45 protein-coding genes (1 of these 45 only partly in view) are annotated in these 57,671 nt (G+C 71.1%); 15 read left to right on the forward strand and 30 right to left on the reverse strand.

What is annotated here, in order from left to right; translation table 11 throughout:
- Positions 1-334 precede the first annotated feature (334 nt).
- The gene (locus G6O68_RS16575) at positions 335-1,267 is read right to left on the reverse strand and encodes an NAD(P)-dependent oxidoreductase (protein ID WP_165249739.1); all 933 of its coding nucleotides are present in this window, start codon (positions 1,265-1,267) and stop codon (positions 335-337) included.
- Between the two features lie 185 nt (positions 1,268-1,452).
- Between G6O68_RS16575 and G6O68_RS16580 the strand changes: the two genes are divergently transcribed.
- The 3 genes from G6O68_RS16580 to G6O68_RS16590 are packed head-to-tail and all read left to right on the forward strand — an operon-like array spanning position 1,453 to position 4,454.
- A complete protein-coding gene (locus G6O68_RS16580; protein WP_165249740.1) occupies positions 1,453-2,991 on the forward strand; it encodes a glycine hydroxymethyltransferase in 1,539 nt (512 codons plus the stop codon).
- Positions 2,992-2,995: 4 nt separating this feature from the next.
- A complete protein-coding gene (locus G6O68_RS16585) occupies positions 2,996-3,364 on the forward strand; it encodes a rhodanese-like domain-containing protein (protein WP_165249741.1) in 369 nt (122 codons plus the stop codon).
- 22 nt (positions 3,365-3,386) lie between these two features.
- Entirely contained in the window at positions 3,387-4,454 is a 1,068-nt protein-coding gene (locus G6O68_RS16590) for a glycoside hydrolase family 43 protein (protein WP_165249742.1), read from the forward strand.
- 22 nt (positions 4,455-4,476) lie between these two features.
- Here G6O68_RS16590 and G6O68_RS16595 read toward each other — a convergent pair whose 3' ends face one another.
- From G6O68_RS16595 to G6O68_RS16605, 3 genes are all read right to left on the reverse strand, one after another.
- Positions 4,477-5,781, reverse strand: coding sequence for a glycosyltransferase family 4 protein (locus G6O68_RS16595; protein WP_165249743.1), 1,305 nt, complete (start codon positions 5,779-5,781; stop codon positions 4,477-4,479).
- 188 nt (positions 5,782-5,969) lie between these two features.
- Positions 5,970-8,420: a hypothetical protein gene (locus tag G6O68_RS16600; RefSeq protein WP_165249744.1), complete on the reverse strand. Its 2,451-nt coding sequence runs from the start codon at positions 8,418-8,420 to the stop codon at positions 5,970-5,972.
- 313 nt (positions 8,421-8,733) lie between these two features.
- Positions 8,734-9,081: a hypothetical protein gene (locus G6O68_RS16605; RefSeq protein WP_165249745.1), complete on the reverse strand. Its 348-nt coding sequence runs from the start codon at positions 9,079-9,081 to the stop codon at positions 8,734-8,736.
- Positions 9,082-9,846: 765 nt separating this feature from the next.
- Between G6O68_RS16605 and G6O68_RS16610 the strand changes: the two genes are divergently transcribed.
- Positions 9,847-11,136 (forward strand): fatty acid desaturase family protein, encoded by a 1,290-nt coding sequence (locus tag G6O68_RS16610; RefSeq protein ID WP_165249746.1) that lies wholly within the window; start codon positions 9,847-9,849, stop codon positions 11,134-11,136.
- A 116-nt stretch (positions 11,137-11,252) separates the two neighbouring features.
- Positions 11,253-11,885, forward strand: a complete 633-nt coding sequence (locus G6O68_RS16615) for a Uma2 family endonuclease (protein WP_165249747.1) — start codon at positions 11,253-11,255, stop codon at positions 11,883-11,885.
- 41 nt (positions 11,886-11,926) lie between these two features.
- On the opposite strand, the gene G6O68_RS16620 is transcribed toward G6O68_RS16615, so the two are convergent.
- From G6O68_RS16620 to G6O68_RS16635, 4 genes are all read right to left on the reverse strand, one after another.
- Positions 11,927-12,544: a hypothetical protein gene (locus G6O68_RS16620; RefSeq protein WP_165249748.1), complete on the reverse strand. Its 618-nt coding sequence runs from the start codon at positions 12,542-12,544 to the stop codon at positions 11,927-11,929.
- Positions 12,541-12,873, reverse strand: a complete 333-nt coding sequence (locus tag G6O68_RS16625) for a PadR family transcriptional regulator (protein ID WP_165249749.1) — start codon at positions 12,871-12,873, stop codon at positions 12,541-12,543. The genes G6O68_RS16620 and G6O68_RS16625 overlap by 4 nt, the downstream gene beginning before the upstream one ends.
- Before the next feature lie 137 nt (positions 12,874-13,010).
- Positions 13,011-14,081, reverse strand: a complete 1,071-nt coding sequence (locus G6O68_RS16630; protein WP_240911331.1) for a glycosyltransferase family 2 protein — start codon at positions 14,079-14,081, stop codon at positions 13,011-13,013.
- Entirely contained in the window at positions 14,042-15,157 is a 1,116-nt protein-coding gene (locus G6O68_RS16635; protein ID WP_165249750.1) for an exopolysaccharide biosynthesis polyprenyl glycosylphosphotransferase, read from the reverse strand. Before G6O68_RS16635 ends, G6O68_RS16630 begins: the two co-directional genes overlap by 40 nt.
- 223 nt (positions 15,158-15,380) lie before the next feature.
- Here G6O68_RS16635 and G6O68_RS16640 point away from each other — a divergent pair, with 223 nt between their 5' ends.
- The 4 genes from G6O68_RS16640 to G6O68_RS16655 are packed head-to-tail and all read left to right on the forward strand — an operon-like array spanning position 15,381 to position 21,488.
- Positions 15,381-16,475 carry a glycosyltransferase family 2 protein gene (locus G6O68_RS16640; RefSeq protein WP_165249751.1) on the forward strand — a complete coding sequence of 365 codons (1,095 nt, stop codon included), beginning with the start codon at positions 15,381-15,383 and terminating at the stop codon, positions 16,473-16,475.
- Between the two features lie 58 nt (positions 16,476-16,533).
- Positions 16,534-18,102 carry a glycosyltransferase family 39 protein gene (locus G6O68_RS16645; protein ID WP_165249752.1) on the forward strand — a complete coding sequence of 523 codons (1,569 nt, stop codon included), beginning with the start codon at positions 16,534-16,536 and terminating at the stop codon, positions 18,100-18,102.
- A gap of 28 nt (positions 18,103-18,130) precedes the next feature.
- A complete protein-coding gene (locus G6O68_RS16650) occupies positions 18,131-19,759 on the forward strand; it encodes an ArnT family glycosyltransferase (RefSeq protein ID WP_165249753.1) in 1,629 nt (542 codons plus the stop codon).
- Between the two features lie 13 nt (positions 19,760-19,772).
- On the forward strand, positions 19,773-21,488 hold the full coding sequence (locus tag G6O68_RS16655; protein WP_165249754.1) for a glycosyltransferase family 39 protein: 1,716 nt from the start codon (positions 19,773-19,775) through the stop codon (positions 21,486-21,488).
- Here G6O68_RS16655 and G6O68_RS16660 read toward each other — a convergent pair.
- From G6O68_RS16660 to G6O68_RS16675, 4 genes are all read right to left on the reverse strand, one after another.
- Complete coding sequence (locus tag G6O68_RS16660) at positions 21,446-23,191, reverse strand: glycosyltransferase family 39 protein (RefSeq protein WP_165249755.1); 1,746 nt, start codon at positions 23,189-23,191, stop codon at positions 21,446-21,448. The genes G6O68_RS16655 and G6O68_RS16660 overlap by 43 nt on opposite strands.
- A 131-nt stretch (positions 23,192-23,322) precedes the next feature.
- Positions 23,323-23,673 (reverse strand): STAS domain-containing protein, encoded by a 351-nt coding sequence (locus G6O68_RS16665; protein ID WP_165249756.1) that lies wholly within the window; start codon positions 23,671-23,673, stop codon positions 23,323-23,325.
- A gap of 376 nt (positions 23,674-24,049) precedes the next feature.
- On the reverse strand, positions 24,050-25,699 hold the full coding sequence (locus G6O68_RS16670) for a tetratricopeptide repeat protein (RefSeq protein ID WP_165249757.1): 1,650 nt from the start codon (positions 25,697-25,699) through the stop codon (positions 24,050-24,052).
- Positions 25,700-27,091: 1,392 nt separating this feature from the next.
- Positions 27,092-29,863 (reverse strand): serine/threonine-protein kinase, encoded by a 2,772-nt coding sequence (locus G6O68_RS16675; RefSeq protein ID WP_165249758.1) that lies wholly within the window; start codon positions 29,861-29,863, stop codon positions 27,092-27,094.
- A 105-nt stretch (positions 29,864-29,968) separates the two neighbouring features.
- On the opposite strand from G6O68_RS16675, the gene G6O68_RS16680 reads away from it, so the two are divergent.
- Both G6O68_RS16680 and G6O68_RS16685 read left to right on the forward strand, forming a co-directional pair.
- A complete protein-coding gene (locus G6O68_RS16680; RefSeq protein WP_240911333.1) occupies positions 29,969-30,559 on the forward strand; it encodes an RNA polymerase sigma factor in 591 nt (196 codons plus the stop codon).
- A gap of 134 nt (positions 30,560-30,693) precedes the next feature.
- Positions 30,694-33,141 (forward strand): hypothetical protein, encoded by a 2,448-nt coding sequence (locus G6O68_RS16685; protein ID WP_165249760.1) that lies wholly within the window; start codon positions 30,694-30,696, stop codon positions 33,139-33,141.
- A gap of 75 nt (positions 33,142-33,216) precedes the next feature.
- Here G6O68_RS16685 and hflX read toward each other — a convergent pair whose 3' ends face one another.
- Positions 33,217-34,521 carry a GTPase HflX gene (gene hflX / locus G6O68_RS16690; protein WP_240911335.1) on the reverse strand — a complete coding sequence of 435 codons (1,305 nt, stop codon included), beginning with the start codon at positions 34,519-34,521 and terminating at the stop codon, positions 33,217-33,219.
- A gap of 296 nt (positions 34,522-34,817) precedes the next feature.
- Between hflX and G6O68_RS16695 the strand changes: the two genes are divergently transcribed.
- The gene (locus G6O68_RS16695) at positions 34,818-35,324 is read left to right on the forward strand and encodes a hypothetical protein (protein ID WP_165249761.1); all 507 of its coding nucleotides are present in this window, start codon (positions 34,818-34,820) and stop codon (positions 35,322-35,324) included.
- Positions 35,325-35,419: 95 nt separating this feature from the next.
- Here the strand turns inward: G6O68_RS16695 and G6O68_RS16700 are convergent, their stop codons facing one another.
- The 12 genes from G6O68_RS16700 to G6O68_RS16755 form a co-directional block, all read right to left on the reverse strand.
- Positions 35,420-35,641 carry a hypothetical protein gene (locus G6O68_RS16700; RefSeq protein ID WP_165249762.1) on the reverse strand — a complete coding sequence of 74 codons (222 nt, stop codon included), beginning with the start codon at positions 35,639-35,641 and terminating at the stop codon, positions 35,420-35,422.
- 56 nt (positions 35,642-35,697) lie between these two features.
- Positions 35,698-36,765, reverse strand: a complete 1,068-nt coding sequence (locus tag G6O68_RS16705) for a DUF1559 domain-containing protein (RefSeq protein ID WP_165249763.1) — start codon at positions 36,763-36,765, stop codon at positions 35,698-35,700.
- A 112-nt stretch (positions 36,766-36,877) separates the two neighbouring features.
- Complete coding sequence (locus tag G6O68_RS16710; protein WP_165249764.1) at positions 36,878-37,087, reverse strand: hypothetical protein; 210 nt, start codon at positions 37,085-37,087, stop codon at positions 36,878-36,880.
- 47 nt (positions 37,088-37,134) lie between these two features.
- Positions 37,135-38,193: a DUF1559 family PulG-like putative transporter gene (locus G6O68_RS16715; RefSeq protein ID WP_240911337.1), complete on the reverse strand. Its 1,059-nt coding sequence runs from the start codon at positions 38,191-38,193 to the stop codon at positions 37,135-37,137.
- A gap of 487 nt (positions 38,194-38,680) precedes the next feature.
- Complete coding sequence (gene truB, locus G6O68_RS16720; protein ID WP_240911339.1) at positions 38,681-39,580, reverse strand: tRNA pseudouridine(55) synthase TruB; 900 nt, start codon at positions 39,578-39,580, stop codon at positions 38,681-38,683.
- Positions 39,577-41,262, reverse strand: a complete 1,686-nt coding sequence (locus G6O68_RS16725) for a tetratricopeptide repeat protein (RefSeq protein WP_165249766.1) — start codon at positions 41,260-41,262, stop codon at positions 39,577-39,579. The genes truB and G6O68_RS16725 overlap by 4 nt, the downstream gene beginning before the upstream one ends.
- Positions 41,263-41,291: 29 nt before the next feature.
- Positions 41,292-43,262, reverse strand: coding sequence for a thioredoxin domain-containing protein (locus tag G6O68_RS16730; RefSeq protein WP_165249767.1), 1,971 nt, complete (start codon positions 43,260-43,262; stop codon positions 41,292-41,294).
- A 125-nt stretch (positions 43,263-43,387) separates the two neighbouring features.
- Positions 43,388-45,232: a DUF11 domain-containing protein gene (locus G6O68_RS16735; protein WP_165249768.1), complete on the reverse strand. Its 1,845-nt coding sequence runs from the start codon at positions 45,230-45,232 to the stop codon at positions 43,388-43,390.
- Between the two features lie 168 nt (positions 45,233-45,400).
- Positions 45,401-46,375: a tRNA (adenosine(37)-N6)-dimethylallyltransferase MiaA gene (gene miaA, locus G6O68_RS16740; RefSeq protein WP_165249769.1), complete on the reverse strand. Its 975-nt coding sequence runs from the start codon at positions 46,373-46,375 to the stop codon at positions 45,401-45,403.
- On the reverse strand, positions 46,372-48,144 hold the full coding sequence (locus G6O68_RS16745; RefSeq protein WP_165249770.1) for an ArnT family glycosyltransferase: 1,773 nt from the start codon (positions 48,142-48,144) through the stop codon (positions 46,372-46,374). Before G6O68_RS16745 ends, miaA begins: the two co-directional genes overlap by 4 nt.
- A 36-nt stretch (positions 48,145-48,180) precedes the next feature.
- Positions 48,181-48,690, reverse strand: coding sequence for an N-acetyltransferase (locus G6O68_RS16750; RefSeq protein ID WP_165249771.1), 510 nt, complete (start codon positions 48,688-48,690; stop codon positions 48,181-48,183).
- A gap of 143 nt (positions 48,691-48,833) precedes the next feature.
- Positions 48,834-49,505 (reverse strand): dual specificity protein phosphatase family protein, encoded by a 672-nt coding sequence (locus G6O68_RS16755; RefSeq protein ID WP_165249772.1) that lies wholly within the window; start codon positions 49,503-49,505, stop codon positions 48,834-48,836.
- Positions 49,506-49,821: 316 nt separating this feature from the next.
- Between G6O68_RS16755 and G6O68_RS16760 the strand changes: the two genes are divergently transcribed.
- A complete protein-coding gene (locus G6O68_RS16760; protein WP_240911341.1) occupies positions 49,822-51,282 on the forward strand; it encodes a diadenylate cyclase in 1,461 nt (486 codons plus the stop codon).
- Between the two features lie 16 nt (positions 51,283-51,298).
- On the opposite strand, the gene G6O68_RS16765 is transcribed toward G6O68_RS16760, so the two are convergent.
- Entirely contained in the window at positions 51,299-52,072 is a 774-nt protein-coding gene (locus G6O68_RS16765) for a DUF4058 family protein (protein WP_165249773.1), read from the reverse strand.
- A 73-nt stretch (positions 52,073-52,145) separates the two neighbouring features.
- Positions 52,146-53,261, reverse strand: a complete 1,116-nt coding sequence (locus G6O68_RS16770; protein ID WP_165249774.1) for a GntR family transcriptional regulator — start codon at positions 53,259-53,261, stop codon at positions 52,146-52,148.
- 239 nt (positions 53,262-53,500) lie between these two features.
- Between G6O68_RS16770 and G6O68_RS16775 the strand changes: the two genes are divergently transcribed.
- Positions 53,501-54,349, forward strand: coding sequence for an HAD-IIA family hydrolase (locus G6O68_RS16775; protein ID WP_165249812.1), 849 nt, complete (start codon positions 53,501-53,503; stop codon positions 54,347-54,349).
- 117 nt (positions 54,350-54,466) lie between these two features.
- Here G6O68_RS16775 and G6O68_RS16780 read toward each other — a convergent pair whose 3' ends face one another.
- Positions 54,467-54,856: a hypothetical protein gene (locus G6O68_RS16780; RefSeq protein ID WP_165249775.1), complete on the reverse strand. Its 390-nt coding sequence runs from the start codon at positions 54,854-54,856 to the stop codon at positions 54,467-54,469.
- A gap of 526 nt (positions 54,857-55,382) precedes the next feature.
- On the opposite strand from G6O68_RS16780, the gene G6O68_RS16785 reads away from it, so the two are divergent.
- Entirely contained in the window at positions 55,383-56,354 is a 972-nt protein-coding gene (locus G6O68_RS16785; RefSeq protein ID WP_165249776.1) for a DUF72 domain-containing protein, read from the forward strand.
- A 31-nt stretch (positions 56,355-56,385) separates the two neighbouring features.
- Here the strand turns inward: G6O68_RS16785 and G6O68_RS16790 are convergent, their stop codons facing one another.
- Positions 56,386-57,345 (reverse strand): DUF1559 family PulG-like putative transporter, encoded by a 960-nt coding sequence (locus G6O68_RS16790; protein WP_165249777.1) that lies wholly within the window; start codon positions 57,343-57,345, stop codon positions 56,386-56,388.
- 217 nt (positions 57,346-57,562) lie between these two features.
- On the reverse strand, positions 57,563-57,671 hold the final stretch of the coding sequence (locus G6O68_RS16795) for a 3-isopropylmalate dehydrogenase (protein WP_240911344.1). It continues 1,010 nt past the right edge of the window; only the last 109 of its 1,119 coding nucleotides appear in the window; the start codon falls outside the window, past its right edge — the gene reads right to left on this strand; its stop codon occupies positions 57,563-57,565.

Consider the following 57,671-nt stretch of genomic DNA (forward strand, 5'->3'; position numbering starts at 1 on the left):
TCGAAAAAAGAGCAGCCTCGACGCCGAGGCATGCTGGCGGCGAGGCTGACCGTGGCGGATCTGCTGGGGGCGGTCGCGGGACTCGATCCGGCGGCGGGCCTGGCAGACGCATCGTCGTCCGGCCGGAAGGTGCGGCGCGCCGGGGTCCCGCGACGGCTTATTTCTTGCGGTGGCGAATCTTGCTGCGCATCCGACGCTTCTTGCGACCGACCTTGCGGCGACCCTTGCCTCGACGACGACTGGCCATGCGTTCTCCTTGGAATCCGGAAGCGGCGGCATGCGGACTGGGGGCGGGGACGGGCCCGCCCACCGGTGCAAAACTCTATTTTATACCTCAGGCCCCCTCGGGGCTCAAGCGATTGTTCCAGTCGACCCGCGAGAGATCCGCCAGGGCGAGGATCAGGGCCTGCGTCCCCTTTCGTCCCAGCCCTTGCGCGGCGACCGCCCGATAGAGCTGCTCCGCGAGCGCCAGGCCGGGCAGCGCCAGGCCCATACGGCGGGACTCGGCCAGGGCGATCCCCATGTCCTTCAGGAAGTGCTCGACGAAGAATCCGGGCTCGAAATCGCCGGCGATCATGCGGGGGGCGAGCTTGCCGAGGCTCCACGAGCCGGCCGCGCCGCTGGAGACGCTGCGGAGGACCGTCTCGGGGTCCAGGCCCGCCTTGCAGGCGTAGAGCAGGGCCTCGCAGACTCCCACCATGTTGCCGGCGATCAGTACCTGATTCACCATCTTGGTGTGCTGGCCCGAGCCGGCGGGGCCCTGGTGGACGATCGTCTCGCCCAGGACCTCGAACAGCGGCCGGAGGGCCTCGGCGACCTCGGCGTCGCCGCCGATCATGATCGAGAGCCGGCCTTCCCGGGCGCCGACGTCGCCGCCGGAGACCGGCGCGTCGAGCGCGTGGACGGCCTTCGCCTTCGCGTGCTCGGCGATCGCCCGGGCCAGGGCGGGCTCGCTCGTCGTCATGTCGACGAGGACCATGCCGGGCCGCGCGGAGGTCAGCACGCCGTCGACGCCGAGGATCACCTCGCGGACGTCCTGGGGATGGCCCACGATCGAGAAGACGACGTCGGACGCCGCCGCCGCCTCCGCGGGCGAGCCGGCCGGCTTCGCGCCCCGGGCGACCAGCGGCTCGACCTTGGCCCGGGTCCGGTTGAAGACCGTGGCCGTGTATCCGGCCTCGATCAGCCGGCCGCACATCGCGGCCCCCATCACGCCGGTCCCGATCCAGCCGATCCGCGTCTTACTCGGTCCGATTCGCAGGTCCATCACGGCGGTCCTCAAGCTGCGGCCCGGGGGCCCCGGCGGGGGCCGGGCCCGCCCCGTGGTCTTGAGCCTTCGGAGAGCCCGGCGATACAATTCGACTTTGAGACGGGGCGATTATAGCCGGGCCGGGTCCACGCGACAGCCCGGGGCGTTCGCCCCACCCCCCCGGCACGAGTCCAAGGCACGACATGCGACCCTCCCTGATCCAGAGCTATCTCTCCGGCAAGTCGGCCGGCGACGCCTCCCCCGCGTTCCTCGCCTACCTGGCGAGCCTGGAGACCGTCGCGTCCGTCTCCCCGGCCGTCGCCCGCGCGATCGTCCGGGAGCTGGCCGACCAGCGCGGCAACATCAAGCTGATCGCCAGCGAGAACTACTCGTCGCTCGCCACCCAGCTGGCGATGGGCAACCTGCTGACCGACAAGTACGCCGAGGGGATCCCGCATCGCCGCTTCTACGCCGGTTGCGACAACGTCGACGCGGTGGAGGACCTGGCCAACGCGCGCGCCAAGGAGCTGTTCGGCGCCGAGCACGCCTACGCCCAGGCCCACAGCGGCGCCGACGCCAACATGGTCGCCTTCTGGGCCATCCTCCGCGCCCGGGTCGAGGTGCCCAAGATGGTCGAGCTCCTGGGCGTCGAGAACGCCGAGGCCCTGACCCCGGCCGACTGGACGAAGATGCCCATCGAGCGCTGGAACCAGGTCCGGCGAGCCCTGGGCGACCAGCGGCTGCTGGGCATGGACCTCTCCTCGGGCGGGCACCTGACCCACGGCTACCGCCTGAACGTCTCGGGCAAGATGTTCGAGGCCCACGGCTACACCGTCGACCGCGAGACCTTCCTGCTCGACTACGACGTCATCGAGCGCCAGGCCGTCGAGGTCAAGCCGCTGATCCTGGTGGCCGGCTTTAGCGCCTACCCTCGGAACATCAACTATCGCCGGATGCGCGAGATCGCCGACAAGGTGGGCGCCGTGCTGATGGTCGACATGGCCCACTTCTCGGGCCTGGTGGCGGGCAAGGTCCTGACCGGCGACGAGGACCCGCTGGCCTTCGCCGACGTGGTGACCACCACCACCCACAAGACCCTTCGCGGGCCGCGAGGCGGCCTGATCCTCTGCAAGCAGGAGTTCGCCGAGCACGTCGACCGGGGCTGCCCGATGGTCCTGGGCGGCCCCCTGCCCCACGTCATGGCGGCCAAGGCGGTGGCGTTCACCGAGGCCCTCCGGCCCGAGTTCCGGACCTACGCCGCGAAGATCGTCGAGAACGCCCGGGCGCTGGCCGAGGCGTTCGTGAGCGTCGGGCTCAACGTGATCTCCGGCGGGACCGACAACCACCTCGTCCTGGTCGACGTGGCCTCCGCCCTGGGGATCACCGGCCGCCAGGCGGAGGACGCCGTCCGCCGCTGCGGGATCACGCTCAACCGCAACCCGATCCCGTTCGACCCCAACGGCCCCTGGTACACCAGCGGCCTCCGGTTCGGCACACCCGCCGTGACCACCCTGGGCATGGGCGCCGCCGAGATGCGCGAGATCGCCGAGGTCGTCCACCTCGTCCTGACTCACGTCGTCCCCGGCGCGAACAAGACGGGCGGCAAGGACAAGGCCAAGTACACGCTCGACGCGGCCGTCGAGAAGCAGGCGAGCGACCGCGTCGCCAAGCTCCTCGGCTCGTTCCCGGTCTATCCCGAGCTGGACCTGGAGTTCCTCCGGTCCCAGTTCGACGCGAGCTGACCCGATGACCCACCACGCCCGCGAGCCGATCGTCGAGCTGACCGCCGTGGAGCTTCGCGATCGGCTCGCCGCCGGCGGCGCGATCACGCTGCTGGACGTCCGCGAGCCGCACGAGCGCGAGTTCGCCTCCATCCCCGCGCCGGCCCCGGCCGGCGACCTGTTCATCCCGATGCGCGCGATCCCCGGCCGCCTCGACGACATCCGCGAGGCCCTCGGCCGGGGGTCGGTCGTCGCCTACTGCCACCACGGCGTGCGGTCGATGCACGCCGCGCGCTGGCTCGCCGAGCAGGGCCTCGGGGGCGTCCTCAACCTCGAAGGCGGGATCGACGCCTGGTCCGTCGCGGTCGACCCCGCGGTCCGCCGCTATCACTGAAGCCTCTCGACGGAGCCTCTCCATGATCAGGTCCCGACGCCTCGCCTCGCCGGCGACGGCCCTTGCTTTCGGATTCGGCTGCTGGCTCGCGACGGCGAACGCCCCGGCGACGGCGCAGGAGGCCGCGACGCCGCCCACCTTCCGGAACCCGATCAAGGTCCAGGGGGCCGACCCCTGGCTGGGCTTCCACGACGGCTGGTACTACCTGGCGACGACCACGGGCCGCGACGTGCAGCTCCGCAAGGCCCGGCGGCTGGGCGACCTCAAGACGGCCCCCGATCAGGTCGTCTGGAAGGAGGACGACGCCAGCCGCAACCGCGACCTCTGGGCGCCCGAGTTCCACCGCCTCGACGGCGGCGACGGCCCGCGCTGGTACCTCTACTTCACGGCCGGCGACGGCCGCGAGCCGAGCCACCGGATGTACGTCGCCGAGTCCTCGGGCGACGACCCGATGGGGCCGTACACTTTCAAGGCCAAGCTCCGGACCGACCCCAAAGACGCCCACTACGCCATCGACGGCACCGTCTTCCCCATGCCCGACGGGACGAACTGCTTCATCTGGTGCGGACGCCCCAGCCCGACCGGCCAGGGCCTCTACATCAGCAAGATGACCAACCCCTGGACGCTGACCGGGCCCCGGGTGTACCTGGACGTCGACGGCCTGGGATGCGACGTCGTCCGCGAGGGCCCCGTCGCGCTGCGTCGCGGCGATCAGGGTAGGATCTTCCTCGTCTACTCGACCTGCCCGGCCGACACGCCCGACTACAAGCTCGGCATGGTCTCAATCGCCCCCGACGCCGACCCGATGAAGAGCGCATCGTGGGAGCAGCACCTCCGCCCGGTCTTCCAGCGCGACGACGAGGCCGGCGTCTACGGGCCGGGCCATAACTCGTTCTTCAAGTCCCCCGACGGACTTGAGGACTGGATCGCCTACCACGCCAAGTCGGGCACGGCCAGGTCCTACGCCGACCGTTCCACCCGCGCCCAGAAGATCACCTGGGACGCCGACGGGACGCCGAACCTCGGCAAGCCGCTTTCGACCGCGACCGACGTGCCGGCCCCCTCGGGCGAGCCGGCCGAGCGGCGTTGAACGGAATCGGCCCGACGCCGTCTCAGGTTCGGGATGCGGCGGGCGTCGACCGGGCGTCCGGGCTGGCCGTCTCGATGGCTCGACGATAGACAGCCAGGATCTCGTCGATCTTGCCCTCCCAGTCGAAGAGGCGTTCGACGCGATCGCGACCGGCCCTGCCGAGTCGCGCGCGGAGATCCGGGTCGACGGCCAACCGGCCCATTGCCTCGGCGAAGCCAGCGACGAGCTTCTCGCGTGAGTCGGGCGGGATGAGGAAGCCGCACGATTCGTCCAGGTAATCGCTCGGCCCGCCCCAGTCGGTAGCGACCACCGGAAGGCCGCTGGCCATCGCCTCCAGGACGACCGCGCCGCCGCATTCGTAGAGGCTGGAGAGGACCAGGGCGTCGGCCTCGCGGAGCTTCCGGGCGCATTCCACCTGCGGTTGCCAGCCCCGGAAGTGAACCCGCCCTTGCAGCCCCAACGCAACGACTCGTTCCTCCAGCGAGGCTCGCATCGGCCCGTCGCCCAGGATCTCAAGCTCCGGCGGCGGTTGGGCGTCGACGCGGGCCAGCGCCTCCAGGAGCACGTCGACGGCCTTCCAATCGACGAGTCGGCCCAGGAAGATGAAGCGGGCGGGCCCGTGGAGACGCGCGGGACGGGCGGGGAGCGTCCAGACTTCAAGATCGACGCCGTTCTCGACGAGCTCGACGACCTCGGCGCGGGAAGCCTTCGGCAGGGCCTCGCGAGTCCGCTTGTTGGCAACCAGGAGCGCGGCCGCACGGAGCTTCCCGGGCATGAGCCGATGCAGCAGCTCCGACGCCTTGCGGGAGACGGCCATGACGGATCGGCCAGTCCCCCGTTCGAACGCCGGAGGATAGGTCATGTTGCCGTTCATCGGCCCGATGACCACCGGCGCCCCCAGGCCGTGGAGCAACGAGGGCTCGCGGGGGGAGACCGGGATCGGCTGATGGACGACGTCGACGCCGTGCTCCGCGACGAGCCGACGAGCCAGCGAGCGGGCGGTGATCTGGGTGCTGAGCCGGCTCGCGTAGCCGGTGGTCAGGTAGGCGACGCGATCGGGCATCAGCCGGCCGGCCTTGAAGGCGAGCTTGTTCAGCCGGGTGTCCGGGATGAAATACAGCCTGTGCGACTCCTCGGGCAGCAGATCGATCAGCTCCGCGCGGGTCCGCGCGTGGACGACGAGCCAGGCCTCCACGCCCCGCTTGCGAAGCAGCCGGAAGTAGTGCCAGGGGAGTATGGCCTCGCCGCCGAACCGCACGGAGGCGTGCTCGCTGACGATCAGGACCCGGGGCGGGTCGTTCGCGGGGGCTCTCGATTCCGACGTCATGATCCGACGCAACGCCTGTCGCGCCCTCGATGAAAGGCTCGTCGCGCCTCGCGGGGGTCGACGGGCCCCCGCCCCGATTCCGCTCGAAGACGGCTAGTGTATCGACCCCCTTCCGCGCCCCGCAAGGGCGTCCGACGGGCCGATCATGGACTCACGACGCCTCATGGCCGCTCGACGGGCGCACCGGATCAGGGCGATGGTCGTGCATCGACGTCGGCCGGGAGCGTCAGGATCGCTAGGCCCTCGGGCTCCAGGGAGAGTACGGCGAGGCCGTCCCGCCACGACACGGCCTCGCCCCGGGCCAGGTCGCGGCCCTCGCCGGTCCTCGGCGCGTCGAGCCGGATCTCGACGGTCCGTCGCTCGGCCGAGTCGTTGAAGACGGTCAGGTGTCGCTCTCCGAACCGCTCCACGTACACCCGGTCGTCGCTCGACCGCGCCCCGGTGATCGGCTCCCAGCCGGCCTCGGCGACGAGCTTGCAGAGCGGGACGTACTTGCGGAACAGCGGCCGGTCGCGGTCGTACAGCTCGGGCCTGGTGAAATAGGCCCCGTCGGACGCGTTGTGGCTGAAGAAGCCGGGGAACATGCCGTAGGCGACGGCCCGCTTCATGTACCGCTCCACCTTGTCCGGGCCGAGCCGGTCGAAGTCGGAGTTCATCAGGAAGCAGAACGGCTTCCCCTTGCAGAGGGCCCGGCGGAGGAGGAGGTCGGCGTCGGGCATCGGCCGCCAGCGGCCGCCGGGGTTCCAGTCGGACTCCGTCCCCGTCACGTCGAGCAACGGGGCGAGCCAGCAAAGCCGGTCGGGCGTGGCGTTCGCCATCATGAGCTTGCCCCGGGCGTGGACGTCGCGGCCGATCCCCCGGACGTACTCGAAGGCGATCGTCCCCCGGAAGACGGCCGGGCGACGGTCCTCCAGCGCGAAGGTCAGTGGGGCCTCGGACCGGGCGAAGTGGTCGCGACGGAAGTCCAGCTCGTCGGTGACGTACCCCTCGCTGGAGTCGATGTACTCGCCGTCGAGCACGCCCCTGCGGGCCCCTTCGCCGTAGAGGCGATCGCGGAGGGCCGGGTTCCATTTCACGGCGAAGTCGTCGTCGGCCGCCAGGCCCGGCGTGGAGTTCATGCTCCAGACGGCCCCCTTGTTCCAGGGCTCGTCGCGGAAGAGGGCCACCGGACTTCCGTCGCGGTCGTGGTAGGCGCTGGAGATCCAGGCCTTCGCCTGGGCCTTGCCTGCGGCCGCGAGCCGATGCGCCTCGGCGGCGGCGGCCTCGATCGTGCGGGGCATGTCGGCGGGCATCGGCATCCACCAGGTCATCGGCTCGGTGTAGCGAAAGGTCAGGATGCCGTGGTCGTCGTCCCAGGCCGTCTCGTTGTTCCCTTCCTTGAACCGGAAGCCGAAGTCTTCCCAGCCCTTCACCTTGCTGACCGCGGCGAAGGGCATCCAGAGGCCCTGCTCGGCCACCCGCCGCTCGAACGCGGCCGGGAAGAGCCGGTAGTAGGCGTCGAGCGCGGAGCGGAACTCCCAGGAGGGGTCGAAGCCGAACCGACAGAACCGCAGCGTCGCCTCGGGCTTCTCCGGGGTCAGGCCGATGTCGAACGCCAGGAACAGCTCGCCGGTCGTCGCGTTGCAGCCGGCCCGGAAGAAGGCCGGGCGAGCCATGTCGATCCCCAGCGCCAGGCCGCGGCCCTCGCTCACGACGGCCCCGAACGGATACGAGGACAGGCGACCGTTCGCCCCCGCCCGGAACGTCGAGGCCTTCGTGAATTCACGCCCCGGCTCGACGGCCGACGACCGTCTCGGGTCCTCCAGCCATCGCGAGCCCTGGGCGGCGATGGGGATCGTGTAGACGAGCGTGATCGCCCGGTCGCGGCCGGTGGTCTCGCGGAGCGTCACGTCCAGGAACGAGGCCCCGTCCACCTCGTCGCGTCGGGCGTCCAGGTCGAGGCCGATCGCCCGCTTCGCGACGTGGACGAAATCGCCGTCGGCGGCGGCGTCGCGGACCTGGAACCCCTCGCAGGCCGGGCCCTGCGGGACGACCGAAACACCGTCGAAGACCGCGCCGCCCGACTCGGCCGCGACGACCCCCAGCCGAGGCTCGCGGAACTGGACCTTGCCGGCGTGGTTCCGGAAGAGCAGATTCACCGAAACCTCGCGGATCGGCCGGGCCGGGACGAACGTCACCCGGGCCTCCTGCCAGTCGTGAGTGCCGACCTTGAGCGGCGCGGCCTGCCCCCAGACGGGCATGCCGTCGTCGTAGATCAGGTCGAGATACAGCGCATAATCCGAATCGGCGCCCCCGGAGACCCCTTCGGCCTGGCTCCAGACGCTCGCGACGATCGGCGCGGGGGCCCGCTGATCCAGGACGACCCGCTGCGACGCCCCGCGACGGGCCCTGGTCGAGGCGGCGTTGTCGCAAACGAACGCGTCCCCCTCCCGGACGAAGCCGGATTCCCAGGGCATCCACTTCTCGGGGTCGAGCCGGTTCGGGCCGCCGTCCCCGTTGCGGACGACGGCCTTGGCGACCGTGCCGTCGGCCGGCCCTTCGGCGCGCGCCGGGCCGGCCGCGGGCAGCGGGAAGGTGACCGCCCCGAGCGTGACGAGGATACTGAATCGCAGGGCGGCGGGATGGCGCGGACGGTTCACGGGTCGGCTCCTGGGGCGTGGGCCTGGCTCACCCCATGGTGCGCGACGCCGGGCAGACCGGCAACCGTCCGAGCGCCCGAGGTCCTCGCGGCGCGCGAGAAAGGGCGGATCTCCCCCCCTTGCTTGGGGAGATCCGCCCTCGTGGGGTGGGATCGTCGGACATGGTGGGAGATCCTCCCCCTTGCAAAAAGAGGATCTCCGTCGTGCGAGGCGGGGGCGAGATGGCGTCCGGCCCCTCCCCCTTGCCAAGAGGGGCCCAACGCGTAGGGTGCTTCGAGGCCCGGGGGCTCCTTCCCCGTCGAGGACCGATGTCTCAATACCGGCCGATCAGCTCCGGCGAGCGACCGATCGCCGGGGGGCGGTCATAGGCCGGGACGGCCGAGGCGTCGCGACGAGAGTCACGACGGGCTGGGCGCAAGGGGGCGTTCGGGCCGAACGTCCCCGGCCTGCCCAAAAAGTCGGCGTTCAGGCGGAGCCAGCGAAGGACCTCGCCGGCGGCCTCACCGCGCAGCCGAAGGTCGTGCGGGCTCCCCCCCGGCGACGCGAACCCGAGCCGGAGTTCCAGCCCATCCAGGTGGTCGCCGTCGTCCTCGACCACCGCGTAGGTCAGCAGATCCGGGTTGATCAGGATGTCGCCGACGGAAAGGAATTTCTTGCTCATGACGTCTTTCGCTTTCGTGTTTCGTGTGCGGGACGAGGCCGTCCCGGGCCTGACGCGACCCTCGCGTCCGAAGCCCTTCGGGCCCTGCGTGTTCGTTGGGATGTTTTGGGGATGATCGCCGCGAGGTCGACCGTTCGTCGTCGACCGTTCGGGGAGGCCGGAGCCTTCAACGCCGGACGGCGGAGGCCCTTCTGGCGCGCCTCAGCGGAGCCGCGTCAACAACAACAGCCTCGGGCGGGACGGGCGGGCATGAGCAAGTCTCCGTGAAAAGGTCCGCGACGGCCTGCCTGGGAGGAGGGGCCGATCGAGCCGCGTGACCTGCGACGACCTAACCATAGCCGGCATCGGCCCGCCAATCAAGCTCTCTTTCATAATTCCGATAGGATTTATATGGAATAGCCATCGTCTCTCCATGCCTTCTTCATTTCATCAGACCCCGAGAAGTCCAGGCGTCCTCTTCAAGGTTTTCTGCGTGAAGACTTTGGCGAGGGAGATCCCGTCGCTCCCGACCGAAACGGACACGGGCCTCTCCAGGCCTGGTGACCGCCTCACTTTGAGCTGCCGGACGAGGATGAGCAGGACCTCGCCTCGGCAATCTGGGCGGCCTGAGTAAAGAGCGGAGTATAAACTCTCATGCACCGGCATGGGGATTCGGGCAAAATAGATCAAATAGACAAGCCCGGCTCCCGATAAAAAGGAGTAGAATCCCTGTGGCTGGGCGGGTTTCGACGAGGGGTCGGCCCGGTGACTTGGAGAGGAGTGCGAATGAGCGTTTCAGAGGTCGTCCGTCCGTCGTTCGACGACATGGCCTTGCAAAAGCGGATCATGCAGCTGCGACGGCCGGACAACGTCACGAACCTGCTCTACCTCGGCCGGGAGTACGTCTGCCTGGCTTTCATCATCGGGACGGCGGTGGTCTTCGCGGAGTCGCGGGCGGGATGGGGGCTGTCGTGGTGGTGGAACGTCCCGGTGTTCGCGGCGGCGATGGTCCTGGTCGGGGCCTTGCAGCACCGCCTTGCGGGCCTGGGGCATGAGTCTTCCCACTACACGTTCGTCAAGAATCGGTTCCTGAACGACCTGATCCCCGACCTGTTCTGCATGTTCCCGATCCTGACCTCGGTGCACTACTACCGCGTCTTCCACATGGCGCACCACCAGCACACGAACGACCCCGAGAAGGATCCCGACCTGCTCAACCTGGGCCGGGGCAAGCGCGCCTTCGAGTTCCCGATGACTCGCGAGCGGTTCATCGCCCTGGTTTACTTCTGCATGATCGTCGCGCCCCTGCGGTTCACCGAGTACCAGTTCGCCTACATGACGGTGAACACGTTCGGCAAGGGGCGGAGCATCTACAACGGCACGGCGAAGGGGCGGGGGTTCGACGTCTACCTCCCCCGGCTGTCGACCATCCTGGGCGTGCTGTACGTCCTGGCGATCAACGCCGTCTTCATCGCGCTCACCGCGTCCGACCGGCCGCACTGGATCATCCCCGCGGCCCTGCTCTCGGGAGTGGCCGGGACGCTCGTCGCCTACGCGCTGCCGGATTGGGCGGTCTTCCAGTCGCCGTTCCGCCAGGCCTACTCCACGCGGTTCGCGGGCTCGGCGCGGCTCTGGTTCTTCACCGTCGTCCTGGCCGCGCTGGCGATGACGCGATGGGCCACCGACGGCCGATCGCCGATCTACGTCGTGCTGCTCTGGCTGGTCCCGCTGATCTCGACGTTCCCGTTCTTCATGCTGCTCCGGGACGTCTACCAGCACTCGAACGCGGACTCCGGCCGGCTGACGAACTCGCGGGTGTTCTTCGTCGACCCGTTCACGCGGTGGGCGGTGTTCATCTACGGGCAGGACATGCACATCCCCCACCACCTGTTCCCGACCGTGCCGCACTACCGCCTGGCGGAGCTGCACGAGCTGCTCAAGTGCCGGCACGAGGCGTACGGCAGCCAGGTCGTGGAGTGCCACGGCACGTTCGTCGGCGACGAGGCCCACCCGACGATCCTCGACGAGATGACCAAGGCCCGACAGCCCCTTCTGCCGGGGTCGACCGGGGGATGAGTCGCCGCCCTGATGAAGGCGGAAGAGGGGCGACGAGTTGACGACCCCGATCGTCGCGGACACATTGGAGGTTGGGGCGGTTCGAGGATCGGAGGTCGAGACGGGGGGGCGGTCATATGGCGACGAGCACGATCAAGGACGTGCGGACCGAGCCCGACCAGGGCTTCCCCCCCTCGCTCTCGGTCCCGTCCGACGTCCGCCTGACCGTCGACGCCGACGACTTCGGGCGCCTGTCCGCCGCCAACCCCGAGTTGCGGCTCGAACGCGCGGCCGATGGAGGCCTGATCGTGATGACGCCCGCATCCCCCGACGGCGGCGGCCGAGAGCTTGAGCTCGGGGCCCAGCTCAGAAACTGGAACAAGGCGACGGGCCTGGGCAAGGCTTTCAGCCCGTCGACAGGATTCACGCTACCCGACGGTTCCATTCGCGCCCCGGACGCCTCCTGGATCCGCCGCGACCGCTGGGAGGCGCTCGACGAGAGAGAGCGTCGGCGATTTTCCCGCATCACGCCCGACTTCGCCGCCGAGATCCGCTCCCCCAGCGATTCGATCGCGGACCTCCGGGCCAAGATGGCCGACTACCTCGCTCAGGGCGTGCGACTCGGCTGGCTGATCGATCCGCAGTCGCGGACGGTGGAGGTCTATCGTCCCGGCCGCGAACCCGAGACGCTGACGGCACCGAAGGAGATCTCCGGCGAGGACGTCCTGCCCGGCTTCACGCTCGACTTGGCCGAGATCCTTGACGGTTGATCCCCAGCGTCAGGCCCGTCGCGACGGGCCCTGGCTCGCGTTCAAATCATCAGGACGAGGCAGCCGGCTGACGCGAGGACCAGCACCACGGCCAGGATGCCGCAGATCAGGCCCACCAGCGACGCCGGCCTCTCGACGCCGCCGAAGCTCGCCAGCACGACGGCCACCGTGCCGCCGAGGAGCATGAACAGGCCGACGAGCCCCCAGACCGCGAACAGGAAGGTCTCGGACCCGAGTCCGACCGCCACGCCGTACCCGATCGGCAGGAAGGCGAACGAGGCCAGGGCCGCGCCTCCCAGGATGGCCGACGCCCTGGCGATGGGCGACGTCCCGTCCCTCTCGGCGGCGACCACGCGCGGAGCGGACGTCGGGCGTCCCGCGAACGGATCGCGGTGGGGCTCGACGGCCTCGTCGCCCAGGTAGGCCTCAGGCGGGTCGAGCCGCGACAGCACGGCCAGGACGTCGTCGCGAGAAGCCTCCCGCCCCGACCCGACCCGCCCTTGGAGCAGTTCGTCGATCCGCGATTCGACCTCGCCAACGACGTCCAGCCGCTCCGCCCGCGACACCCGCCCCAGGAGCGCCCGGTCGATCGCGTCGAGCCGGGCGTCGATCAGGATCCGCGCCGAATTCCGGGTCGCGTTCATCTCCGCCGTGCTCATCCTCGCCCCCCTTCGAGTAAAGTGCTCAGGCTCGCGGCCACCGTCCGCCAGCCCCGCGTCATCTCCCGAAAGCGTCGTTCCCCCTCCGGGGTCAGGCGATAGTAGCGCCGCGTCGGCCCGGCCGGCGAGGGCTCGGCGCGGATCGCCAGGAAGCCCTCCCTCGCCAGCCTCGCCAGCACCGGATAGACCGTGCTCTCGGTGAACTCCAGCCCCTCGATCTTTCGCAGCCGCTCGACGATCCCGTATCCGTAGGCCTCGCCGCCGTCCATCGTCGCCAGGACGGCCAGCTCGACCAAGCCTTTACGCAGTTGCGTCTCCCAGGAACTCATCCACTCTCGCCTCCGGCCGCATGTACCTCGGATTGCATAGTACCGAGCCGCGCGTGCGTGTCAAGACGCTACGCCCCGGCGCGCGGAGCGACCCCGCACGGCGCGGGGCCGGAACGGGGTCGGCAATGGGGCGTGAGTCAGTCGTCCGCGACGCGTCTCGCGGCCGAGGCCTCGCGGGGCCGTCGCAGGTGGTTGACGACGTCCTCGAACGAGCCGAGGCCCATCGGGAAGTGGGGCGGGCGGACCGCGTTGAGCCCCAGGCCCGAGCGGACCTTCCTGCGGGCTCCGAGCCGGCCCAGCTCGCGGGCGGCGTCGACCTTGCCGAGGAAGAACGGGATGAAGCGCAGCCGCGCCATTCGCCACGCCGCCTGGGCCAGGACCAGGCCGACGTGGGGCAGGAGGGCGACCGCCAGCTTGCTCGCCGGAAGGTTGGACCAGAAGACCAGCTCGGCGTTGCGGGCCATCAGACGCTGGAGCCGGGGGCTGCGGTGGTCGGCCGTGGCCGAGATGTCGTGGAGCACCCGGCAGTGCGGCGTGAAGACCACGCGATAGCCCGCCCAGCGGAGCCGGAAACCCAGGTCCACGTCCTCGTAATACGAGACCAGCGAGGCGTCGAAGCCGCCGCCCGCCGCCCGGAGCGCGTCGGCGCGATAGAAGGAGGCCGATCCGCTGGCGCTCATGACGTCCTCGACCGGGCGCGACGCCCATCGCGCCGCGGGCTGGCCGTGGCCCCGCTTGGAGGGCCAGCCGGCCAGGCTGTAAGAGTCGCCGGCCGAGTCGACGCGTCCGGGCGTCGAGCGCACCAGGACGAGCGGCGTCACCGCGCCGACGGTCGGGTCGCGGAACGGCTCCAGGCCGGCTTCGATCCACCCCGGCGTCAGCTCGGTGTCGTCGTTGAGGACCTGGATGAAGCGGCCCCGGGCCGCCTCGATCCCGGCGTTGGCGGCGCGGCAGAAGCCCTGGCCGGGGGCGAGCCGGACGACTCGCACCTGCGGATAGGCCTCCGCGAGCCAGCGGCGGGTCTCCTCGCCGGGGCCGTTGTCCGAGACGACGACCTCGCAGGCGAGTTCGGGCTCGCGCGGGAGGTTCTCGAAAAGGCTCGCCAGGCAGGGTTCCAGCAGCCGCCGGCCGTGGTAGGTGGGGATCACGATCGAGCAGGCGGGCCGGCTCAGGCCTCCGGCGGCTTCGGCGGGCGCGAGTGATTCCACGAGATCTTTCCCCAGGCGACGTGCTGGATGGTCATCAGCAGGATGCGGAAGTCGATCCAGAACGACCAGCGGTTGATGTAGTCGAGGTCGTACTGGATCCGCTTCCGGAGCGAAGTCCGCCCGCGCCAGCCGTGGACCTGGGCCCACCCGGTCATCCCGCAGGGGACCGCGTGGCGCAGGTCGTAGTCGGGCATCTCGGCGGAGAACTGCTCGACGAAGACCGGCCGCTCGGGCCGGGGTCCGACGAGGCTCATCTCCCCCTTCAGGACGTTGAAGAGCTGCGGCAGCTCGTCGACGTTCGTGTGCCGGAGCCAGTCGCCGATGCGGGTGCAGCGAGCGTCGTGGTCGGAGGCCCAGATCGGCCCGGTCTCCTTCTCGGCGTCGCTCGTCATGCTCCGAAACTTCACGATCCGGAAACGACGCCCCCCCTGCCCGATCCTCTCCTGCGTGTAGAAGATGGGCCGGCCCGAGGAGAGCAGGATCGCCGCGGCGACCGTCAGGAACAGGGGCGCGAAGAGGGCGAGCAGCGTCGCCGAGACCAGGACGTCGGCCCCGCGCTTGGCGAGCCGCGCGCCGTCCGAGCGGGCCCACTTGCGGAACCGGGAGGCGGCCGTCCGCCAGTCGAACTCGGGGCGCGCGGCCGGGCCCTCGGCGTCGAGCTCCAGGCCTGCGAGGTCGGGGGCTCCCCCGCCGACGGACACCCAGTGGACGCTGACCCGCGGGTTCGCCAGCCGGGCGAGGCTGGGCCGCAGGTGCCGCCTGGGCTTGGAGTGCGCGACCACGACGTGGGTGGCCCCGGCCTCGTCGACGATCTCGTCGAGGCGGTCGATGTCGCCCAGCACGGGGAGCGGCCGGGTGCGCGGGTTGACCGCCAGGTGGCGGCCCCGGAACCTCGGCCCCGACTTGCGGTGATGGCCGGCGTCGATGAACCCGACGATCGGGACCGGCCCGCCGTCGAGGTCGCGAAGCAGCCTTCGGGCGTCGCGGGGCGCGCCGACGACCAGGATCCGCTTGCGCGTCCGCCCGGCCAGGTCGACCACCCGCTCCCGTCCCACGACTTCCAGGGAATCATTCATGAGGCGCCACCGATCCCTCGGTCGGACTCCGGGCGATCGCCCAGGCCTTCGGTCGCCCGATTGGCCTTTGCGGACCCCCGCCGTTCCCCGTACCATCCTTGGCGAACACCGCCCCGCGCGGTTTTGTTCAAGCTTCTCCATCGGCGCATCCGACGGAATCATCCAGTGAATCCGGAAAACCCCGGATCCGGGCAAGGCCGGCAAACCCGACGAGGTCGACCGAGTGGACCCTTCCCCCCGCCAGCCGCAGAACCGTCCCGAGCCGCCCCGGCTGACGGTCGTCGTCGTGAACTACGACGGCTGGCCGGACGTCGCGGGGCTGCTCGACCGGCTCGTCCGGGAGCCCGAATTCCTTTCGGGCGCCTGCCGGGCGGTGGTGGTCGACAACGCCTCGCCCTCGCCGAGGCCCGACGCGGAAGTCTTCCGCCGACCGGGCCTCCGGCTCGTGCTGCGGCCCGATAATGGCGGATTCGCCGTCGGTGTCAACGCGGGTTGGCGCGCAAGTCCCGCGCCCTGGCTCTTGCTGCTCAATCCCGACGTGGCGATCGAACCCGGGACCCTCGGCCGGATCCTCGAACGCCTCGACGCCCTGGAGGCCCGCCCCGAAGGCCCCCCCGGCGTCGTCGGCTTCGGCCTCCGCAACGAAGACGGGTCGCACCAGGGCTCGGTCGGCGTCTTCCCCAGCCTGGCTCGATCGTTCCGCGAGCAGCTCACGCCCCGTCGGCGGCGGAAGTACGTCCCGTCGGATCGCCTGCGCCCCGGCGAGGTCGACTGGGTCACGGGGGCCTGCATGCTGATCCACGGCGCGCTGATGGCCGAGCTGGGGGGCCTCGACGAGGACTTCTTCCTGTACCACGAGGAGGTCGACTTCTGCCGCCGGGCCCGCGACCGGGGCTGGCGGATCGAGTACGACCCGGGCGTGACGGTGGTCCACCGAGCGCCCTTGCAGGATCGGCCGATTTCGCCCAAGATGCGGGTCGTCATCCGGCACAGCAAGCTCCTGTACTTCCGCAAGCACGCCCCCCGCCGGCAGTTCCTCGCCCTCGCGCGGATCGTCGAGCTGGAGGCGGCCGCCCGGGGCGCCTGGGCGGCCGTGCGGAAGCTCCAGGCGGAGCGGCGGGCCTGGAAGGTCGTCGGCGAGGTCGCGAGGCGACTCCGCCGCGGCGGCGGCCCCCTCGGGCGTCGCGTGATCGAGCTGGCGGAACGGGCCGAGTCCGGGGAGCCCGGCGTCGACGACGGCGGCCGACGCCTCGGCGACGGTCCCAACCCCGCCAGGGCCCGACGCCCGGCGCGGGCGTCGCGGGCCTCCGACGGCTGACGCGGACGGGCGGAGGATCCGCCCGCCGAGGATCGCACGGCGAAAGGACGGAACCGACTTGACCCCCGCGCGACACGCCCTGCGGATCGCCCTCCTGACGGCCTTCGCCGCCGCCCTGCTCGGCCGGCTGGCCGCGACCACCGAGGTCATGTACGCCGACGGGCTCCGATACGTCGCCGGCGCCCAAGCCGTCGCCCGGGGCGACTGGAAGGCGTCCGTCGTCCGCGCCGTCGACCACCCCGCCTATCCGGTCGCGATCGCCGCCGCCCACCGGGCCCTCGGCCTCGATGACGGCCCGCAAGGCTGGCAGTCCGCGGCGCAGGTGGTCTCGGTGCTCGCCGGCGCGATGCTCGTCCCCCCACTCTACCTCGTCGCGTTGGAGCTGTTCGGGAGCACCGCCGCCTGGCTCGCCTGCCTGCTGGCGTTCCTGGTCCCGACGACCGGGCATGTGCTGGCCGACGTGCTCTCGGAGGGTACGTTCCTCCTGTTCTTCACCTGGGGATGCTGGACGGCCCTCCGCTTCTTCCGAGCCGGGGCGGTGCGCTGGCTGATCCCCACGATCGCCTGCGCCGGGGCGGCCTACCTGACCCGGCCCGAGGGCCTCTTGCTCCCCGCCGCGCTCGCCGCGGCGCTGCTCCTGACGCCCCTCGCCGCCGGGCTCCGGCTGTCCCGCGCCGCCTGGCTGCGGGCGACGGCCCTGGTGGTCGTCGGCCCGTCGCTGATCGTCGGGCCTTACGTCGCGATGAAGGGGGGGATCGGCACCAAGCCGGCCGTGGCGCGACTGCTGGGGACCGCGCCGAAGTCGTCGGCGACGGCCGTCGAGCGCGAGCGTCCCCTCGACGCCGATCAGACCGCGCTGAAGGCGTTGGCCGTCTCCTGGCGGGGGATGTTCCGGGCCGTCCAGGGCGCCGTCACGACGCCGCTCCTGGCGCTCGCCGCGTTCGGGCTCTGGTCCCGAGGTCCGGCGCGAGACGCCGGCCAGTCGCGCGGCCGGCTGTTCGTCGCGATCGTCGCCGGGGCCTGGATGCTCGCCCTGGTCCGCCTCTACGCCACCGGCGGCTACTGCACGCCCCGACACGCCCTCATCCTGGCGCTACCGATCACGGCGGCCGCCGCTCACGGGCTTTCGCGGCTTGGCGAACGGCTTGCCGAGCGGTTCGCGGCCGGACGCGTCGAGAACCGTCGGCTCGTGCACGGCCTGGCCTGCGCCGCCGGCGTGGCGGTCGTCGCGATCGGTTGGGGCCCGCGGACGCTGGCCCCGATCAACGCCGACTACAACGGCTATCGCGCGGCCGGCGACTGGCTCGCCTCGCACGCCGCCCCCGACGCGAAGGTCTTCGACCTCAAGGGTTGGGCGATGTACTACGGCCGTCGCCCGGGCTACTCGTTCGCCGACTACGGGGAGGCGGCCCGCGACCCGAAGCTGGGGTATCTCGTCGCTCACGACGCCTTCCTCATCGGCGAATGGCCCTACTGCCAGACGGTGCGCGACCTCGTCGGCGGGAGATCGCCGGTCGCGTCGTTCCCGCCCCAGAGGCGCAAGGGGATCGCGCAGGTCCACGTCTTCGAACTGGCCCCGGGCCTGGCCCGCTCGGAGCCGGCCCCGGGATCGGCCGCGACGCATTGACGGACCGCAGAGACGAAGGAGTGTCGACGTGAACACCGAAGCATCCCCCATGACCGTCGCCGCTCCCGCCGACCTCGACCCGGCCGGCCCGTTCCCGCACCTGATCCGCGTCGTCCTGCTGATGGCCGCGACGGCCGCCCTGATGGGCTGGACCCTGCGGCACGGCGAGGCCAGCCTCCGCGACGGCCTCCGCTCGATCCAGGCGGCGCGTCAGATCGACGCGGGCGCGTGGGGCGAGGGCCTGCGGGGGATCGAGCATCCGCTGCACCCGCTGGCGATCGTCTCGGCCCACCGGCTGATCGGCGGCGAGGGACCGGAATGGTGGCAGCGCGCGGCGGTGGCGGCGAGTTTCGCCGCGGTCGTGCTGCTCGTCGTCCCGCTCTACCTCGTCGGCCGAGACCTGTTCGGCGACCGCGCCGCGTGGCTCGGCTGCGTCCTGTTCCTGGCGAACCCAATCCTGGGGTCGGTCGTCGTCAACGTCCTCAGCGAGTCGACGTTCCTGCTGGCCTGGACGTGGGGGCTGTGGGCCGCGATCCGGTTCCTCCGCGAAGGCTCGTTCGGCTGGCTGCTGGGGGCCGTCGGCTTCGGCGTCCTGGCCTACCTGGCCCGCCCCGAGGGCCTGCTGCTGCCGGCGAGCGTCCTGGCGACGATGCTCCTGATCCCCTTCCACCACGCGACGCGGATCAACTGGCCGCGGTGGCGTCGCGCGACGGCCCTCCTGGTGCTCGGCGCGATCGCCCTGGCGGGGCCGTATATCGCCGCGAGCGGGACGCTCACCCCGCGTCCGGGCCCGGCCCGCGTGCTGGGGCTCGAGCCGCGCTCGCCGGCCTTCGCGCTCGAACGCGAGGCCCCGATGGCGCCCGGCCAGACGACCTTCGAGACCTATCGGCTGGCCGCGTCGCGGATGGTCGAGGTCCTCCTCGCCAACCTGCCGCTCGCGCTGCTCGCCGCGGCGATCCTCGGCGTCGCGACGAGCCGGGGCGGCGCGACGCCCTCGCGGACCTGGCTGTTCCTGGCGGTCCTGCTCGCGGCTTCGTCGCTGGCGCTGGTCCGGCTGCACGCGACCGCCGGCTACTGCTCCCCCCGCAACGCGCTGGTGCCGGGCATGGTCCTGATCCTCGTCGCGGCGCGCGGGATCGACCGGCTGATGACGCGCCTGACGATCCCCGGCCGGCTGGTCGGGCTCCCTCGCGAGCGGTTGCGGCCGGGGCCGGTGGTCTGGGCCGCGGCCCTGGCGCTCATCGTGTCGGCGCCCCGGTTCCAGCAGCCGATCGTCGAGACCCCCGGCCCGTTCAACGTCTACTGGGACGCCGGACGCTGGCTCGCGAGGTCGGCCGCGGACGGCGAGGTCCTGGACCTCACCGACTGGTCGCTCTACTTCAGCCGGCTCCCCGGCTCGTCCTTCGCCCAGGTCCGCGAGGCCGCCGCCGACCCGGACGTCCGATGGGTCGTCGCGCTGGCGTCCCAGGTCGAAGGCGAATCGACCTACTCCGACGCCCTCCGCTCCCTCATCGGCGACCGCGAGCCCGTCGCCGCGCTCCCGGCGGAGCCGAAGCCGGGGCAGGTGCAGATCCGCATCTTCGACCGCGAGGTCGTCCCCGCGGCGCTCGCCGACGCCGGCCCGGCCGAGGCCCCCGCGAAACCCGCCCGCCGCTGATCGAGGACCCGCGATGACGACCCAAGCCTCGCGACGCTCGCGCTTCCCGGCCGCGACGGTCCCCGCCCTGCTCGCCCTGGCGGTCGTCGTCCAGACGGGCTGGTCCCGCGAGTCGAGCAGCATCACCTACGACGAGACCTTCTACCTCGGCGCCGGCGTCAGGACGCTTCAGGAGGGAAGACTCGATCCCGACCTGGCGGCCCACGGCACCGCCCCGCTGCCGATCCTGACCAACGTCGTACCGGCCGCCTGGCTCGGCGGCGCTCGCCCCCGCGCGGAGGCCTGGAAGGGCTCGGGCGACCGCGAGTCGATCGCCGGGCCTCGGCTCCTGACCACGCTGACGACCCTGGTCCCGCTCGTCGTCCTGGCGTTCGAATGGCTACGCCGGCGGCGCGGGCTCGCGGCGGCGACCGTCGGCGCGGGGATGCTGGCGTTCTCCCCGGCCCTGCTCGCGCACGCCTCGCTCGCCACCAGCGACGCGGCCTTCGCCTTCCTGGCGACGCTCGCGGCGCTGGCGATGGGGCGTCACCTCGCGGCCCCTTCGCCCGCGCGGCTCGCCTGCGCCGCGGCGGCCGTCGGCCTGGCGTTCTCGGCCAAGTACACCGGGATCCTGCTGGTCCCCTGCTTCGTGATCGGCCGCCTCGCGGGCCTGCTCCGCGAGGTTCGAACGGCCGAGGACGCCCGGGATCTCCGACGAAAGACGGCCCGAGCCGGGGCCGACGCCGCCGCGTTCCTGGCCCTCGCATTCCTGGTCGCTTGGGCCTGCCACGGCTTCCAGGTCGACCCGACCCGGACCTGGCTCGGCCTCCCCGCCCCGGCCTTCGTGCGGGCGTTCGAGATCCAGCTGCTCCACGACCGGATCGGCCACCCGGCGTTCTTCCTGGGCGAGCGCTCGCTGCGGGGATGGCGGGCCTATCATCCGTTCACGATGCTGGTGAAGAGTACGCTCCCCGAACTGGCGCTCGCCGTGGTCGGCCTCGGCCTGGCGGCCCGGGAGCGGTTTCGGATGGACGGGCGGGCCGATCGCGAACGGGCGATGCTCCTCCTTTTCGTCGTCCTTGCCGGGGCGACGCTGGTCCGATCGCCCATCAGCATCGGCCACCGCTACACGCTGGCCCTCTACCCGCCGATCGTCGTGCTGGCCGTCGACTCGCTCGCGAGGGCGACCGCCGCGGTCCCCTCGCGACGGCTCTGGGGGGCGGCCCTGATCGGCGGGCAGGTCGCGACGAGCCTCCTGGCCGTTCCCGACTATCTCGCCTACTTCAACCCCCTGGCCGGCGGCCCCGACCGCGAGTGGAAGTTGTTGGCCGACTCGAACATCGACTGGGGGCAGGACCTTCCCGCGCTCAAGTCGGTGATCGACCGCGAGGGCCTGCGCAGGGTGGCGCTCGATTATTTCGGCACCGCCTCGACCGCGGAGTACGGGATCCAGGCCGATCCGGCCGACGCCCTGGCCCGACCGCTCGACGAGTACGACGCCCTGGCCATCTCCATCACGAAGCTGCACTCGGTCTATCCTCGCGAGGGGGAGAGTCGGCGTGCGATCGCCGACGTTTATCCCGAGCTTCGCCGCATCGCGCCGAGCTTCCGGGCCGGCCGCTCCATTTTCGTCTACGACCTGCGCCGCCCCGAGGCCCGGGCGGCGTTCGCGGCCTCGATCGAGATCATCCGAAGGCCGAGGGCCGCTCAGGCCGCCGCGCGGGAGTCGTCCAGGTCGATCGCCCGTTGACCCTCGCCTCGGCCCTTCGCGATGTCGATCGCGATCGGCTCGACCAGGCCGGCGCGCTCGGCCCGCGCGTCGTCGCGAAGGATCAGGATCAAGGCCGCCAGCGCGGCGACCTCGACGAGCATCGCGGCCAGGATGGTCGGCAGGCCGAGCCACGCCGGCTGGAGCGAGGCCAGCCGCTCGGCGTCGACCGGCCATCGCGCGAAGCCGGTGTAGAATGGGACCATCCTCCCGAACACGCCCAGGATTTCCGCCGCGATCGACGTGCCGATCAGCGCGAGCGGGGCGAGCCCCCGGAGACGCCCGGAGAGCGGCCAGCGCATCAGGCCGAGCACGACGAGCGTCAGGAACCAGGGCATCGCGGCGCTCGCGTACCAGGCGCCCGTCGACCACTGGCCCCAGGCCAGCTTCGACTGCACCAGGTGGTAGCCCAGCGCCCCCGTATAGCCGGCCACGAGCACCAGGCAGGCGAGCGGCAGCCGGGGGTCGGCGAAGATCCGCGAAGGCCGCAGCCCCCGGCGGCGCATCGCCGCCCAGGCCAGTCCGCCCCAGACCCATCCCAGCAGCCCGATCATCACCAGGTCGCGGTGGGCGAAGATGGTCTTGGGGTGAGTGCCCTGGAAGCTCCAGGCGCCGGCGAAGAACACCAGGCGCGTCCAGAGGTCGACGATCCAGTCGGTCCAGGGGATCGCCATCGCCGTCCTCAGCAGGTCCGCCCGGCCGAGCCCGCGGCTGTGGTTGACGGCCGCCTCCTGCATCGAGCTGATCGAGCCGTAGTGGGCCAGGTTGAACCGCATCTCCGCCTGCGTGACCGCCAGGAACCCGACCGACAGCGCGATCGCCAGCCCGGCGGAGCGCCGGAGCGTGATCTCGGGCCGCGCGGCTATCGCCAGCATGCAGAAGCCCAGGAACGGCGCGAGGGCGTAGTTGGTGGCCTTCGCCAGCACAGCGAATCCGGCCAGGACCCCCGTCGCCAGGCAGGCCAGCGCCAGGCGGCCCGGGCTCGCCCAGGGCCTCGCCGAGAGCGACAGGCCCAGCCAGACCGTGAGCGTCGCCAGGAACACGGCCAGGGCGTCGTTCGCCACCCGCACGCCGTTGATCAGGAAAAGGGGGTAGGTCGCCAGGACCAGCCCGACCCAAGCCGCGGCGCGACGTTCCCGGAGAGAGGTCGACAGGCAGAAGAACGCCGCCGCGACCGCCCCGGCCGTCAGCAGCAGGTTCAGCAGGCGCATCCCAGCGATCGACGATCCGACCGAGTCCACGCCGCCGAACGCCGCGTAAACCGGCTGGAGCATCCGATAGCTCAGCGGGCCGTGCTGCGACTGGTACATCATCACAGGGGCGTCCCGGAAGGGGCGGGTCCGGCCGTCCAGGCGATCGGCCCAGAACTGCTGATACCCCACGCCGCCGACCCCGCCCAGGCCGTCGCGGACCGCCGATCCAGGCTGGGGGTACTTGACGGCCTCGGCGAGCACGGCCGACGGCACCCGCGTCTCGCCGACCACCGGCGTCCGGCCGCCTTCGTGGAGGTGCTGGACGTACGCGACGTGCTGGTATTCGTCCCAGCCCTCGAACGGGGGCAAGGCGCACAGGAGGACCACGCCGCGGGCCAGCACCAGCAACGCCAGCAGCACGCCGAAACGGCGGTGGAAGCCGGCGCGCGACGAAACCTCGGGAGGCCCATCCGTCCCATGCACGTCAAGCATATGTTCCCATCCTGCAACGACGACCGGGATCCTCCACGGCGCGCGGCGGGGGCGGTCCGACCGCCGGGGCGCGCCGTGGCAAGCTCTATATCGAGCCTGTCGAGGTCGATCGTCCAGGAAAAGCGCCGGCGTCAGGGCTTGAGCCGCGCCAGGGCCGCGGTGCGGTTGTCCGCCACGTCGAGGATCTTCTGCAGGTTCATCGTGCGGAAGATGTCGAAGACGTAAGGGGCGACGCCGAACAGGACCAGACGCCCCTGCCGGCGATCGACGCGACGTTTCACCGTGACCAGGAAGCCGATCTCGGAACTGGCGAGGTAGCCGACATCGGTCAAATCGAGCGCAAACCGCCCGTCTTCACGCGACTCGATCGTCTTATAAAGCCAGTCTCGCTGGGAGAACTGCCAGTCCATGTTCTCTTCGTCCACGGCCTCGAAGGAGACGATCAAGACGCCGGCCGTCTCGGAGGTCGTGAAGTTGAGCATGGGGAGCCCCTTATCAGCGGGGTCGGAGGGTTCATCGAACTCGCCCCGGGACGCGTCGTCGCGTGAGGAGGCGGAAGTCGTCCCGATGAAAGGGCGGGTCGTCGGCCAGCGAGCCCCGCCGGGGCCGGGAGAGGTTCAGCCGGGATTCTACCCGAGCCGCCCGTCGAATCAAGAACGATCGCTTGCGTTTCGAGAAGTACCAAGGAACTCGGAGAGAACCCGGCACGACGGCTCCCGGTCGCCTTAATCGATAAAAAACAGCCTGTTTAAACAAAGAGCCGTCCGGAGGGATGAAGAGGAGGGAGCTGATCCAGCTCCCTCCTGATCCTCTCCCCCCGGACGGCGCGTCGGGACGACGACGTTGGAGCGGCCCGATTTAACGGGTACGGCTGAAGGCCAGGCCGGGGTCGCCGGGACCGCTGCCCATCAGGTGGAAGAGGAAGTGGTCCTCGTCCTTCCAGGCGATCCGACCGACCATGGGAGGCTGCGTTTCATCGGCGTTCTGGACGAGGGTCAGCAGGCCGTTGCCGCTGGTTCGCACGCCTTCGAATCGCTTCGTCGCACCTCCCTGATCGACGATCCAGGCGAACTTGCCGGGCTGGCTGAGGTCGAGCGTGATCTTGGCGCCGTCTTCGGGCGCGGCGACCCATGTCCCCTCCAGGGCGTTCTCGCGGACGGCCACGGCCGGCATGGGGAGCGGCTCGGCCGCCGGGGCGACGAGAGCCGGGGCCGCGGCCGCGGCACCGACCGGGGGTGCGGCCGCGGCACCGACGGGGAATGCGGCCGCGGCACCGACCGGGGGTGCGGCCGCCGCCCTGACGTCGGCCTCGGGGCCGAGGGCCTCGCGCCGGGCCTTCTCAAGCTGCTGCACGAGCTGCGACGAAAGTCGATCGCGAGGCTGCATCCGCGACGCGGACTGCAACTGCCCCAGCGCCTCCTCGCCGTGACCCTGGCAGAGGTAGTGATACCCCAGCAGGAAATGCGGCGAGGCGGCGTTCGGGTCGGACTTCACCCGGGCTTCGAGGGTCCGAAGCTGATTGGTGTAGACCTGCGGGTCGGCGTAGAGGCTGATCAGGCTCGCCCAGTCCCAGCCGGGACCGATCGAGAGGACCGGGTAGAGCGCCGCCGCCGCGTCGTCGTATCGCTCCGTCGCAAACAACGTCAGCGCGCGGAACTCGTGGAGCGTGGGGTCGTTGGGCATCTGCCGGAGCGCCTGGTCGGTGAAGTCCAGGGCCGCCGTGTAGAAGCCGGTCCGGAACGCCTCGCGCGCCTTGTCGAACAATTCCACGGCCCCGTCGACCACGGTCGCCTCGGGCGGCGCGGCCGTCGGATTGATCGGCTGCGTGTAGTCGTAGACGACCGGCTGCTCCTGGACGACGACCGTCTGCGGGACGACGTAATACGGGTTGTAGTAGCTGGTGTAGCCCCAGTCGTAGAGCATCGGCCCGTAAGCCCAGGACGACATCCCCCAGCCGAGCCCGCCCATACCCCAACCGAGGCCGCTGCCCCAGCCGAGCCCGCCGAGCCCCCAGCCAAGGCCGTTGCCCCAGCCGAGCCCCCAGCCGAGACCATTGCCCCAGCCGAGACCGCCGAGCCCCCAGCCCATGCCGAGGCCCCCCAGACCCCAGCCGCCGAGCCCCCATCCCAGGCTGCTGCCGAGGCCGAGCCCGAGGCCCCAGCCGAAGCCGTTGCCGAACCCGCCGCCGCCCCAGCCGCCGTTGTTCCAGCCGCCGCCCCAGCCGCCGTTGTTCCAGCCGCCGTTGTTCCAGCCGCCGTGTCCCCAGCCGCCGTTGTTCCAGCCGCCGTGTCCCCAGCCGCCGTTGTTCCAGCCGCCGTGTCCCCAGCCGCCGTTATTCCAGCCGCCGCCGGGCCGGTTCCAGTTCCGGTGCATACCGGCGTAGTTGTCTCGCCAGCCGAGGCCGCGGGAACCCAGGTTGTTGATATTGTTGATATTGTTGATGTTGTTGACATTATTGACATTGCGATTGAAGCTCGTCGGCGTATAGCGACCGCCGGGGCCTCGCATGTCGGCGAACGAGGGCCTGCCGCCCCCGTTCGGCCCACCGCCGGCACCGGGACGTCCGCCCAGGCCAGGGCCGCCCCCGCCGGGACGGTTGCCGGCGATCGAGCCGGGACCGCCGCCGGGACGCATGCCTCCCGCGCCAGGCCCGCGACCGCCCCAGTTCAAAGAGCCCGGGCCGCCCGAGCCGCCGGGACGGCTCCCTGCGACGGAACCGGGGCCTCCGCCGGGACGCATCCCTCCCAGGCCGGGGCCGCCCGCGCCGGGACGCCCGCCGAATCCGGGACCTCCCACGCCGCCGGGTCGGTTGCCGCCAAGGCCCGGACCGCCGCCCCCGGGTCGCATCCCCGCGACGTTACCGGCGCCGGGTCCTCGGTTGCCCCAGCTGATCGAACCACCGCCAGGGCCGCCGGCCCCACCGGGTCGCATGCCCGAGACCGAGCCGGGACCGCCGACGCCGGGTCGCGCTCCGCCCAGCCCGGGACCGCCGACGCCGGGTCGCGCTCCGCCGAAGCCCGAGCCGCCGGGACGCATCCCCGCGACCGAGCCGGGCCCGCCGGCCCCACCGGGACGCATCCCTCCGGGCATCGCTCCTCGGTTGCCGAAGTTGATCGAACCCGGGTTGCTCATCCCCGGCCGCGAGGTCCCCCCCATCCCGGGGCCACCACGATTGACCATGCCACCGGGAGCACCCCCTCGCATCCCGCCCATCGAGCCGCCAGGCATGCCGCTCGGGGCTCGCATTCCTCCCGCGCCGGGCATACCGCTCGGACCGCGCATGGCGCCCATGCCGCCGCTCGGGCCGCGCATCGCACCCGTCCCGCCGCTCGGGGCACGCATGCCGCCGGGCATCCCGCCGCCGGGCGCACGCATCGCACCCATGCCGCCGGGCATCCCGCCCCGCATTCCGCCAGGCATCCCGCCGCCAGGCGCGCGCATGCCGCCCATGCCGCCGGGCATCCCGCCCCGCATGCCGCCGCTCGGCATTCCGCCACCGCGCATGCCGCCCATACCGCCGCCGCCGCGCATCCCACCACCTGGCATGCCGCCGCCGCGCATCCCACCACCTGGCATGCCGCCGCCCCGCATCCCGCCGCCGCCACCGCGCATCCCGCCGCGTTGGGCCAGGACTTCGCCGCCGGGCCAGAACGCGAGGACCGTGGCCAGACCGGTCGCGATCGCCACCCCCCTTGTTTGCCTTATCATGAATCGCCCCTTTCGCGCAGCGAGATGTGCATCGGTCGTCGGTCTATTCTATGCCCTCCGGGCGATCTCGTCGGAAAACATCCGTGCAGTTCCTCCATTACGATGGCGAAACCCATACCAGCCCGTGCCACCTCCCCCGAATTTTCCGCAGCATCCGCCAGGTCCCGCCCCCCGACCCCCGTCTCTCAGGAGTCAAGGGGTCGGGTCGGAGACGTCGCCGGCCGCCCGGGCGAGGATCGCCGCGAAGGCCGGCGAGCGGCGGGCGGCGGCGAGTCGGTCGTCGGTCTCCAGCTCCCGGCGCTTCGGGGGGTTCTCGGCGAGGTCGTACACCCTGGCGAGCGAGCGCACCGACTCGTCGCGGAGACGTTCGGCGAGATCGCCCTCGAAGCCGCCGACGAGCAGCGAGCACGAGCGGGCCCGGGCCATCCAGCCGCCGGCCCCCTCGGGCGGAGACGCCAGGAGCCGTTCGGCGGTGGCGACGGCCTCGGCGGGTTGTCCGGCGGCCTGCAGCAGCGCGATGCGAGCCTCGGCCACGCGGGGGGCCAATTCCTCGGGGGCGGCCCAGACGACGGATTCGTCGTCGACCGCGACCAGGGCCCGGCGGCAGAGGGCGAGGTCGGCGGTCGCCGATTCGCGACGCTCCAGGTCGTAGATCGGCAGGCCCGTCAGCCTGCCCTCGGCGTGGAGCCGTTCCAGGAGGCCGCCGGCCTCCTCCAGGAACGGGATCGCGGCGGCGAAATCCAGGTCGCCCATCGAGACCGACGCGCGATTGCAGAGCGCGTCGATCAGGTCGAGCTTGCGCTGGACGTCCTCGGGGTCGCGTTCCGCCCATCGCCTCGCCCGGTCCAGGCCGGCGTCCATCGCGACGAGCGCCTTCGGGACGTCGCGGAGCCGCAGGTGGATCAGCGCCAGGTTGTTCAGCCCCACCATGATGTCGCGGAGGGCGGAATCCGCCTCGGCCCCCCCCGCCCGCGCCTCGGCCGCCAGGCTCAGGTCGAGCGAGCGTTGATAGCGCTCGCGAGCCGAGACGAGGTCCTCGGCGCTCTCATCCATGCCGCCCAGCAGGTCGAGCGCCTGCGCGAGCAGGACGCCCGCCCGCTCGTCGTCGGGGTGGGCGGCCAGGCGGGATTCGGCCAGCGCGAGCATCCTCTCCAGGGGCGGTCGGGCCGCGGCCGGGTCGCCGACCCAGTGGGCGGCGTGGCCCAGATGACCCAGCCCCTCGATCAGGGCGATCTCGGCGCGGGGGTCCGCCGGCGAGGCCTCCCGCCAGGTCTCGGCCCGGTCGACGGCGCGGCGGAAGAACGCCCGCGCCGCGTCGGGTCGGTCGGCCCGCAGGTGGAAGCTCCCCAGACGCCGGCAGGTCGCGAGGAGCTGGTCGCGGGCGTCGTCGAGCCCGGGGTCGGCCACGAGGAGGGCCTCGGAGATCGCGAGCGAGCGCTCCATCTCCGCGATCGCCTCGCCGGTCCTTCCCAGCTCCCAGTGGACCTCGCCGAGGAGCTGATGCGCCGAGGCCCGGCTCAGGCGAGGGGCCGTCGCGTCGGCCGTGGTCACGCGCCGGAGGCCCTCGACGGCCGTCTCCAGAAGGCCCCGCCGCAGCGTCCGGGTCGCGGGGGCGTCGCGGAGCGCCTTGCGGACCTGCTCGATGAGCTGCTCGTGGGCTTCCAGGGCCACGCGGGCGTTGCCCTCGGCCTGTCGCTCGGCGGCCCTCGTCGACCGGAGGGCCTCGCGGAGGAGGCCGTTGTACCACCACGCGCCGACGGCCAGGACGACGAGCGACGCCTGCGCGACGGCCAGGGCGCCGGCGACCGCCGGCCGCCGTCGCGCCGCCTTCCACGCGACCTCGGGCAAGCTCGCCGGACGGGCCAGGATCGGCCGGCCGTCGAGGAACCGCCGCAGGTCGGCCGCCAGCTCCGACGCCGACGCATAGCGTCGCGAGGCGTCCTTGCGCAGGCACTTCAGGACGATCACGTCCAGGTCGCGGGGCACGTCGGGCCGGATCCGCGACGGCGGCGACGGCTCCTCGGCCAGAACCCGCCGAAGGAGGTCGTGGGGCGACTCCCCCACGAAGGGCGTCCGGCCGGTCGTCACCTCGTAGAGGATCACGCCCAGGGCGTACACGTCGACCGGCGGCCCCACGTCCCGACGCTCGATCTGTTCGGGCGCCATGTACGGGGGCGTGCCGAGCGCGACGTCCGCGAGGGTCGCCCATTCGCCGTCGCTCCGCCCCTCGCCGAGCGGCTCCTGGCTGATCCACTTCGCGATGCCGAAGTCGCCGATCTTGGGCGTCGCGGCATGCAGGGAATCGATTCGGGACGCACGCTCGTCGGCCGGCCGGAGCAGGATGTTGCTCGGCTTCAGGTCGCGATGGACGACCCCGCGACCGTGGGCGTGCTGCACGGCGCCGGCCAGCAGTTCCACGAAGGCCGCCGCCTCTCGCGCGGGCCGTGGGCCGCGCCGCAGGAACTCGAAGAGCGTCCCGCCGGCCACGTATTCCATCGCCAGGAACGGATACCCGCGCAGGTCGCCGACCTCGAAGATCTGGACGATCCCGGGATGCTGCAGCGCGGCCACGGTCTCGGCCTCGCGTCGGAAGCGATGGAGCCCGTTCGGCGTATGGACCCGCAGCCGCTTGAGCGCGACCAGGCGGCCGAGGCGGACGTGCCGCGCCTTGTGGACGACTCCCATGGCCCCGGATCCCAGCGGCTCGAGGATCTCATAGCCCGGGACGTCCTCCTCGCGCGGGAACGTCTCGCCGGGTGCGACGGGGGGCGTCTCGGGCCCGGCGAGGCGGAGCGCGGCGAGGATCGTGGGCGGGTTCGATTCCAGCTCGGCGAGGCGTGCGGAGCAGCCCGGGCAGGCGTCGACGTGCGCGAAGATCCAGGTCTCCTCGGCCTCGTCCGCCTCGCCGGAGGCCGCCGCGGCGAGCCGCCGCGGGTCGGGGCAGGGATGGGTGGGGGTGGGCACGCCAGGTCTCCGGGAAACGGCCCCGCGGTCGTCGACGCGACCTCGCGGCGAGACTATGATCATGTCCATCCCCGAGGCGTGGCGACAAGGGAGGCCTCGCGACCGGTGCCCGACGACTTGCCGACTTCTCCGACCCTGCTCGATCGCGCCCGCGCCTCCGACGCCGAGGCCTGGTCGCGCCTGGTCTTCCTGTACGAGCCGCTCGTGCGGCACTGGGCCGCGCGCTGGGGATGCCTCGGCGCCGACGCCGACGACCTCGTGCAGGAGACGTTCCTGGCCCTCGCCGTCGCCCTGCCGACCTTCCGCCGCGACCGTCCCGGCGACGCCTTCCGCGCCTGGCTGCGGACCATCGCCCGCAACAAGCGGCTGGACGCGCTCCGTCGCCGCGGCCGCGCCCCCGCCGCCCGGGGCGGGACCGAGGCCTTCCGGCAGATCGCCCAGGCCCCCGACCCGGAAGCCCTCCCCGACGAGGACGACCCGATCGAGCAACTCTCCGGGCTGTACCATCGGGCCCTCGAGCTGGTGCGCGGGGAGTTCGAGGAGAAGACCTGGAAGACCTTCTGGCGCGTCGCGGTGGACGGGCTCTCCGCCGACGCCGTCGCGCGCGAGATGAAGATCGGCACCGCCGCCGTCCGCCAGGCCAAGTCGCGCGTCCTGCGCCGCCTCAAGCAGGAGCTGGGCGACCTGATCGCCTAGCTCCGCGGCCCGCCGTCGAAAAATGCTGTCACGCTCCCGGCGTTAGATGCGGGGTCGAGGGGACGCCCCCTCAGCTCCATCGCATCCTCGCCTCGCCAACCAGCATGGCGGTCCATCCGCCGGGAGCGTCCCTGATGTCCTTCCTGACGAAACTCCGCCCGTCCCGCCGTTCTCGGACCATCGCCCCCCGCCGCGCACGGATCGGCGTCGAGGCGCTCGACGAGCGCGTCCTCCTGTCGGTTTCCGCGAACTTGGACCCCTGGGGCAAGCTCGCGATCGTCGGCGGCGCGGGGAACGACGACGTCGTCGTCTACCCCAGCGGCGACGCGGTCTACGTGATGGACCGCTCCGCCGACGCCACGGTTTACAGCCGGATGTACCGCAACGTCGCCTCCATCGACTTCCGGGGGGGCGCCGGCGACGACTACCTCCTGAACGTGACGGCCATCCCCACGTCCTTCACCGGCGGGGCGGGCGCCGATCGCTACGTGAGCGGTACGGGGACGAACGTCGTCACGGATCTCGAATCCGTGGACGTCTTCCAGAATCGCGGCTCGGCCTTGGCCGTCAACGACCGGACGACGGGCGTGCTGACCATCAAGGGGAGCCCCTGGAACGACGAGGCGGGCGTCTCCGCGTCCGGGCCGAACACGTATCGCGTCGACCTGAACGAGGTCTACGTGGACGGCCTCGCCGGCTTCCGCCGGATCGAGTTCGACGGCGGCGCCGGGAACGACTACTTCGGCAACGCCACGAGCCTGCCGTCGCGGCTGAACGGCGGCCCCGGCGACGACCACCTGGCCGGCGGCACGGGCGACGACCTCTTCCTGGGCAGCGACGGCCGCGACGTCTACGACACGATCTCCTGGCGGGGCGGCTCCGACCTCCTCGACCGCAACGGATTCCGCGGCACGCTCACGGGCCCCGGCCAGACGATCGGCCTGGTCTCCGGGGCCCTGACCCCGGAGGAACTGTCGGCGAAAGGCGAGCTGACCGTCTCCCGGAGCGGGGACTACGTCACGCTCAACGGCCCCAGCGGCGCGGGATTCCGGCTGCGGGGATCCTGGATCGCCTTCTCCGCCGGCGGCCAGAACTTCTACTACAGCTTCAGCCCCGTCTACCTGGAGACGGCCGCCGGCGAGCTGCCGATGAGCCCCGGCATGGTCTACATCGGCGCCAGGGCTTCCGGGATCGCCGACGTCGGGACGTTCCTGACCGCCTACTGGCCCGGCCTGGGACTCGACACGGTGACCCCGACGAGCCCCCTGCACGCCGTCGCCGACGCGACGGGCCTGGGGATCCAGCTCAATCCGACGGGCGCCGAGCTGACCGTGGGGCTGGGCTCGACCCTCAAGGCGAACGGGATCGAGGGGCCGCTCAACGACGCCGTCCCCTACTTCAGCTTCCGGGTGAGCACCTCGGCCGGGATCAAGCTCGGCGGCACGACGGTGAAGACGCCCGGGAGCAGCATCGGCGTGCAGGGGGCGTTCGACCCGTCCGACCCGTTCCTGTTCGTCCGGGTCGACCCCGAGATCGGCAAGAACCCGCTGGAGGAGTTCGCTCTGGGATGGTCCACCCGAGGCCGGATCCCGTTCACCCCCAGGACGCCGATCGCGACGGCGAGCCAGGCGGTCTACGGCAACGTCTACGCGATGGCCGGCGTGAAGCTGGGCAACTACCCCATCAAGATCAACGGCGAGACCGTCCTGGACCTGGACGCGAACGACGACGGCCGGATGCTCGGGCTCTCGGGCGCGGACCTCGCCCGGGTGATCCGGGGCGAACTGGACCTGGGGACGATCGTCGGGGCCCTCACGGACGTTCGCATCGGGCTCAACGGCGCGGCCTCGCTGAGCCTCGCCCCGAAGAACAGCTCCGGCGCCGAGGTGGTGAAGCTGTCGCTCGACCTCTCCTACGCCTCGGCGATCATCAGCCCCTCGGTCATCGCCTTCCGGGCCACGGGCGCCGACTTCTTCAAGGGCACCCCGCTCGAAGGCGCGGTTAAGCTCTCCTCCTACGACGTGCAGGGCCTGTACAGCCTCAGCACCCGCTCCTGGTTCTTCGACGCGACCTCCTCGACGGCCGGCGTCAACGGGCATTCATTCGGCCAGGTGACGCTCAGCGGCGACAGCACCCGGGGGACGATCACCGCGTCCGCCCGGTTCTCGCCGCCGCTGGGGTTCACCACGGTGACCATGAACGGCTACCTGGATTACACCAACGGCAACTTCAGCCTGTACGCCTCGGCCTCGGCCTCCCTCGACGCCAAGGTCACGCGGCTCAACGCGACGATCGAGCTGCTGATCCAGCAGACGGCCGGCAACTTCCGCTTCTACGCGGGCCTGCGGGCCTCGTTCTCGCAGAACCTCGGCGTCGGCTCCATGAAGGGCCAGATCTACGCGATGATCGACTTCCAGGCGGGCAAGGACGGGGTCTCCTTGAGCGGGAGCGGATCGGCCTCGGGCTCGGCCCAGATCGACGGGCTCGGAAGCGTCGGCTTCTCGTCAAGCTTCATGATCGACACCTCGGGCTTCCAGATCCGCCTGGCGGACGGCCTGCCGACGCTCTCCGTGAACTGGTGATGGGCGCGAGGCGCGCGAAAAGAGGGGGCCGGAAAGGCCCCCTCGGTTCGCGCGGCTTCGTTTTCTCCATTGCACTCAGGCGTAGACGCGGATTTCCTTCTCGCGGACCTGGGCGCCGTGCTCGTACAGGAAGTCCAGGCAGCGTCGCGGGAGGCGGCACTGGAGGACGACCCGGTCGTTCTCCTCGTCGTAGGTCCGGCCGAGGATCTGGGCGTGCTGGGCCAGGTAGGAGAGGACCCGGCCGTCGGCGACGCTCGTCTCGACCTCGGCGTCGAGCGCCGATTCGAGCAGGGCGAGCCGGACCCTCTGCTCCAGGGCGTCCAGCCCCTCGCCCTTCGCCGCGCTGATGGCGATCGAGTCGCGATGGTGGGCGCGCAGCACGTCCAGGAAGGAACGGTCGGGGACCTTGTCAGCCTTGTTCAGGACGAGCAGGGTCGGGTGGTCCTTGAGCCCCAGCTCCTCCAAGACTTCGACGACGGCCTGCACCTGCATCTCGGCGTCGGGGCTCGACGCGTCGACGACGTGGAGCAGCAGGTCGGCCTGGCGGGCCTCCTCCAGCGTGGCCTTGAACGACGCCACGAGGGAGTGGGGCAGGTCGCGGATGAAGCCGACCGTGTCCGACAGCAGGGCCGCGCCGCCGCCCCGGAACCGCCACTTGCGGGTCCGCGTGTCCAGGGTGGCGAACAGCTTGTTCTCGACCAGGACCCCGGCGTCGGTCAGGGCGTTCATGAGGGTGCTCTTGCCGGCGTTGGTGTAGCCGACGAGCGAGACCGTGGGGAAATCCCCGCGGCCGGCGACCTCGCGCTCCTTCCGGGCCTGGATCTTGCCGAGCTTGGCCTTCAGCTCCTGGATGCGGTGGACGACCAGCCGCTTGTCCTCTTCGAGCTGCTTTTCGCCGGGACCGCGGACGCCGATGCCCCCCTTGTACCGCGAAAGGTGGGTCCACATCCGCTTCAGCCGGGGCATGGCGTATTCGAGCTGCGCCAGCTCCACCTGGAGGTGGGCCTCGTGGGTCTGGGCGTGGACCGCGAAGATGTCGAGGATGACCTCGGTGCGGTCGACGACCTTGCAGCCCAGGGCCTTCTCCAGGTTCCGCGTCTGGGCCGGCCCGAGGTCCGAATCGAAGACGACGACGTCGGCCTCGAACGCCTCGACCAAGCCCTTCAGCTCTTCAACCTTGCCCGAGCCGATGTACGTCGCGACGTCGACCTGCTGCCGCTTCTGCAGCATGGAGCCGACCGCCTCGAGGCCCGCCGTCTTGGCCAGGCCACGGATCTCGTCCAGGGGGTCGTCCGCGTTGTACACGCCCCCCGGCAGGATGACCCCGACCAGGATCGCGCGCTCGCGACCCTCATGCTCGTTGCGGCTGGTATCGATCAAAATAGGCTGAAACCTCTGTTGGGTGAGGGGCGAAACCGGCGAAGAAGGGCCGTCCGGCACGGCGGACGGATTCTAAGGAGGCCGCGGAGGTCCGTCAACGACGATCGCGAAGGCACCGGAGAACCCGATCGACCCTCGCGACTCGCGACGACCGCCATCGTCCATCATACTACGCACAAGAACTAGACGACGACCGGGGCGTGAAAGTTCGCGGAGATCCGCCGGAAGACTCCCGGCGGATCTCCGCTCCCAATCCTCCTTCTCGCTTCCCGGCTCCCTTCCGAAGGCGACGAACCATGCAGGCATGCGACCAGTGCGGCTCCCGCATCTTGTTCGGCGGGGTGAACCAAGGCCTCCGCCGCTTCTGCGGCGAGGCTTGCGCCCACCAAGCCTACTGGGCCCCTCGGGTACGGGCGATCCCTGCGGCCGTAATCGAGGAGCGGCTCCGCCGGACGCATGAAGGCCAATGCCCGAAATGCCAGGGCCCCGGGCCGGTCGACGTGCATTTCTCCTGCTGGGTTTACTCCGCGATGTTCTTCACCCGGTTCGGCTCCCGCGCGGAGGTTTGCTGCCGCTCCTGCGGCCGGAGCAATCAGCTTCGCGACGGCCTGTTTTCCATGGCCTTCGGCTGGTGGGGGTTGCCGATGGGGCTGCTGGGCACGCCGATCGTGCTGTTCCGGGACATGGTGGCGGCCGTCGGCCTGGTCGGGCCCAGGGCCGATACGCCGTCCCCCGCGCTCCGAGATGTGATCGAGGTCAGGACGGCGGCGGAACGTCGCGACGGTCGAGACGCCCAAGCTTAGAGGACGGGCGTGGACCGGAGCCCGGCCTGCGCGCGAAGAAGCCCGGACGGGTCGCATCCGGGCTTCTTTCGATTCAGGCGGTGCAGGCCGGTCGATCAAACGTCCGGCGGGGGAAGCGGGCCGGGCGCCTCCTGCTGGCTCTTGCGCTTGGAGGCGGGGAGGACCTTGGGAGCCCCCGCCCCTTCGCCGGCGGGCGCGGCGGTCTTAGTCCCCGCGCTGCTCGCGGAGATGGCGTCCACGCCGCCGGATTCGCAGCCGGCGAGGGACAGGATCACGGCGCAGGCGACGGCCGGCGCGACGAGGCGTCGAAATCTCATGAAGGCGAAAGCTCCTCGATCTTGCGGGGGTGCCGGGCTCGGAAGCCGGTCGTGGATCAATACGCGTCCGAGCTGATGACTTCGCCGCCGGCGCGGGTGGCCAGCTGGCGATAGACGCCCGGCGTGAGCTGCCCGTTGGCCGGGTTGACCGGGCCGACGACCTGGATCGAGTCCTTGATGTAGCGGACGCTGCCGTCGCCGAAGAGGAAGTTCACCCCGCCCGGGTGCATGCTCCGGAAGCCCCACTGGCCCATGTTCTGGAGCTGGAGCGAGGGGTTCCGGTCCCAGTCGGTGTAATAGGTGGTGTCGCCGCCGGGCTCGGGGATCAGGACGCTGGCGTTCGGACGGGCGACCGTGCTGGCGAAGGCGAAGATGCGGCTGACGCCGTCGGCGATCCAGGAGCCGTACCAGGCGTCCTGGTTCCACTGGTAGAACCAGTCGCCGTCGGCGTCGTTGCGGAACTTCGAGGTCTCGCCGATGAACAGCGTGTTGCTCAGGCCGTCGGTGACGGAGGCGACCGAGTAGTTGTAGTCGGCGTTGAACATGCCGTCGGACTCGGCCGTCGCCGCGCCGGAGACCGGGCAGCCGTTCCACCAGTGCATGACGTCCTTGTTGCCCAGCACTCCGCCGTACGAGGACTGGGAACGGCCGGCGACGTTGGTCGGATAGGTCCGGGATTTGATGTCCGAGGGGCAGATGTACGCGGAGACGGCCGAGTTGTAGGCCGTGCTGTTCATGGCCGCGCCGTTCGCCGAGCCGACGCCGTACGGGCTGGCCGTGTCGAGCGAGGGGACCGAGAAGTTGATGGCGTTGTAGACGGTCGACAGCTCCATCTGGGGCAGAATCAGTGCGAACATCGTGTGCCGACGCGGCACCGAGCAGTCCTGGCCGCCGCCCGATCCGTTGCGGACCGAGCCGAGCGGGAACGTCCCCTGCGCGCTCTCGTAGTTCGCTACGGCCAGGCCCATCTGCTTCAGGTTGTTGGTGCACTGGGCGCGGCGGGCGGCCTCGCGAGCCGACTGGACGGCGGGGAGCAGGAGCGCGATCAGGACGGCGATGATGGCGATGACGACCAGAAGCTCGATGAGCGTGAAGCCGCGGCGCCGACTGGCGGGATGACTCATGTTCGGGGAGACCTCGGTACGGGGACGGAAACGGACGGATCGATAAGTAGGGATTCGCCGATCGACCCCGCCCCGGTGGGGCGGGGCGGGCGAGGGGCTGCGGCTGCTGCGCTCAGTCATAGACCTCGGTCGGGGCCTCCTTGGCCTTGGAGGAGGTCTTGGGGGGCGTCGGCGGGTTGGCGGCGGCGGCGCCCGCGGGGGCCGCGCCGGCCGAAGGGACGGCCGTCGCCCCGCCGGACTCGTCGTCGGGCGCCCCGCAGCCGGGCTGGCCGACGGAGCAAGCCATCAGGAACGCCGCGATCAAGAATCGCCGTGATTTCATAACAGGCTACCTTTACGTGTCGATTCGTCGGGAAGTCGGGGGCCGCGTCAGAACGCGTCGGCGCTCACCGTCTCGTTGCCGCCGCGGGTTGCCAGCTTGCGGAAGACGCCGGGCGAGGCGTAGCCGCTGACCGGGTTCGGGGCCCCGACGACCTCGATCGAGTCCTTGATGTAGCGGACGCTGCCGTCGCCGAAGAGGAAGTTCACCCCGCCCGGGTGCATGCTCCGGAAGCCCCACTGGCCGAAGTCCTGGAATCGCGTGGCCGGGTTCCGCTCCCAGTTCGTGCTGTAGGAGCCGTCGCCGGGCACGTCGGGGACCAGCATGCTGGAGTTGGGCTTCGCCAGCGTGAAGGCCAGCGCGCTGGGACGGGTGACGCCGGAGACGGACGACCCGTAGTAGGCGTAGTTCCCCCACTGGTTGCTCAGGTTCGGGTCCGGGTCTTTGCGGAACTTCGCCACCTCGCCGACGAACAGGGTATTGCTCAGGCCGTCGCTCACGTCGCTGACGCCGTAGTTGTAGTCGGCGTTGAACATCCCGTCGGACTGGATCACCGAGGGGCTGGCGGGGCAGCCGTACCACCAGTGCCGCACGTCCTTGTGGCCCACCGAGCCCGAGTAGGACGATTGGCCGCGGCCTCGGGGCGCCGCCGGGTCGGGCGGGACCACCATGTCCGAGGGGCAGATGAAGCCGGCGATGGTCGAGTGCAGGGCCGTCCGATTCGACGCCCCGCCGTTGCCGGGCAGCCCGAAGGGCCCGACCTGGTCGATCGCCGGCAGGCTGAAGTTGATGGCGTTGTAGATCGCCCCCTGCTCCATCTGGGGCAGGATCAGCGAGAAGAACGTGTGCTTGCGCTCGTTCGAGCAATCGGCGTTGGGCGCGCTCCCGCGGGCGACCGCGCCCGGCGGGAACGTCCCCTGGGCGCTCTCGTAGTTCGCCAGCGCCAGGCCGATCTGCTTGAGGTTGTTCGTGCATTGCGAGCGCCGCGCCGCCTCCCGCGCCGATTGGACCGCGGGGAGCAGGAGCGCGATCAGGACGGCGATGATGGCGATGACGACCAGCAGCTCGATGAGCGTGAAGCCGCGGCGACGGCCCGATCGAAGGGGCATGGACTTCCTCATGAATAGAGATGATCAAAAATCAGGACCGAGGACGGCGGCCGCGCGGTCGGTCCGCGCGGCCGCCCGGAGACGCGGCGCCACGCCGAGCCCGAGACCACGAGTTCGAACGGACCAGCTCGAACGTCGGTCGACGCGCGTGCGGGCGAGGGCCGGACGCGAGGGGACCAACGGCGGGCGAGGGCCGCCGAGGAGGACGATGCTTGTTGTCGTGGTTGAGAAGATCTTGCCAGGGGAGGTCGGAGACCGACTTGGCACCGCGGGCCGGGAGGGGCCGGGCGCCGTTCATCCCGTGGAGCGGGGTCGGGGCCGGGGGAGAGAGGAGGGTCCCGGTCGACGCCAGAATGAACTTATGGAGATAGTACTCTGCGACCACCCGAAAAGTCAAGTGGATCGACCGGCCCCTTCCGCGCGGGGGCCCGCCCGAACGGCTCGCGCCCTCACGCATCGACCGCGCGATGCGTGAGGGCCGGCGGCCTCATCCCAGGACCTTCCTCGGCTGGATCCAGAGCCCGTCGGGGCCCGCCTCGCCGAGGGCGAGGAGGCGGCCGTCGGGGGCCAGGAGCGCCACCTGCGAGCCCGGGGCGGCCTGGGCGGCGACCCGGCGGCCGAGCAGGACGTCGGCGACCGCCGCCTCGTCTAGCGCGATCCTCGGGAGGCCGGGGACGGCGTCGAGCGCGGGCCGGAGCAGGTCGGCGAAGGTGTCGCGGTCCAGGTCGTCGGGGGCCGTCGCCTCCTCCTGCGTGAACACGCCGATCCGGGTGCGCACGAGCGTCTCCATCAGGGCCCCGCAGCCGAGCGCCTCGCCCACGTCGCGCGCGATCGAGCGGATGTAGGTGCCGCTCCCGCAGTCGATCTCCACTTCCAGCCGGGGCCAGGCGTAGCCCAGGATCTGGATCCGGCCCACGTGGACCGGCCTCGGGGCCAGCTCCACGGCCTCGCCGGCCCGGGCGAGGTCGTAGGCGCGACGGCCGCCGACCTTCAGGGCCGAGTACTCCGGGGGCTGCTGGAGGATCTCGCCGGTCTGCGAGGCCAGCGCGGCCTCGACCTCGGCGAGGGTCGGGACCGCGGGGTCGGGCGTGGCGGCGACCGTGCCGTCGGCGTCGTGGGTGTCGCTCGTCGCGCCCAGGCGGAACGTCGACCGGTAGGTCTTACCCATCCGCTGGACGTACTCGATCAGGCGGGTGGCCGGGCCGACGCAGACGACCAGCACGCCCGTCGCCATGGGATCGAGCGTGCCGGCGTGGCCCGCCTTGATCTTCCTGGGCAGCAGCCGCCCCACCCGGTTGACGACGTCGCGCGAGGTCACGCCCGGCGGCTTATCGAGGTTCAGGATGCCTTCCCAGTCCGGCTTCGCGCTCACGATTTCGACGCTCACTTGCGGCTTCCTTCGGGATCGAATGCGGGGAGGCCGACCCCTTCGATCGGCTCCCCCGCGCGGAGGCGTCGGGCGGCCTCGGCGAACCGCCGGGACCTGGCCAGACGCTCGGTCGGATCGTAGCGGTAGCCCGCCACGCGCTGATAGTGCAGGCTCGTCCGGTCGCACGCCTGCGCCAGCCGGTCGGCGTCGAGCCCGAACCGGGCGAGGCAGCCGGCCACGTCCGGCGCGGCGATCGCGGCCGACTCCGCGCCGAACGTCCCTCGGACCTTCAGCTCGCGGAGGACGGCGGCGGCGAGGGCGATGTAGCCCCTCAGGTTGGGATGATGCGTGTCCTCGACGACCTGGTCGTCGAGCAGGCCCGTGGGACTCGCCTCCGACAGCTCGCGACGACCGTCGACCAGGATGCAATTCGGGCGCCCTTCGGCGACCGCGCGGTACGCCTCGCGGAACGGCGCGGGGCAGCGGATCGGCAGGCCGTCGAGGTCGAGAGCCCGCAGGAACGCCTCGCGGGCCTCGTCGATCCGCCCACGGTCCCTCAGCCGCCGGCCGATCCGGTAATGGGCCTCGGCGAACCCGGGGTGACGTTCGAGGATCGCCCGATAGGCCGCGTGGGCGCGGTCGGGATCGGACGCCTCGCTCGCGCGGGCGGCCAGGAATTCGTCGGCGACCCGGGCCCGCTCGGCCTCGTCGACCCCGGGCTCGACCGTAGACCGGCCCGGCTCGTAGTCGGCCTCGTTCGCGGGCGGGATGATCAGGATGGGCTGGGCGCCGATCCGTTCGCAGTAGGCGACGATCGCCTCCAGCCGGGCCGAGAAGTCGTCGAGCACCTCGCGGGCCTCGGCCGGGCTGCAGAGGGGAGGGTCGACGACCTGATGCCGGTCCTTGAGCGACGGCGGGGCGTCGAGCCGGTTCTTGCTGATCAGCTCCCGCGTCAGGCGGACGAACGGCGACGCGGCCCCCAGCCGGTGGACGAGGCGGACGACCGACGAGGCGTCCAGGCCCGGCTCGTAGGCCCGATCCTCCTCGTACCTCGCGACGAACTCGTTGTGCCCCGAGTAGACGATCACCGCGTCGGGCCGGCGCGTGATCCTTGCGAGCTTATGGTGCTGCTGCTCCAGCGATTCGCCCAGCCAGGCCAGCGTCTCGACCTCGAAGCGACGCCCCGGGACCGCCTCGCCGAGCTTCCAGGCGATCATCGCCCCGACCGAGACCCAGGGCCGATACGGCTCCCCCAGCGCGCTCGAGCCGCCGAGCACGACGATGCGATACGTCGCGGGGTCCTCCGCGGGGAACGTCGCGGGGAGGTCCGGGAACCGATGGATCCGGGAGCGGACCGCCGCCGCGCCCAGCTCCAGCGAGCCGAGCGCCAGCAGGCACGAGACGCCGAGCAGGAACAGCCGCCCATTCGCCCCCGCCGGCCGGCGAAGGCGGCGGGCGCGCAGGCCGAGCCAGGCGAACGACGGCGTCCCGACCAGGCCGACGAGGATCAGGACCGCGTGGAACAGCACGGCCGTTTCGAGCAAGCCCTCGGTCAGCGCCCGGCGGACGGGGCGCGACAGGAGCGGCAGCCATCCCGGCAGCGAGACGATCGTCGTGACCGCGACCGCCGCCGGCGCCGCCAGCGCGAGCCGCAGCAGCCAGCGCCGGGCGGCCTGGCGGCGCGACGGCGGACGGTCCACTTCGGGGATTCGGCTCGCGGGTCGGGGGTTCAACGTGGGTCGCCGGGGGGAGGGGGCGGGAGGTCTCGGAATTCCTGCAAGGCCGTCAGCATGGTCGGCATCGACGCCGGGTCCTGCGCGAGAAAGCCGCTGAAGGCTTCAAGCGTCTTGCCCGCCAGCTCGCGGTAGCGGGCCTCGCCCGTCGCGCGGTCGAGGGCCAGGAGGGCCCTCGCGGCGACGGCGTTGGCGGCGGGCAGGGCGTCGTCGAACGGGTCCTTGGAGCGGGCGAGGAGCGTCTCGTGGTCATCGGCTGTGAAGAAGAAGCCACCGTCCCGCTCGTCGGCGAAGTCGGCGATCATCCGGTCGGCGAGCGTGCGGGCCTGCTCCAGCCGGCGCGGGTCGCGACCGGCCTCGTGCAGCCTGAGCAGGCCGTGGACGAGGAACGCGTAGTCCTCCAGGTACCCCGGCAGGTGGGCGGCCCCGGCGCGGTAGGACCGCAAGAGCCGGCCCGAGGGGTCGCGGAGCTTCTCCAGCACGAAGTCGGCGGCCTTCTCGGCGGCGCGGAGGTACGCCTCGTCCTTCAGCACGCGGTATCCCTCGGCGTAGGCGGCGATCATGAGGCCGTTCCAGGCGGCGAGGACCTTGTCGTCGCACGGCGGGGCGGGCCGGCGCTCGCGAGCGGCCAGGAGCCGCGCGCGGGGGCCTTCCAGCTTCCGAGCCAGGTCCTCGACGCTCATCCCCATCGCCTCGGCCTGCTCGGCGCGGGGGCGGGGCTCGGTCAGGACGTAGCGGCCCCCCTCGAGATTCGGCTCGCGCTTCAGGCCGACGACCTGGAGGAAGGCGTCGGCGTCCGGGTCGTCGCCCAGGATCTTGCGGGCCTCCGCGCGGGTCCAGATGTAATAGGCCCCCTCGCCGGCCTCGGTCTCGGCGTCGATCGACGAGGCGAAGGCCCCTTCGGGGGTGGTCAGCGAGCGGGCGACGAAGGCGAACGTCGACTCCGCTTCGGCCTTCCAGCGGGGGTCGCCCGTCAGCTCGAAGGCGCGGAGGTGGACGGCGGCCAGCTGGGCGTTGTCGTAGAGCATCTTCTCGAAGTGGGGCGAGCCCCAGAAGCGGTCGGTGGCGTAGCGATGGTAGCCGCCGCCGAGCTGATCCCGGATGCCGCCCCGGGCCATCTGGTCGAGCGTCGTTAGGGCCATGGCCAGCGGGTCGTCGCGGCCGGGGCGCTCGGCGGGCGCTCGGGCGTGCCGGTCGAGCAGGAAGGCGAGGTTCGCGGGCTCGGGGAACTTGGGCCGGCGGGGGTTCTCGCGGTTGTAGCCGAAGCCGCCGTACTCGGGGTCGAACCGCTCGGCGAGCCCGGCCAGGCCCTCGGCGGCCAGGGTCGTCGGCAACGGGGCGCGTCGCCCCGGGCGGCCGTCCCCCAGCTTGCGACGGACGATCTCGGTCAGGCCGGCGGCGGCCCGCTCCATCTCCGGCCGCTCGTCCCGCCACGACTTGAGGATGCCCGCGAGCACCACGTCGAAGCCGGTGAAGCCCGCCTTCCCCCGCGCGGGGTAGTAGGTGCCGCCGTAGAAGGGCCGGCCGTCGGGCAGGAGGAACATGGACATCGGCCAGCCGCCGGAGCTGAACGCCTGGAGCGCGGCCATGTACACCTCGTCCACGTCCGGGCGTTCCTCGCGGTCCACCTTGATGCAGACGAAGCCCGCGTTGAGCGCTCGCGCGATCTCGGGGTCGCGGAAGCACTCGCGCTGCATGACGTGGCACCAGTAGCAGGCGCGGTAGCCGATGGACAGGAAGATCGGCCGGTCCTCGGCCTTCGCCCTGGCGAACGCCTCCGGCCCCCAGGGGAGCCAGTCGACCGGGTCGTCGGCGTGCAGGAGCAGGTAGGGGCTGGTCTCGCGGCCGAGCCGGTTCCCCCCGGCCGGCGCGGCCTCTTGCCCGGGGGCGGCCGGCGGGGCCAGGCCCGAGGCCAGGGCGAGCAGGAGCCACGCGGCGGGCGTGCGGACGGACCTCGATCGCGGCATCACGAAACCTCAGCCCTGGCGGCGCCCCCCTCGCGACGAGTCGCGGCGCGACGGGCGGACGAGCCGACCCGATTGTACGCGGAACCGCACGGCGGTCCAACCCGCCCGGCCTCGCCGCGCCCGGCTCACTTCGCCGTCGGCTCCGCGGCGCCGGCCGTCCGGCGCCCCTCGGTGACCTTGACGTTCGCCATGCCCTGCAGCTCTTTCGGGAGGTCGTCGTGCTTGGCGTCCACCGTGCACACGCCGATCGGGTCGTCGGCCGTCACGGCCTTCACCTTGATGCCGAGCGTCACCTTCTTGTTCGCGCCGATGCGCTCGATCTTCGGGAAGGCGACCTCGGTGCCGTTCTTGTTCCCCTTGCTCTCCCCCTCGGGCCCGCCGGACGTCTCGAAGATCTGGAGGTTGGGCGAGACCTTGGCGTGGACGACGACGTTGGTCGCGTCCTTGGTGCCGTAGTTCTGCAGCGTGATGAGGAACATCGTCTCGCTCCCGACGTCGACGACCCGCTTGACCTCGCGGACGATCAGGTCCAGGTCCGCCATGCCCTGGACGTCGGTCGACCGCTTCTCGCGGACGTCGGCGACGTTCTCGGCGCGGGCCTCGGCGGTGACCTCGTAGAAGCCGACGTCGCCCATGCGGACGTCGAAGGCCAGCGAGCGGGCCTTCTCGCCAGGGGCGATCTCGGGGATCGACCAGCTCAGTCGATGGGTCTTGCCGTCCCAGGTCGCGTCGGGGGGGACCTTGACCAGCCGGCCGCCGACTCCGAGCGAGACCACGACCTGGACCTTGCGGGCCGGGGCTGTGCCGGGGTTCTCGATGGTCAGCTCGTACGGGGCGATCGTGTCGGTGTATCGCTTCTCGGGCGCCGCGAGCTGCATCTTGAGCTGGGGCTCGACCACCTCGACGAACCGCTCGACCTCGCCGTCGGCCGGGTCGAAGATCACGTCGGGACTGGTGGCCTTCACGGTGCAGGTCTGCCGGCCCCCCTGCTTGGTGTCGACCACGAAGGGGGGGAGGTCCCGGCGCTCGAAGGGGCCGAGGCTGTCGAGCGGGATGTCGAAGCTGTTCTGTTCGTTGCGCTCGCCGCTCTCGTGGGCGAGGCCGGGGCTGAGCTTCGCCAGGACCACGACGTTCCGCGCCGGGCCGTCCCCGGTGTTGGTGACCGAGATCCGGAACTCGGCCTTCTGCCCCTTCAGCACCTTGGGGATGCTCGGGGTCTGGACGACCTCGACCTTGATCTTGGGCTGGAGGACGCGGGTCCGGGCCTTGCTGCCGGCGAGGAACGAGACGGTGGCGCCCTGGTCCATGGGCGTGACCTGCGTGGGCGTCACCTTCATCTGGATCACCCGGCTGGTGCTGGCGGGGAGCGTCCCGAGCTTCCAGACGAGGGGCCCCCCCTGCTCCGCGTTCTCGGGCATCGGCGCGCTGGAGACGAAGGTCAGGCCGGGCGGCAGCTCGTCGCGGACGACGACGCCGTACGCGTCGGCCGAGCCGGCGTTCGCGACCACGAGCTTGACCGTCGCCTCCTTGTTGACGTTCATCACCGGCGGGGCCTGGACCTCCACGCTGACGAGGACCTCGTGCTTGCCCAGGGCGAGCCGGTCGGGCTGCAGCAGGAATCCGCCGTCTCCCGACGGCGGGGCCGAGGCCGGTCCGGGGGCGGGGGCGGGCGCCTGCACGCGCTCCACCTCGTCGTCCCGGGGTGCGGCCTCCGCCGGTCGGGAGGGCTTGAAGCCGGGGATCGCGAGGCCCCCAAGGGCCTTCGACGGCGCCGGGGCCGGCTCGTCGTCCACGGGCGGGAAGTCCGCCGGCTCCTCGGGGGCAGGGATCGCATCCGCGGGCGGGAGGAGCGCGCCGGGCTGCTCGATCGGCGCCGGGGCCGGTGCGGCCTGTTGCAGGCCGAGGACGCGCGCGGGACCGCAGGCGATCAGAAGCGCCGCGCCGATCAGGAAGAAGAGTCGCCGGCCCATGGGTAATCATCCCCTCCTTGGGACGCCCGTTCGTCGACGCCGCGCGCGTCGCGACGGGTACGAGAGCGATCGGGAACGGCCGCCGAAGCGTGCGCGCGTCGCCGCGCGTCCGGGACCTCGGCCGATCCACCGCCGGTTAGATAGCAGAAGAGCCCCCGCCCCGGAAGGTCAATCCGGGGGATTCGGGTCGTCCGCGACGGCCTCGATCCGATCGGCCAGCCGCCGGGCGACGGCCCCGGCCGGCTCGCCGGGCTCGACCGCCAGCGGGACCACTTCCGAGAGCCCCCGAAACCACGTCCCCTGCCGCTTGGCGAACTGGCGGGTCCGGGCCCGGATCAGCTCGATCGTCCGGTCGAGGTCCGGCCCCCCCGGCCCCAGATGGGCGATCGTCTCGCTGTACCCGACCCCCTGGGCGGCCACCCCGCTCAAAGGCCGCTCGGCCGATTGCAGGCGACGGACCTCCTCGACCAGGCCGGCCTCGAACATCGCCGAGACCCGGCGGTTGATGCGGTCGTGGAGCACAGGGCGGGGAAGCTCCAGGGCGAACACCCTGACGCCCGCCGCCGGCCGCTCGTGCTGCTTCTGCAAGCTGCTGAAGGGGGTTCCCGTCAGCTCGATCACCTCGAGCGCCCGGACGACGCGGCGTCGGTCGTTGGGGTGCAGCCGCGCGGCCGTCGCCGGGTCGAACGCCGCCAGCCGGGCGTGGAGCGCGGCGTCGCCCAGCGATTCGGCCTCGGCTTCCAGCCGGCCTCGGACGGCCGGGTCGGCCCCCGGGCCGTCGAACAGGCCGCGGAGCATCGCCTTGAGGTAGAGAGCCGTCCCACCGACGAAGAGGGCGAGGCGGCCTCGCGATTCCACGTCCCGGATCGCCGCGACGGCCCACTCTCGGTATTGCGCGACGCTCGCCGACTCCCAGGGGTCCAGCACGTCGATCAGGTGATGCGGCACGCCCCCCCGCTCTTCCTCGGTCGGCTTGGCCGTGCCGACGTCCATGCCTCGGTAGAGCGTCATCGAGTCGAGGGCGAGGATCTCGGCGTCGAGCAGCCGCGCCAGCTCGACGGCGACCGCCGACTTGCCCGAGGCCGTCGGCCCGGTCAGGTAGATCGCGCGATGCTCGGGGGCCGGGGTGGTCTCCACGCTCATCGCCGGGCCTCGCGCGCGGCCTCCTGCAAGGCCTCGTAGGGGAAGACCCAGATCAGCGGCACGCCCAGTTTCGAGACCGTATAGGCCGGCTTCCCGCGACTCGCCAGGACGTGGTCCCAGGAGTTCCAGGCGCCGGGGCGGTTCTGGAGGACGTACCACTGCGGGACGCCGCGATCGACCGGCGCGATCCGCGCGGGGAGCGAGCCGACCTGCCGCAGGTAGAGCCACGAGGTCGGGAACGTGGAGAACTGGATCGTCCGCCCGGGCGCGGTCTCGGCGCGGAGCCAGGCCAGGGCGTCGGCGTCGAGGGCGTCCCAGTAGTAGGTCGGCTCCATGCCCAGCCTCGCCGCGCCGGGAGGGCCGCCGACGATCGGGCTGAAGTACGCCAGCGGGACGGGCATCAGCAGCGCGACGCTCGCCACCCCCTCGACCAGGCTCGCCGAAGCGACCCAGCGCGAGGCCTTCCCAAACCAGTCGCGGACCTGCGCGACCCCCGGCCCCGCCAGCAGCGCCAGCACGCCGAACGCGGGCAGGAACAGGCGGACGCCGTCGTGCCCCGGGGTGTTGGGCATCGCGCGGAGCGCCAGCAGGAACAGCCAGTGCCCCAGGATCAGCAGGACGACCGGTTCGGCCTTCCATCGCGCGACCGCCCGATAGGCGCCGGCCGACGCCAGCAGCAGGAAGCCGACGGGCGTCGCCAGCAACGTCCAGGCGATCGTGTTGTACCAGGGGAGCGATTCGACGGGCGTTTGATAGACCCGGCCCAGGAACATCACGGGGATCGGGATCGTCTTTCCGCGCGTCAGGTTCGAGCGGAAGAACCGCGAGAGCCCCGCGACCGGCTCCGTCCACCACGGAGGATTGAGCAGGAGCAGCACGGAGAAGCCCAGGATCAGGCCGACGGCCAGCACCTCGAAGGGGCGTCGGCGGCGCTGGAGGATCGCCCAGGCGAGGAACGGCAGCGGCAGGAACCAACCCGTGAGCTTGTCGGCCATCGCGCAGCCGAGCACGACCCCGAACGCCATCGCCGGCAACCACGGTAGGCGCCGGGGCTTCGCCGCTTCCTCGCCGCTCTCGACCGCCGCGACGAAGGCGAAGATCGCCAGCAGCCAGAGCGCGCTCAGCGGGCCGTCGTAGGCCGCATAGTGGCCGTGGCCGAAGAGGTTGGGCTGGAAGACCCAGGCCCCGGCCGAGGCGGCCGCCGCCCACCACCCCCAGCGCCGCGAGACGAAATGAAACAGGACCCCCGAGGCCAGGCTGAACAGGAGGATCGGCCCGAGCCGGGCACGCGAGAGGTCCGGCAGCCCCGGCGTCAGAACGTCGCCGACCAGCCCGAGCAGGGCATAGAAGGGCGGGTGGCCGTGCGGCTCCTCGCGGGCGAAGGGCCAGAAGTAGGCGAGGACCTGCGCGTCGAACAGGAGCTTGCCGCGGGTGTCGACCTGATCGGACCTCGGGGGCGGGGCCCCGACCTGCTGGACCAGCTCCTGGGCCGGGGGCGTCCAGGTCGCTGCGAAGGCCGCGGGGTCACGCAGGGCCCGGAACCAGGTCCGCAGGCGGGCCTCGCGGCCCAGCGTGTAGCCCTCGTCCCAGACGATCGCCAGGCGGGGCTCGGTCGCCACCATGACGGCCAGCGTCGCCAGGCCGACGAGCGTGGCGGCGACGAGCCGCCGGCGCGACGAGCGAGGGTCCGGGGAAAGCGAAAGCCCGCCCGCCTCGACGGCGAGCGTCGGGGCGACCGGGCTGTTCTTCGTCGATTCAGGGCCGCTCAAAGGACGCCGCTCCCCTCCGGGTCGGATCGGGACGGGTCAGACGGGCGCGAGCGCCAGGGCGTCGACCGGCTCCAGGCTCCGCTCGATCGGCCGATGCGAGCGAATCAGGGCGACTTCCGTGCAGTTCGGGAAGAGCGGGCAGCGCACGCACTCGTTCCAGATCTTGTGCGGCAGGTCCGCCTTGTCCATCTGACCGTAGCCGCAACGCTCGAAGAAGCCGACGGCGTAGGTCAACGCGAAGACGGAGTTGATCTCCAGCTCGCGGGCCTGATCCCAGCAGGCGTCGACCAGCAAGCGGCCGACGCCGGCCCCCTGGGCCTCCTCGGCCACGGCGAGGCATTTCAACTCGGCCAGGTCCTCCCAGAACACATGCAACGCCACGCAGCCCACGACCCTGCCGTCCCCGTCGATCGCGACCAGGAACTCACGGATCGACTCGTACAGCTCGCCTAAAGACCTGCGGATCATGACCTTGCGGTCCGCGAACTTGCGAATCAACTCGTAGATGGCGGGGACGTCGCCGACGCGTGCGGGGCGGATGTTCAATCGAGGAACCTCCCTTATCGGCTTGCGAGCCGTGTCTTGGGGATGCGTGCCGGGTCGATTCGGGCCGGAACGATTATTGTAGGGCGCTCATCTCCGGAATCAAGCGGCCTTCCGCCGAGATCCTCCGGGTGGGGCCCAGAGGATCAGCGCCGGACGGGGGCCGTCGCGGCTTCGACCGGGGCCGATTCGGCGGGCTTGGCGGAGTCCGTGACGGCGACGGCCTTCTCGGCCTCGCGGGCCGGCAGGATGCTCTTGGCGTAATACTGGACCATGGTCCGATAGTCGGGCCCGTGGTTGGCCTCGACGAGCCCGAAGCTCGACGCGACCTCCTCGGTCGCCTGCTCCAGGGTCCAGCCGCAGTACTTCATCCGGTAGGCCATCTGCACCATCGAGACCCGGTTCAGGCCGTGGTGGCAGTGGAAGTAGATTGGGTGGTTCGCCGGGTCGTTGACCACCGCGGCGGCCTCGTCGAGCAGCTCGAAGATGGACTTAGGGTCCTCCTGGCCGCGCTGGTCGATGATCGGGACGTGCACCCAGCGGATCCCCAACTCGTTCGCGAGGTTCCGCTCCTTGGTGGCGATGGCGCTGTCATAGGGGTGGGCGAGGGCCAGGATCGTCTTGAGCTTGCAGTCGCGGGCGATGCGGCGCATCGGCCATTCCTTCTGCCAGGCCCCGCGGTAGACCTTGCCCGGCTCGAGTTCGGCGAACTGCTGAGCGAAGACGTAGTCGGAGCCGTGCCGCCAGGTCTGGTGCACCGCCAGGACGGCCAGGCCGACCGCCAGCGCGATACGCAGCCATTTACGACGATTGGACATCGGGCGAAATCTCCCTGTCAGCCGGCCGACGGACCGCTCGTCCGCCATCACGAACATCCCCTTCCCTGGGGCGGCGCCCCCGAGGACGTCGATCGGACGAGGGCGGCGGATCCTAGCAAGACCCGCCGGAAGCCACAAGTCGGGCCTCGGCCTCCCTCCAGCATCGGCCCCCCCGGACGCCGGGTTGAAGAAATCCGCCGCCCGAACGAGTGGCGACGGTTTTTCGCGTCGTCAAAATCCCGCCCCTTGGTATTCTCGGGGCCGAGCCCTAGGATTGGGCGTCTCGTCGGCGAGGAGGCCGGAGGACCGATCGATCATGGTGAATCAGACGATGCGGAAGGCGGTCCGGTTCGACGCGCCGACGCTCGCGGAGCAGACCTTGCTGGCCCGATCCGAGCGTCATTACGGCCCCGTCTCGAAGGTCGTCGGCCTTTACCAGTCGGTGATGCGGCGCACGCTCGAACACTTCTTCCCCGACTCGGTCCTGGAGATCCAGGGGGACCGCAGCATCATCGACTGGGACGTCGTGATGCAGGAGACCCCTTATAAGCTCAGCGACGACACCGACCGCCTGGCGATCGACATCGAATGGCGCGGCACGCGGCTGACGTTCCAGCCGGGGAGCCCGGTCCCCCTGTTCCCGTCCGAGCGGCGGATGATCGACGTCATCGTCCACGCCCTCGACCATCGCTTCCGATCGCTCTTCGACCAGGACGTCAACGACCGGGTCGAACGCTTCAACTACCTGACGGAAGACCTCATCATCGCCGACTTCCTGGCGACCGAGGGCCCGTTCCGCATCCCCGCGGCGCTGGAGGCCCTCCGCGTCGCCGCGCTCTCGACCTACGAGAACAAGCGGGTCACCACCGGCGCCCTGCTCCTCGGCACTCCCAACGACCCGACGACCCCCGGCCGCGAGAACCTCCAGGGAGCCCCCCAGTTCAACGCCCGGCTCACCGCCATCAAGGGCTTCCACCGCCTCTGCGACGGCCTGCGAACCGTCTTCGTCGTCGACCCTCAAGGGGAGCTTGTCCGGATCGCCGACATCGACCAGTGGGCCGAGCGCACCCAGGCCCGCCACACCCAGGCCCACCTCTGCCCCCGCCCCTACCAGAGCCACGCCCGGGCGACGATCTCGGACGGGCACGTCTGCGTGGCCCTGACCCCCTCGCAGGAGATCAAGGTCTTCTCCCGGGGCGAGATGACCTTCAGCTTCAGCGACGGCCGCTGGCGGCTGCTCGACATCGCCAGCAAGTTCGCCGTCTGGCGCGAGGCCGTCCAGCGCTCCAGCGACGACGACCTCGCCCGCCGCCTCTTCCAGGCCGCCATCAACCTCAGCGAATCCCGCGTCGGCGCGCTCCTGGTCGTCGCCCGCGACCCGGAGAAATCCATCCCCCAGCTCATCGCCCCGGTCGACCGGATGAACGAGGAGATCGCCGTCGACGACCCCCAGGACCCCGAGAACCTCTCGCCCCGGCTGGCCAAGCGGGCGCTCCACCACGCGGTGCGCGGTATGACCGTCAGCCAGCTCGAACCGACCGTCCTGGAGGCCATCGCCAGCCTCGACGGGGCCGTCGTCACCGACCCCGACGGCGGGCTCGTGACCTTCGGCGCGATCCTCCGGATCAACCCCGAGGTCCTGGACCTCGGCCGCTCCGTCCAGGGCGCCCGCACCCTGGCGGCCCTCGCCGCCTCCCAGTTCGGCCCGGTCCTCAAGGTCAGCGAGGACGGCTACGTCACCATGTTCCTGAAAGGCCGACGGGTCTGGGAATTCTGAACCGACCCGGCCCCCATCACGTCGCCGGCGGCGCCGGCAAGAGCCCCCGCGCCCAGGCCTCGTCTTCCGCCGACAGCGGCGGCTCGGGAAGGCCGTGGTAGAGGAAGTAGGCGTAGCCCGCCTCGTCGTACACCTGATTCAAGGCCTCCTGCAGATCGACCCGGGCGTCGGCGTCGGGCGCACGCAAGGGGATCGGGATGATCGGCAAGCGGTCGCGCAACCCGATCGGCCAGAAGCCGACGCCGGGACGTCGCTCCGCTCGACTGACGAGCACCGAATACGCACAGGGCGGCCGGTCGGTCGGCGGCATCGGGGGATGGCCTCGAAGCAGGTCGATTTCGACAAGATTCGCCGCACTCCCGAGGATCTCCCGCCGCTTCTGCAAATAGCCCCCGCGGTTGTTGCCACGCCGCTTGTTCGCAGGGCTCAGCAGTTCGACGACGGCGATCAACTCGCGATCTTGACGATCCAGGATCTTCAGGAACGGCAGGCGGACGATTTCCTCGGCCGGAATCTCCAGACGTGTCGGAGCTTCCAGTTCCGCGAGAGCCGCGCCCCCTCGCGCCGGCCCCTCGTCGAGGCGGGTCGCCGCCAGATCGGGCCGGATGGAGCGGACGGGCCGCCCGGGCTCCTCGTGGACGTAGACGTTCTCCTCCATGAGAACCATGTACTTCGGGAGGACCTGGCTTGCGATCCGATGCCGAAGCGCGGGGATGAAGGCCGAGTGGAAGTCCGGCCAGATGTCGTCCTGCTCGATCCAGGGATTCATGCCGGGGAATGGCGAAGGCATGGGGGACCTCCCAAGGGCGATCGTCCGTCAAGCCATCGATAAGCCTACCAGGAATTCGCCCATCGCGCCGACCTCACCCGCCCCCGGGGAGATACGCGCCGCACGACTCGCGGACGACCAGGCGGGGGGCGAGCGTAACGGTCCTGGGGGGGAGCGTCGGGTCGGCGATCCGTTCGAGCATGGTGCGGAAGGCGACGGCCGCGATGTCGCGGCAGGGCTGGTGGACGGTCGTCAGCGGGACGGAGAGGATCGTGGCGTAGCGGACGTCGTCGAAGCCCACCAGCCGGACGTCGTCGGGCACCCGCCGGTCGCACTTCGCCAGCGAACGCATCAGGACGGCCGCCATCCGGTCGTTGGCGCAGAGGATCGCCTCGACGGGCCCCGTCAGGAACGCTTCGCGAACCTCGGCCGGGTCTTCGAACTCCCCTTCGCGCGCGAAGTCCGGCGGCGGGGCGACGCCCCGCGCCCGCATCGCCTCGCGCGCGCCGGCGACCCGCGCGGCGACGGTCGCGGCCGAGCCCGGCCGGCGGGCGAAGGCCAGGCGGCGGCATCCCAGCTTGAGCAGGTGGTCGGCCGCGAGGAAGCCGGCCGCGAAGTTGTCGAGCCCCACCAGGTCCAGCCCCTCGCGCATCGGGAACGGCGCCAGGTCGCGGTCGATCAGCACGACCGCGACCCCCTCCCGACGCAGCCGCTCGACCAGGTCGCGATTGGCCGGCCCGACCCCCGCCTCGTGCTCGAACGGGGCGAAGAAGACCCCGGCCGCCCGGCTTCGGACGAACTGGTCGCAAAGCTCCTCGGCGTCGCGGACGCTCAGGTCCTCGCCCGCGGCCCGGCGCCCGGCGCCCCAGACCAGGCCGTAGCCCCGCCCCCTCGCCAGCGCGGCCAGCTCGCCGCCGAGCGCCTCGAAGATCTCGGTCGTACCCAGCCCCGGGACCAGGAACCCCAGCTGCCGCGAGGCCGTAGCTTCATCCGCCCGGGGCTTCACGAAGCTCCCCGAGCCGACCCGGCGCTCGACCAGGCCCTGCTCCTGGAGGTCGCGCAGGGCCCGCGCGGCCGTCGGCCGCGAGACGCCGAACCGCTCCACCAGCTGCGCCTCGCTGGGGAGCCGGCCGGTCGGGGCGAACTCGCCCGCCGCGATCTGGGCCAGCAGGGCCCTCGTGATCCGCTCGTGCTTGACGTCGTGAGTCATGAATACACCTTACAGCTTGTCCGAGCTGTCATGACAGGAATATTACCACTCGACGCCCACTACACCTAGCCGATGACGGACCGTCTCCCTAGACTCCCCTGAGCGGGGCGGGCCGTCCGCCTCGCCGATCGCGATCACCACGGAGGCCTTCGCCCGTGCACGAACCCCACGCGACGCCCGCGACCCCTCGCCTCGACGCCCGGGCCGACAAGCCCGCCCGGCTCGGCTACCTGATCGACATGGACGGGGTGATCTACCGGGGCGGCCGGCTCATCCCGGGTGCCGACCTGTTCATCGCCAAGCTGCTGGAGGCGGACATCCCCTTCCGCTTCCTGACCAACAACAGCCAGCGCACCCGCCGCGACGTGGCGACCCGGCTCCGCCGCATGGGGATCCCCGTCCACGACGAGCACGTCTACACCTGCGCGATGGCGACGGCCCGATTCCTGGCCCGCCAACGCCCCGGCGGCACGGCCTACGTCATCGGCGAGGGGGGCCTGCTCAACGCCCTGCACGAGAACGGCTACGCCGTCGTCGACAAGGACCCCGACTACGTCGTCGTCGGCGAGGGGCGGACGATCAGCTTCGAGATGGTGGAGTCGGCCGTCCGGATGATCCTCGACGGGGCCCGGCTGATCGCCACCAACCCCGACCCCAACTGCCCCACCGAGCAGGGCCTGCGTCCCGGCTGCGGGGCGATCGTCGCCATGATCGAGGCGGCCAGCGGCGCGAGGGCGTTCAGCCCCGGCAAGCCCAGCCCGCTCATGCTCCGGGGCGCCCGCAAGGCGCTCGGGCTCACGACCGATCAGGCCGTGGTCATCGGCGACACGATGGAGACCGACATCCTCGGCGGCGTCCAACTCGGCTTCAAGACGGTCCTCGTCCTGAGCGGGGGGACCCGCCGCGAAGACCTCGCCGACTACGCCTACCAGCCCGACCAGGTCGTCGACTCCATCGCCGACCTCGACCCGACCCGGCTCGCCGCCGAGTTCGGGCCGCCCCCGCTCCCCCTCGCCCCGCCGGCCTCGCCTCGGTCGCCGGCGCGGACCGCCCGCCGCGAGGTCGTCCTCACCTCAGACCTCACCTGAGCCGGCCTGGGCCGGTCGGCTCCACCGAGATGGTTCGAAACGAACTCGGCCGGATGCGAGGCCCTGGGGCTCGCATCCGGCCGAGTGTCGGGTCAGCGATCAAAGATCGCCGTCCGCTCAGTTCTGGCCGGTGGCCTGGGGAGCGGCGTAGGCCTGGGGAGCAGCGTAGGCGGCCTGCGGGGCGGCGTAGACCGCCTCGGGGGCCGAGTAGACGACGTCGCCGTAGACCGGGGCGCAGGTCGCGGCGGCCTTCTTGTGGCAGCCCAGCTTCGGCATCTTGAACTTCGGCATCTTGAAGCAGTGCTTCTTGGGGGCCGGGGCGCAGGTCTCGACGACCGCGACCGGCTCGCAGACCGGGGCCGGTGCCGGGGCGCAGACCGGGGCCGGGGCGGGGGCGCAGGCCGGGGTGCAGGTGGCCTTCTTCTTGTGACAGGCCTGGGCGTCGCCGACGAGGACGAAAGAACCAACCAGAGCGCCGAGAGCCAGGCCCAACAGGTGCCGCTTCATCGTAAAATCTCTCCCAAGGGATCAATCGGGTAGGGTGAATCTCTGAACCGTTGCTCGACCCACCAGGTAGGAAGTCGTCGGTGGTATCGCAGGTGTGTCTGGAACGTAGGTTATATGATGAACCCCAAGATGCCAACCCCCCAGGTTCACTTTCCAGGAAAAGTCCAGCAATCACCCGTCAAACTCGCTAAATCTCATGTATCCAGCAATCGGATCAGTTGATCCATCCTTCCGAATTTCTCCGTCGGTTGAGACGGCATCCGGCGGCGTTAACGCGCCAAGCTTCCGCCAACGCTCTCCTGGCCCTCGAGCTGCACTCGGAGTGTCATCTCGCCGGCCCCAGCCGTCATCCAGGGTCGGATCCCGTCGAGTCGGCGTTCCAGGAGCCTGGGGGCGTCCCAAGGAAGCCTAATCAGGCGGCTTTTGCGTCCGACTGTGGCGAGAATGGGCGGAGGCTCGTCACGGGGCCGTCGAACCGGTACGATGCGCGAGGGTCGACGGCGTCGCTCTGGACCACCGGGTGAACATGAATCAACTCTCCCTGTTCGACTCTCCGGAAGAGCTCCCCCCGCAGGCGGCCTCGCTGGCGCCGAAGCTCCGCACGCTGGCGGCTCGGGAGTTGTTCTTCGGCACCTCGTCGTGGAAATACGAGGGTTGGCTGGGCTCGATCTACAGCCCGGAGCGGTATCAAACCCGCGGCAAGCTCTCGATGAAGAAGTTCGAATCCGAGTGCCTGGCGGAGTACGCGCGGGTCTTCCCGGTCGTCGGCGGCGACTTCAGCTTCTACCAGTTCCCCTCGGCGGGCTACTGGAAGAGCCTGTTCGAGGGGACGCCGGAGGGCCTGCGGTTCGGACTCAAGGTCCCGGAGGAGGTGACGGTCCCGCGCTGGCCGCGACACGCCCGCTACGGGACGCGCGCGGGGAAGCCTAATGAGGCGTTCCTCGACCCCAAGGTCTTCAAGGAGCTGTTCGCCCGGCCGCTCTGGAAGCACCGCGACCGCGTGGCGGTGCTGATGTTCGAGTTCGGGACGATGGCGAAGTCGAGCATGTCCGGCGTGGACGAGTTCCGCGAGCGGCTGGGCGCGTTCCTCGACGCGATGCCGCCGGGCTTCCGCTACGGCGTCGAGATCCGCAACCCGGAGTATCTGGGCGAGCCCTACTTCGAGACGCTCCGCGCCCGCAACGCGGCGCACGTCTTCAACTCCTGGACGCGGATGCCCGAGCTGATCGAGCAGGTCGACATGCCGGGCTCGCGCACGGCGGACTTCACGGTCGTCCGGGCGCTGCTGCGGCACGGCCAGGCATACGAGGACGCCGTCGAGCGCTACAGCCCGTATCGGAGCGTCCAGTCGCCGGTCCCGGCCGTGCGCGAGGCCTTGAGGGCGCTCGCGGAGCGGGCGTGGGAGGCGGCGCAGCCGGCGTTCGTGTTCGTGAACAACCGGCTGGAAGGCAACGCGCCGGGGACCATCGAGGCGGTCGCCGACGCGCTGCTGGATTGAGCGGACGAGACGGATGCGGCGTGATTGCCGCTTACTTCGTCTCGTCGGACGAGATGACCTCGCCGCCGTTGCGGGTCATCAGCTTGTTGAGGACCGGCTTGGCGATCGTCGCGCTGACGGAGCGGATGCTGCCGTCGCAGTTGACGAAGTTGACCAGGCCGGGGTGCTTGCTGGACCAGTAGGTGTAATAGTTCACGCCCCCGGAGACGATCGGCCGGTTGATGGTGCGGTCGTTGTTCGTGCGTACGCAGCAACTGGTGGCGGGGGCCCAGACGCCGTTGGGGGCGATGGTCTCGCCGATCAGGCAGGTGTTCGTCGTGCCGTCGGTGACGTCGGCGATGCCCACGCTGGAGTTCTGGTAGGTCAGGCCGTTGTCGAAGTTCAGGCAGTAGACGTTGGTCGGGTCCTGGGTCGGGCAGTTGCCGGCGGAGTCGGGCAGGATCATGCCGGCCGCCATGTTGCCGCGATAGTCCGAAGGGCCCATCTTCTGCGTCGAGCCGGTCTGGGTCGTCGTCTCGGGCCGCCGGTTCGACGGGCAGACGAAGCCGGTCAGGGTGGTCCGCACGGCCGAGGAGTTGCCGACGTGGTTGGGGGCGAGGTCGAAGTTGATCATATTGAACAGGTTGCCCTGTTCCAGCTTGTTGAACAGGCCGACCATGCCGTTCCACTGGTAGGGCTGGTACGGCGTGTAGATGTTGGCGCAACCCGTCACGTCGCCGCCGATCAAGGTGTTGGGGTTGATCGGGTCGTACTGGGGCGGCGTGCAGTACCAGCCGGCGGGGAAGGCGTTGAACGAGTCGTGATACTCCTGCGCCGCCAGGCCGAGCTGCTTCAGGTTGTTCTGGCACTGCGAGCGGTTCGCCGCCTCGCGCGCCGACTGGACGGCCGGCAGTAGGAGGGCGACCAGCACGCCGATGATGGCGATCACCACCAGCAGCTCGATCAGGGTGAAGGCCGTCCTCTCGTGCCGACTGTCGGGGATGCGGCGCATCGAGATTTCCTCGGAGAAGGGAAGGGCGCATGCCGTCCGGGCCGTCCGTTCAGCCGGACAAGTGTCCTCTCCTCAAGCTACACCATTCCCGATCCCCCCGCCACGCGACCTGGGAGGGAAATGCGGGAATCAGCGGCCGACTGAGTGCATGAAGTCATTGTCGGCGGCGAACCCGAGCGAGTCAAGGCCCCACGCTCGGTCCCGCCGCCAGCGGGAGTCATTCGCGGTCGAGGGCTTCCAGCACGGCGGCACCGACCTCGACGGTCGAGTTCTTGCCCCCCAGGTCGGGTGTCCTGGGCTCGCCCGCCGCCAGCACGGCGGCCACG

The organism is Paludisphaera soli, assembly GCF_011064595.1.
Taxonomy (GTDB): Bacteria; Planctomycetota; Planctomycetia; order Isosphaerales; family Isosphaeraceae; genus Paludisphaera; species Paludisphaera soli.

Coding starts and splice junctions, on each gene's coding strand:
- G6O68_RS16590 (WP_165249742.1), top strand. CDS start 3,387: ATGATCAGGTCCCGACGCCTCGCCTCGCCGGCGACGGCCCTTGCTTTC.
- G6O68_RS16660 (WP_165249755.1), bottom strand. CDS start 23,191: ATGCTTGACGTGCATGGGACGGATGGGCCTCCCGAGGTTTCGTCGCGC.
- G6O68_RS16760 (WP_240911341.1), top strand. CDS start 49,822: ATGGTGAATCAGACGATGCGGAAGGCGGTCCGGTTCGACGCGCCGACG.
- G6O68_RS16635 (WP_165249750.1), bottom strand. CDS start 15,157: ATGAATGATTCCCTGGAAGTCGTGGGACGGGAGCGGGTGGTCGACCTG.
- G6O68_RS16695 (WP_165249761.1), top strand. CDS start 34,818: ATGCAGGCATGCGACCAGTGCGGCTCCCGCATCTTGTTCGGCGGGGTG.
- miaA (WP_165249769.1), bottom strand. CDS start 46,375: ATGAGCGTGGAGACCACCCCGGCCCCCGAGCATCGCGCGATCTACCTG.
- G6O68_RS16730 (WP_165249767.1), bottom strand. CDS start 43,262: ATGCCGCGATCGAGGTCCGTCCGCACGCCCGCCGCGTGGCTCCTGCTC.
- G6O68_RS16780 (WP_165249775.1), bottom strand. CDS start 54,856: ATGAAGCGGCACCTGTTGGGCCTGGCTCTCGGCGCTCTGGTTGGTTCT.
- G6O68_RS16685 (WP_165249760.1), top strand. CDS start 30,694: ATGTCCTTCCTGACGAAACTCCGCCCGTCCCGCCGTTCTCGGACCATC.
- G6O68_RS16610 (WP_165249746.1), top strand. CDS start 9,847: ATGAGCGTTTCAGAGGTCGTCCGTCCGTCGTTCGACGACATGGCCTTG.
- G6O68_RS16625 (WP_165249749.1), bottom strand. CDS start 12,873: ATGAGTTCCTGGGAGACGCAACTGCGTAAAGGCTTGGTCGAGCTGGCC.
- G6O68_RS16655 (WP_165249754.1), top strand. CDS start 19,773: ATGACGACCCAAGCCTCGCGACGCTCGCGCTTCCCGGCCGCGACGGTC.
- G6O68_RS16715 (WP_240911337.1), bottom strand. CDS start 38,193: ATGCCCCTTCGATCGGGCCGTCGCCGCGGCTTCACGCTCATCGAGCTG.
- G6O68_RS16585 (WP_165249741.1), top strand. CDS start 2,996: ATGACCCACCACGCCCGCGAGCCGATCGTCGAGCTGACCGCCGTGGAG.
- G6O68_RS16620 (WP_165249748.1), bottom strand. CDS start 12,544: ATGAGCACGGCGGAGATGAACGCGACCCGGAATTCGGCGCGGATCCTG.
- G6O68_RS16705 (WP_165249763.1), bottom strand. CDS start 36,765: ATGAGTCATCCCGCCAGTCGGCGCCGCGGCTTCACGCTCATCGAGCTT.
- G6O68_RS16665 (WP_165249756.1), bottom strand. CDS start 23,673: ATGCTCAACTTCACGACCTCCGAGACGGCCGGCGTCTTGATCGTCTCC.
- G6O68_RS16735 (WP_165249768.1), bottom strand. CDS start 45,232: ATGGGCCGGCGACTCTTCTTCCTGATCGGCGCGGCGCTTCTGATCGCC.
- G6O68_RS16595 (WP_165249743.1), bottom strand. CDS start 5,781: ATGACGTCGGAATCGAGAGCCCCCGCGAACGACCCGCCCCGGGTCCTG.
- G6O68_RS16775 (WP_165249812.1), top strand. CDS start 53,501: ATGGACGGGGTGATCTACCGGGGCGGCCGGCTCATCCCGGGTGCCGAC.
- G6O68_RS16575 (WP_165249739.1), bottom strand. CDS start 1,267: ATGGACCTGCGAATCGGACCGAGTAAGACGCGGATCGGCTGGATCGGG.
- G6O68_RS16670 (WP_165249757.1), bottom strand. CDS start 25,699: ATGCGAGGCCCCGGCGGTCGCTATACGCCGACGAGCTTCAATCGCAAT.
- G6O68_RS16755 (WP_165249772.1), bottom strand. CDS start 49,505: ATGTCCAATCGTCGTAAATGGCTGCGTATCGCGCTGGCGGTCGGCCTG.
- G6O68_RS16785 (WP_165249776.1), top strand. CDS start 55,383: ATGAATCAACTCTCCCTGTTCGACTCTCCGGAAGAGCTCCCCCCGCAG.
- G6O68_RS16710 (WP_165249764.1), bottom strand. CDS start 37,087: ATGAAATCACGGCGATTCTTGATCGCGGCGTTCCTGATGGCTTGCTCC.
- G6O68_RS16605 (WP_165249745.1), bottom strand. CDS start 9,081: ATGAGCAAGAAATTCCTTTCCGTCGGCGACATCCTGATCAACCCGGAT.
- G6O68_RS16700 (WP_165249762.1), bottom strand. CDS start 35,641: ATGAGATTTCGACGCCTCGTCGCGCCGGCCGTCGCCTGCGCCGTGATC.
- G6O68_RS16770 (WP_165249774.1), bottom strand. CDS start 53,261: ATGACTCACGACGTCAAGCACGAGCGGATCACGAGGGCCCTGCTGGCC.
- G6O68_RS16765 (WP_165249773.1), bottom strand. CDS start 52,072: ATGCCTTCGCCATTCCCCGGCATGAATCCCTGGATCGAGCAGGACGAC.
- G6O68_RS16790 (WP_165249777.1), bottom strand. CDS start 57,345: ATGCGCCGCATCCCCGACAGTCGGCACGAGAGGACGGCCTTCACCCTG.
- G6O68_RS16615 (WP_165249747.1), top strand. CDS start 11,253: ATGGCGACGAGCACGATCAAGGACGTGCGGACCGAGCCCGACCAGGGC.
- G6O68_RS16580 (WP_165249740.1), top strand. CDS start 1,453: ATGCGACCCTCCCTGATCCAGAGCTATCTCTCCGGCAAGTCGGCCGGC.